Origin of the sequence: Legionella drancourtii LLAP12, from assembly GCF_000162755.2 — a bacterium.
Classification (GTDB): Bacteria; Pseudomonadota; Gammaproteobacteria; order Legionellales; family Legionellaceae; genus Legionella; species Legionella drancourtii.
In genome coordinates this window covers 10,058-56,523 of the sequence record NZ_JH413811.1, presented here as the reverse complement: position 1 = coordinate 56,523, position 46,466 = coordinate 10,058, and the positions used below count along the sequence as shown (strand labels likewise).

The window sequence follows — 46,466 nt, the reverse complement described above, 5'->3', positions numbered from 1 at the left end:
ATCCTTGGTCGGGGTTTTTTGGCAAAATCTACTCTAATTTTTAAAATTCGCAACTCCTTATTTTTTCTAGCTTTCGCTTCCACGCAACAATGCCGCGCGGGAATGACTGAGTGTCTTAATCTTGATGTAAGGATAAAATAATCATTATCAAGGAGATAGCATGAGTTTCATACAGGAGTTTAAAGAGTTTGCCATCAAAGGGAACGTCGTTGACTTAGCTGTTGCCGTTATCATTGGTGCGGCATTTGGCAAGATTGTTAGCACCTTAGTGAGCGGCATTATCATGCCCCTAATTGGTTTACTATTGGGTGGGGTCAATATTGCAGGCAAGGCATTTACCGTCGGTGCGGCGGTAGTCAAATGGGGAGAGTTTCTTCAATCTATTATTGATTTCACAATTATTTCCTTATCAATTTTTGTTGCCATCAAATGTATTTCGCTATTAAAAAAAGATGAAAAGAAGGAAAAAGAACCTACTCGTGAAGAAGCTTTACTGGCTGAAATTCGTGATTTATTAAAAAGTAAAGCAAAAACACAGTAAGATCAAATTGATTATAAATAGGGTTTTTTGATCTGTTTTTGTGCTATAATTTGCATATTGGCAAATGAATAAGGATATTTATGAGCGAGCTAATGAATTTAATTGCAATAATCGTCGTTTTTGGCGTGGGATTATGGCTAATTAACGCGTTTATTCCTATGCCTCCCGCAATTAAAAGTCTTCTTAATATATTGGTATTAATCATTTTAGTTATTTATATTTTGCAGTATTTTGGTTTGATAAAAACCATATTGCCAATGATTCGAATTTTGAAATAATTTAACCCTAGCTCAAGTGTTTCTAATCGTATGATGAGCGTTTGGGCTAGGGTCCATTTATTATTAGGAGCAACATTTTGCTGTCTATAAAACACTGATTGCTGAGTTCGTCGCGTTTTTATAGCGTTTAGACCGATGCCATTTTTTTGTAAATGAAAAAAGGCAGCCGCATAATGATGGCCATAATTGCCCACCAAAAAAATGGATAATAGAACATTCTTTTTTTCTTATTTAATGCATTCCAGCATGCTCTTGCACAAGTATTTGGCGAGCCTGCATAAAATATTCCGGGTAAACCATAGGTCTGTTTCGTATCAATAAACCCCAACCGCGCAATGGTTATTTGTTGACTATTGGTTGCTGCTTGCTGCAATCCTTGCAGATATACTTCGATGCACGCTTTGCTGGCACCATAGAGACTATTTTTGGCTCGACCGCGACAAGCAGCAACAGAGCTAAGATACAGTAAGTTATGCTTTAGTTGTTTTCTACTTAAGTACGTATTGATAAATAAGACGATTGTCTCAATGTTTATTTTTATAAGTTGGCTAATTGTCTTTGCATTTAAATGATCGTTGTCCGTAAAATCGCTGTGCGCAATAAATAGATCCAGTTCGTGAGCATGGTCTTTTAAAACGTCAAGCACCATTTCTGGTTTGTTTGCCATGTCTGTAATAAGGACTTCACACCGTACGTGGTAACGCAGCCAGATGTCATTGGCAATAAGATGCAATTGTTCCTCCTGGCGGCCGACTAGATACACGTGATGGTTTGCTTTAGCTGCAAGATGCGCAAATTTTTCTGCGATTATAGATGTTGCTCCTAAAATAACCCAAGTTCTGTCTGTCATATTACTATTCCTAATCGATTGGCAAGATCAGAGTGCATATTGCAGTTATATTGCTTAAGAATTTGCGAAAATTGTTTGTGGTTTGCATACACTTGTTTATATTGCATCGCATTCAATAGCATATCTTTGGCTAAATAAATACCCCCATGGGTATCGGCAATGTATTGATTCATTGCCATGATTGCATGTTTGGCCTGTTCATTATAAATAAAATCAACGGCTAGAGTAAAACCAGGTTTGCAAAATGAAAGTAGGCCTGCTCCTGATTGGGTAAAGAGTTTGAGCACGGCAAGAGTAGGGGTTGCTTTATGGAGTCTCATTAAGCCCACCAAGTGCTTTAAAGTCTCTACTGCTTGGTCTTGTGCAAATACGGCTTGGAACTGGATTAATCCTTTAGGGCCATAAAGCCTGTTCCAATGCTTGAGCTTATCCAGTGGATTATTAAACTGTTGCAGTGCTAATTTTTCTTCGCGTTTATAGTGATTGAAAAAAAATTTATTAAATAGCTTCATATCCCATGAGTGGATTAAAGAAAAAGGAAGTTTAGGTATTGCATGAAACTTAGATTTCTTTCTCACCGCTGCGTCACAGTGGTTTGCTGTGCTTAGGAGCGCGCGTGGTTCATTATTTAGTAAATCAAGCCAGGCAACTTGATAATCATGCTCAAGGCCAACGTGTGACATGGCATCAATTAGTGCATTAATTGATGTAAATTGTTTGTTTTTTGTTATAACAAAACGCGTATTTTTTTGCAAACGAAGAGCCACTTGCGTGATGGCACCTGTAAGACCTAAACCAGCAATGGTGGTATGGAATAGTACACTGTTTTCTTCGCGACTACAGCGTATTTTTTTAGTTCCGATCACTAAATCAAACCAGATTAGATGATGGCCAAGACTGCCAGCACGGTGATTATTTTTTCCATGTACATCATGAGCAATACCACCAGCAACTGTTGCATGCAGGGTCCCTGGGATAACGGGTGGAATAAAATCGGGATGCACTAAAAAAAGATCGTTAAAGACAGCCCCTCCCTGACAGACTACAATACCTGTTTCTGTATCAAAGCGAATTAAGTGATTAAAGCGGCTGCTGTCAACAAGGGTACCATTCGTATTAAAGCAACTGTCATTATAACTTAAGCCAGAACCACGGATGAGTAGTGATTGCTGCTGATGCGTCGCCATATAATCTGCCAGTTGTTGCTCATTATCAGGACGTATACACGAGGCTTGGCTAGATAGTGCGCGACTGAAATTAGAGACTATTATCTTTTTGCTGCGCATGTAGGATTGCCTGTACGGTTGATTATGGTGTAAAACTATAGTTCATTTAAGAATTGATTGAAAAGGAATTATGATGAAAGCAGTTATTTTTTTAGGTGGTATTTTAAGTTTTTTTCTCTCTTTTTTTGCTGTTGCTGCAGATATTCCCCAAGATAATATAGGTGCACAAAAATACGATAAGCAGCAATGCATCGATAATGCGGCACAAGCATGCATTAACTCGGCATGTTTAAATTCAGAACAAATTGATTGTCAGGATAATTGTCGGAAAATGGCACAAGAAAAGTGTCAAGAAGAAAGTAATGAGTGATTTCTGATGAAATAGATATCTTATCTTTGTCAAATCATTGACGAAACCATCTAGGTTATGTCAAATTATTAGAAGTGGATAAGACAGGCCTTTGATTTAAATATAATTTTTTATATGGCATGTATTTTGCATATAAAGCGATTTAGAAAAAACAATTAAGTCTGTTGTAACTTGAATTTAATGGTTGAGTTCAGGTATTGGATAGTATGGATTACTTATGGCTGAAAAAAATGTTTTATCACAAGAAGAAATAGATGCTCTTCTGCAATCAGTTGATGAGTCTTCTGAAGGTGAGGCTCAAGAGGCAGAAACCCAGGAAACTGCCGATGTAAAATCTCCACGTAAAAAAACACCAAGAGCAGGGAAATATGCTGAGAGCGAGAGCGATTCGTCAATTGAATCTACGGTTGTCTTTGATGACAGTGAAGTAAAAACACTTAATTTCTCTTCTCAAGAGCGAATTGTTAAAGGCAAATTGCCTGTACTTGATCGAATCTATGATCGTGCTGTACGCTCCTTTGCAACTGATATTTATCAGCTTACTGCTAAAGATTTTGAAATTACTCAAGATCAAATGTTAATTATCAAGCATCGTGATTTCATGGAAAGCTTGCCAAATCCAAGTTTGATGAGCATTTATAAATTTAAACCATTGCGCGGCAAAGGGATTATCATGTTTGATAGTACTTTTGTTTATGATTTGGTGGATTATTATTTTGGTGGTAGTACACAATTTTTGGCGCAAAAAGATAGAACTGACTTTACTGCTACTGAATTGCGTGTCATGGAAGCGGTCACTACAAAGCTGATTGCAAATCTGACTTTAGCCTGGAAACCAATTATTCAATTGGATATTAGCAAATTTAATGATGAAACAAACCCTCAATTAGTCAATATCGCCGAACCTGATGAAATGCTCTTGGTGGTGCGTTTTTCATTGGATTTTGGCAAAGAGACAGGTGATTTTTACTTTATTTTACCGTACACCATGGTTGAACCCATTAAGGAACAATTGGAATTAGGAGCCTCCCGTCCAGACGATGAAATTGATCCAAACTGGGTCAAATCATTAAAAGAAGAATTAATGGATGTTGAGTTAGTTATCAGCTCTGCAATGGCGCAAACAAAAAGTACCTTAGGCACTGTAATGTCTTGGCAGGCAGGTGATTTTATACCGATGGAAATGAAAGAAATAGTTACCTTGGATGTTGAAGGTACCCCGGGATATACTGCAACCTTAGGTACAGCCAACGAAAAACGTGCTTTAAAAATAATAAAAAATATTAGTTATTAGGGGATTGGGATGGCGCAAGATTCAGCAATGGAACAACCAAAACAAACAACATTGCCTCAGGAAGCTGACAGTGAAAAAATGGATTTGATTTTAGACATACCTGTGTCAGTTACTGTAGAAATCGGTCGTACCAAAATGACCATACGTAACTTACTTCAGTTAAATCAGGGCGGGATTGTTCCTCTTGATCGTTTAGCCGGTGATCCTCTGGATGTCTTAGTCAATGGTACATTAGTTGCACATGGAGAAGTCGTTGTCGTCAATGATAAATTTGGTGTGCGTTTAACTGACATTGTGAGTAAGGCTGAGCGGATTAAGCGATTAAGATGATTCAACATGCAATTACTCAAGGCGAGCTCATGCGCGTAGTGCTGGGCTTGTTATTGGTTTTATTACTTATTCTGGTTTTATCCTGGCTTGTGAAGCGATTACAAAATGTTCATTTAGGCTCATCCAAAGGGTTTCAATCCATTGCCAGCATGATGCTAGGACCTAAGGAAAAAATAATGTTGTTGAAAGTGGGGGCTCGGTATTTGCTCCTGGGGTTTGGTTCGGGGCATGTCACACTTTTGTATGATTTTGGCGAAGAGCTCCCTTTCGGGTTTGATTCAACAAATAAACCATCATTTGCAGAATTGTTTAAATCTGTGGTAGTGAAATAATAACTATGAAATTAAAGAATTATTTTATCCTTATTGCCTTACTTAGTTTCTTGCCGTTTGTATTACAAGCAGCCTCTTTCTCATTACCTGCAATGACTATGCAACCAAGCGCTAATGGTGGACAGGCATACAGTGTTAATTTGCAAATTTTAATTTTCATGACTTTGTTAACGGTTTTGCCAGGAATGCTTATGGCAATGACGGCATTTACAAGGATCATTATTGTTTTATCCATTTTACGCCAGGCAATTGGTCTGGCGCAGGCTCCTACGAACCAAGTATTAATTGGCATTGCCTTATTTATGACGTATTTTGTGATGGCACCAACGTTTAATAAGATTAATGACACTGCTCTGCAGCCGTATTTAGCCGAGACTATAAAATTCCCACAAGCTATGGCAAATGCACAAGAACCACTACGTGATTTTATGTTGAATCAAACACGCAAAAATGACCTGGCTTTGTTTGAAAAATTTGCCAATAAACAACCCGCTTCATTAAACGATGTACCTATGAGTGTCATTATCCCTGCTTTTATAACCAGTGAATTGAAAACGGCCTTTCAAATTGGTTTTATTTTATTTTTGCCATTTTTAATTATTGATTTGGTTGTATCGAGCGTTTTAATGGCTATGGGGATGATGATGTTGTCGCCTTTGATTATTTCCTTACCATTTAAAATTATGTTGTTTGTGATGGTTGATGGCTGGACGTTAATCCTTGGCTCTTTGGCATCGAGTTTTGCGATTAGTTAGGGCATTGGAAGAGCACTGCCATTAAGTTAAGAATTTTATGCTTCAAATTTCTAAGAACCTGTTGTCCCAGCTTATGCGGGAATGCCTGATTTCTTTAATTTAACGGCAGTAGAGGAGAGGTTATGACCCCGGAGTCGGTTGTTTCTATATTTAGCGAAGCCGTTTATGTCATGTTGTTATTGATGACGGTATTAATTGTTCCTGGTTTGCTGGTTGGCTTGATCGTGGCGATGTTTCAAGCCGCGACACAAATTAATGAGTCGAGCTTAAGTTTTATCCCTAAATTGTTTGTTACTTTTTTAGTTATGGTGTTTGCAGGTCCCTGGTTATTAAAAACCATGGTGAATTATACAGATTCTTTAATTAGCAATATTCCTTATTTAATAGGTTAAGATGGATTTTGATTATCAAACATTGATACGGGTGATAAGCCAAGTAATGTGGCCTTTTGCACGTATTGGCGGATTATTGCTTTCGGTACCCGTTTTTTCCTCGGTACTTTTGCCCAGTCGAGTTAAGGTAATTTTTCTTTTTGTTTTAAGTTGGGTTTGCTCGCCTTTGGTGCCTGAAGAACTGACTTTTCTTAATTTTAATGGTGCTTATATTGTTTACATCGCACAGGAATTGCTTTTAGGCCTGCTCATGGGTTTTGTATTGCAATTTACTTTTCAGGTATTTATTCTGGGTGGGCAAATTATTTCTATGCAAGCAGGAATGGGATTTGCTGTGATGGTGGATCCCGCCAGTAAGGCCAGTGTTCCTTTGGTAGGGCAATTGTATTTAATCATGATGACCTTAATTTTTTTGGCGTTAAATGGACATTTAATGATTATTGAAACACTAATGGATAGTTTTAAGAAAATGCCTGTGGGTCATAGTGGAGTAACATCATCCATGTTATGGCATGTCATTACCATTTCGAGCTGGATGTTTAAAAAAGCATTACTGATTTCGATACCGGCTTTATTGTCTTTACTTGTCGTTAGTTTATCATTCGGGGTTATGGCGCGTGCTGCGCCGCAATTGAATATTTTCTCTTTAGGATTCCCTATTACCTTGTTAATGGGTATTGTAGTTATTAAAATTGGTTTGCCTAGTGTTGCGGCACAAATGGTAGATATTATTGATGAAGGAATGCGCTTTGTTGTAGGGATGTTACACTGATGTCAGAGCAAAATAACGATGAAAAAACCGAACAGCCCTCGGCCAAACGACTAAAAGAAGCACGTCAGAAAGGCCAGGTTGCGCGTTCGAAAGATTTTAATACTACGGTTGCTTTATTATTTACGGCAGTGGGATTTCTTGCCTTTGGTAAGCAATTATCGGATCAATTAGCGCTGATGATGCGCCATTCTTTTGAATTTGATACGAATGTAATAATTACGCCAGTAGTTAGTTTAGAGCGTTTATTCTTCTTAGCGAAAATGGGATTTTGGGCTTTGGTCCCTATTCTCATTTTTATTTTTGTAGTGTCTTTGGCGGCTCCATTGGTGATGGGCGGGTGGGTTTTTAGTGCCAAAGTCGTGCAGCCAAAATTTTCGCGATTAAATGTGTTCCAAGGGCTTAAGCGCATGGTTTCGCTGAAAAATTTTGTTGAAATGATTAAATCTTTTTTTAAGTTTGTTTTGGTCGCTAGTGTAGCGGTCATCGTACTTAAATCACAAATTCCTACCTTGCTCTCTTTAGCACATGTCCCTATAGAAACCGCTATTGGTAGTGGCGCGCTTATTGTTGTTAAATGTTTCGTTTTAGTTGCTGCAAGCTTACTGTTAATTGCCATGCTTGACGTGCCTTTTCAGTTGTATGAGCACAACAAGAATATGAAGATGACCAAACAGGAATTAAGAGATGAATATAAAGAGACTGAAGGTAAACCCGAAGTAAAAAATGCCATCCGTCGCGCGCAACAAGAAATCGCAAAGCGCCGCATGATGACGGAAATCCCTACCGCCAATGTGGTGTTAACCAACCCAACTCATTATGCAGTAGCCATCAGGTATAAAGAAAAAGGGAATAAGGCCCCCGTTGTTGTCGCTAAAGGTAAAGATTTAGTGGCATTCCAAATCAATAAGGTTGCTAAGGAACATGAGATACCCATTATCTCTGTGCCTCCTTTAGCCCGTGCTCTTTATTTTTCTACCAAATTAAATGCTGAAATTCCCCGAGGGCTGTATATTGCTGTAGCGCAAGTATTGGCTTATGTATTCCAGTTGCGTGATAAAAAACGTTATGACTACAAACCAGAGATATTACAAAATGTACCTATTCCACCTGAACTTGTACGTGAGGAGGATGTTTAATGAATAATGTAATGCAACATTTGCAGTATTGGATGCGTCAAGGATTAGGTACACCATTGATGCTAGTCGTTATGCTTGGCATGATGATGCTGCCACTGCCTCCATTTTTATTAGACGTATTTTTTACTTTTAATATAGCCTTATCATTGGTTGTGTTATTGGCGGTAATTTATAGCGAACGACCTTTAGATTTCGCTGTATTTCCTACCGTGATTTTGTTGGCTACTTTATTGCGTTTGGCCTTAAACGTCGCCTCAACACGTGTGGTTTTGTTAAATGGTCATAATGGTACCGATGCTGCTGGCCACGTCATTCAATCATTCGGCGAAGTGGTCATTGGCGGAAATTACACAGTTGGTTTGGTTGTTTTTATTATCTTACTGGTCATTAATTTTGTTGTAGTAACCAAGGGGGCGGGACGCGTATCTGAAGTTAGCGCACGCTTTACTTTAGATTCTTTGCCGGGAAAGCAAATGGCTATTGATGCTGATTTGAATGCTGGTTTGATTAATCAGGAACAAGCGATTAAACGCCGATTAGAGGTTGCTCAGGAAGCTGATTTTTATGGCTCTATGGATGGTGCGAGTAAATTTGTCCGTGGGGATGCTGTTGCCGGGATATTAATCCTGGTCATCAACATGGTGGGAGGGTTAATTATTGGTGTCTTTCAACACTCAATGAGTGTTTCCGATGCCTTGCATAATTATATTTTATTAACCATCGGGGACGGTCTTGTTGCTCAAGTACCCTCGTTGGTGTTGTCTACGGCTGCCGCGATTATTGTGACACGTGTATCCAGTGCTCAAAACATGGGACACGCACTTATTTCGCAAGTGGTGGCGAATCCGCGCTCTTTGATTATTGCCTCAGCAATTATGGGGGTTATTGGTATTATTCCCGGTATGCCTCATGTTGCATTTATTTTGCTGTCCATTGGTCTTGGTGGGATGGCTTATTTATTGGCTCATCAAGATAAGGAAAAGCTTCAAGTGAAAGTGAAACAAGAAAGTGAGGCGCCTATAGTACCGGGACCTGGTATTTCAAGCGAGCTGTCTTGGGATGATGTAAATCCTGTAGATGTAATTAGTTTGGAAGTTGGGTATCGCTTGATCCCCTTGGTTGATAATACGCAAGGGGGTATTTTACTCACTCGTATCAAAGGGGTTCGCAAGAAAATATCGCAAGAACTAGGTTTCTTAATTCCTTCTGTTCACGTGCGTGATAATTTGGATTTAAAACCCAATCAATACCGAATCAGCCTTGCTGGAGTGATTATGGGGGAGGCTATTATTCACCCAGAGCGTGCATTGGCGATTAATCCTGGACAGGTATTTGGTGAACTGGAAGGAATAAAAGGGCATGATCCTGCTTTTGGTATGGAAGCAGTGTGGATTAATGAAAATCAAAAAGAACAGGCGCATACCTTGGGTTATACGGTGGTAGATGTATCTACGGTTGTTGCTACTCATTTAAGCCAAATTTTAGAACGCAATAGCCAGCAATTATTGGGTTACGAAGAAACGCAACAACTGTTAGATAAACTTGCTGTCACTTCGCCTAAGCTCGTTAAAGAGTTAGTACCCGATGGTCTTTCATTGGGAATGGTCAATAAAGTCTTACAAGGACTTTTAATAGAACAGATTCCATTAACGGATACGCGGACTATTGTCGAAACTTTAGCAGAAGTAGCTCCAAGATCGAAAGATACCGATTTTTTAATTAGTCAGGTACGCATCGCTTTATCGCGGTTAATCACACAAAAAATTAGTGGAATGAATGAAGAATTATCAATTATCACATTAAAACCAGAGTTGGAACAATTATTGCAGAGCACAATTCAAAATGGCAGTTCTAGTGGCATAAACTTTGAACCAGGCATGGCTGATAAAATACAACATTCTTTAACACAGTTGGCAATGCAACAGCAGGCAAAACAAGAAAGTTCTGTATTGGTTGTACAACCGGGGATCCGTTCGGTGTTGGCGCGCTTTGTACGTAATATATCCCATGATTTTCATGTTTTGTCATATCAGGAAATTCCTGACAATAAACAAATAAGAATAATTGGCACAGTTGGTTAACTGATATAAAGTATGCTAGTCAGGAATATTGCTCTTAAGTTTAAAGACTTAGAACTGTAGTTTTCAATAAGTATTGGAAAAAATTCTTGCTTAGGTCCCACGGATAAATCGTGAGACGTAGGGACATGGGTTTTACAGTAAAAGCAATAATGAATTTAAAACGGAAATGGTACTTAGAGCAATTTTCTTTATGTACCCGTCATAAGCAGGGGGAGCTTTATGAAATTAAAACGATTTGTCGCTGCAGATACGCGTACAGCTATGCAACAAATTAAGGCGGCATTTGGTTCTGAGGCAGTTATTTTATCCAGTAGCGATGTCGAGGGAGGGGTAGAATTAGTTGCGGCGATTGATTTTGATGAAACTATTCTTTCAACTGAGGCCGCTGTTGCATGTGCTGAACCAGCCAGTCAAGTAGATAAATTTCAAACACAAACACCGTTTGATGATTTACGCATGGAAATTCAAACCTTACGTGGCATGCTTGAAGCCCAATTAAGAGGTGGAAGTGTTGGCGGCAGCAGTGAGCCGCTACATACCGTATTGTTGCAAAAGCTATTGTATCTGGGAGTAAGTCCAACTACAGCCGCTGCTTGGACACGTCAAGTTCGTCCTGATTTAAATCAACAACGTGCTTGGCAAGCCATTTTAACCCATATCACCGAACAATTACCTATTCGTGATACGCGCAGAATTGAAGAGGGTGGGATTTACGCCTTTTTAGGTCCTACCGGTGTTGGTAAAACAACAACGCTGGCAAAAATTGGTGCTCGGTTTGCCTTACGTTTTGGTGCAGATAAATTAGGTATGGTTACTATGGATACTTACCGTATGGCCGCCCAAGAACAATTGATGCTCTATGGAAAAATTCTCGGGGTACAAGTTTGTCTTGCGCATGACGAAGTGTCCTTATCACGTGTCTTGCGCCAGTTAAGTGATAAAAAATTAATTTTGATTGATACCGCGGGAATGAATCCTTCCGATGAGCGGGTTGCCAGACAAATGCAAATTTTAAGTACGCACATGCAGTCTATTGCTAAAGTTTTAGTTTTGCCTGCAACTAGCCATTATCAAGTATTAATTGATGCCATTCACCGTTATGAAACCAATTACGTTGATCAATGTATTTTAACCAAACTGGATGAAGCTCAGGCTATTGGTGGGGCATTAAGTGCCGCGATTGAGACTGGTTTACGCGTGAGTTATTTAACGCACGGTCAGCGTGTACCTGAAGATATTAAAATGGCGACACGCCATCAGCTTGTTGAGCTATTTGCCCAGCAGGAGCAGCAATTGTTTCCAACTGAAAATAATTTTATGCACCCAGAACGTGCGAGTATGAGCAAAGAGCGCCAGCATATGAGCAATGAGCGTCAAAATAGGGGTAATGAGCGTCAGAGTATGGACAATGAGCGGCAGAGTGTTGGGAGAGAGTATTATGTGGAAAGCTGATGATAGCATGAATGATCAGGCCGCTGGCCTGAGAAATTTGTCCCGTACTAAGCCTGTAAAAGTAATTGCAGTCACGGCCGGAAAAGGTGGTGTAGGCAAAAGTAATGTTTCGGTCAATTTAGCCGTTACTTTGGCTCAGGGGGGCAATAAAGTCATGTTGCTCGATGCTGATTTAGGGCTAGGAAATATCGATATTATGCTTGGCTTGCATACTAAATATGATCTTTCTCATGTGATCCAAGGTGCCTGCCATCTAAATGATATTATTTTACAAGGTCCAAATGGTCTGAAAATAATACCTGCCGCATCAGGAACCGAGTTTATGGCACAACTGGGTTTACGCCAACATGCGGGAATTATTGATGCATTTAATGAGCTCACCGAAGGCTTGGATTATATGATTATTGATACTGCGGCGGGGATTTCTGAAACAGTGTTAAGTTTCACCCGATCTGCGCAAGAATTGTTGGTTGTGGTCTGCGATGAGCCAACTTCATTAACTGATGCTTATGCCTTGATTAAGGTCATGAGTAAGCGATACGGATGGTCTAATTTTCATATTGTTGCCAATATGGTTCGATCTGAAAAAGATGGCAAAGATTTATTTAATAAATTATTCCGAGTTTCCGAGCAATTTCTTGATGTTAAGCTAGACTATTTAGGAGCGATACCGTTTGATGAACACGTACATAAAGCAGTAAAAAGTCAAAAACCGGTATTAATGGCTTACCCGGATTCACATGCTGCTGCTGCAATTAGGGGCATAGCTGCAGGTGTATCCTCATGGCCGTTTAAGTCTTCGCTAGGTGGCAATACAAGTTTCTTTTTAGAGCGTTTAGTAATGGATGAAGAATTATAAAAGCTGCATCACTATTCACTTTGGAGCTTTATCTCTGCATACTAAAGATAGAGTTCTTTAACTGACTAGTTGTGATAAGGAGAGTATTGTGGATGCTTTGGCTGCCTATAGCAAAGTAAATCAGCAAATCCAGGAAACGCTGGTAAAGAATCATGCTTTGTTGGTAAAACGCATAGCCCATCATTTGTTAGGGCGTTTACCACAAAGTGTTCAACTTGATGATTTAATACAAGCGGGGATGCTTGGCCTTTTGGAGGCAACGAGACATTATGATTCGTCTAAAGGTGCCTCATTTGAGACTTATGCCGGGATTCGCATTAGAGGCTACATGCTCGATGAAGTCAGAAGGAATGATTGGGTGCCGCGTTCAGTCTATCGCAACTCAAGAATGATTTCTGAAGCAGTAAAACATGTTGAACATAGACTCGGGCGTGAAGCTAAAGATTTTGAAATCGCGGCTGAAATTGGCATCTCATTGACTGAATATCATGAAATGCTGCAAGATTCGGCCAGTAGTCATTTGTATGGTTTTGAGGATTTAGGTGTTACGGATGATGCTTTGCATGGAGAAGAAGGACAATCCTCCACTGAACCTCATGCAAATGTGTTTCATAGTGATTTAATGAACCGTTTAGCTGAGGTTATTAAAGGGTTACCCCATAAAGAACAAATGGTTTTGTCTTTGTATTATGAACATGATTTGAACTTAAAAGAAATTGGGGAGGTTCTAGGAGTAAGTGAATCGCGTGTTTCACAAATTCTTAGTCAGGCAACACACCGTATTAAATCACGGTTACCGGAATAGTAAATAGTATGGATGCATTAACATTTCTTGGTCTAGTGACCAGTTTTTTAGCGATTTTTGTTGGACAAATGATTGAAGGTGGCAACATTCATTCATTAATGAATTTTTCTGCTTTACTCATTGTTTTAGGCGGGACTCTTGGCGCTGTTTTGGTGCAAACATCAAGACATACTTTTGTCAGGGCTTTTAAAATTCTACCTTGGATATTCAAACCTCCTCAATTAGATTTTGAGGCATGCCGAACACGAATGTTTGAACTGGCACGAAAAGCACGCCAACTAGGAATGCTTTCTTTAGAAAACCATTTAGAAACTGAAAAAACACCATTGGTTAATAAAGGATTAGAGCTACTTGTGATTGGTGTTGACAAGCAAACCATACGACAAGTTCTTGAAGCCGAGATTGATCGCGTAGAATCCCATGATTTACACGCGGCACAAGTTTTTGAAAGTATGGGGGGATATAGTCCTACTATAGGTATTCTTGGTGCCGTGTTGGGTTTGATTCAGGTAATGCGTCATTTGGCAGAGCCGAGTGAATTAGGTGTTGGTATTGCTGTCGCTTTTGTGGCAACTGTCTATGGTGTTGGAATGGCTAATCTGGTTTTTTTACCCATAGCTAATAAACTAAAAGCGTGTATTGCGCGCCAGGTTCATTACGACGAAATGATAGTTGAAGGCATGGTTTCTATTGCTGGTAGTGAAAGCCCTGGTATTTTGCTATTAAAACTTAATAATTTTGGACAACAGCAGAAGAAAAATGAGATCAAGAAAACGGAAAGTTGAGGAACATGTAGATCATCATCGTTGGATTGTATCCTATGCTGATTTTATTACTTTGTTGTTTGCATTTTTTGTGGTGATGTACGCTATTTCTTCATTAAATACGTCAAAGTATAAATCACTTTCTGAAGGGATGAACACGGCGTTTAATAAAAAGGCTCAAGAAAACAGCGAACAGTCTACTGAAGATATAAAAGATGGTCCACATACTAAAAAAGTTTATGGAAAATTTCAAGATGGTTTGGATGATATAAACCAATCTTTATCTGAATTGGAAGACCAGAATTACAAAATTAATCGTCAGAAAGGATGGATTGAGCTTGATATTAAATCAGGTGCTTTATTTGGCTCAGGTGATGCGGATCTAAAAGCAGAGGCTTTGGTTAAACTAATGCAAATAGCAGGAAAACTTAAAAAATCTCATGCTATTGTTTCTATTGAAGGTTATACTGATAACGTGCCAATAGAAACGCCACAATATCCATCAAACTGGGAACTATCCGCAACACGTGCTGCTTCAGTAGGCCGTGTTTTAAATGCGTACGGTATTGATTCACATCGTATTATGGTGACTGGTTATGGTGATCAATATCCTATAGCTGATAATGTTACTGATGTAGGAAGGGCGTTAAATCGTAGGGTCAGTATAATAATTGCAGTAAATAGGAAAACAAAGCGCCTTCTTAATCCCGCATTAAGTAAGCAGGCTCATAGTGTTGTCGTAGGAGATAAGGAAATAAAATGATAAATAGCATTATTTTGAGTTTAAACGTAGTTGTTTTTGTATTGATTGGTAATTTTTTATGGAGCCAGCATAAAAAAATGATCGCCTTTCAGGCTAAACTAGATAGTCTGGCGAAATCCGTTGAGCAAATTGCCAAAGATCATCCAGTTTTGATTCATGCAGACTTGTTATTTTCCAAGCAATTGAAAGAGGTGAATGCGCAATTAGTAAGCATGGATAATCAGTTACAAGGTCTAGAAAATAAGCGTGATAATGATGGTGGCTACCAACACGCAATGAAAATATTAGAAATGGGTGGTAATCGCGATGAAATCGTAGATAGCTGTCACCTTTCTCCTGCGGAAGCAGAATTTCTCATGAATTTGCAATCTTATCGCGCAGCGATGAAAACAATCTAATTGCAGCGCCATTTTCCTCAATGCTGTTTGGGGCTGAATAATCTGCTAGCCCTCAGATTAGGTCAAATGACCAGAGGCATCAAATTAAACCGCCTCCCTTCGCCCCGAAGGGAGAGAGGGTCATTAACATGATGGATAAGACGTTCATGATACACCGGATCGTAACCCGGATTAGCGCAGTATAATCCGGGATTATCCAAATGCTTAGGAAGCATGCCGCGTTTACTATATTGATGAATATTAAGGTGAACAACTGGGATTATTATCCTTACCATTCCTTTTATTGACAAACTTAACAAAATCTTCAACTCCCTCGGCTCGGATCTCCAATTTATGTTTATCTACATATTGTGAATACCTGTTTTCAACATCATGTTGTTTGAGCTCGTTAGAAATCTTTTTTAGGCACTCAAAATCATTAAAACTTGGTTTAAAAACAATATCTATGCCTTCAGATGAACCTTGTTGAATTTTGCGTATTTTCTTCGCTGGAACCTCTAGCGCTTTAGCTACTTCATTGATGTTTAAAGAGAGGTGTAAATTCACTACTTGCTGCGATGATTTAGTAAAATAGCCTGCAGTGGTTGGCGAGGGTATTGATGCTATTTTTTTCGGAGGTAAGGTAATTGATGGCTTTGATTCTTTTTTTTCTTGTGTGTCTTGAATAGCCATTTCTGGTGTTTTCGATTTTAAATATTCTAAAAGCATGTACGTTCCCAGCGCTCCTGAGCCACCTATGGCAACATTGGACCACCACGATTTTTTCTTGGTCGATCTATTTTGTGTTACAAGCGGTCTAGCCGAGTGTTTTGCTTGATTAAGGATTTGAGAGGAATGAACACTGGATCGGTAATAGAAGGAAAACGAAATTTACTAGAATATTTAGTAGTTGACGTAAGTTTTTTTAATCGCATTAAAATTCCTTAGAGTGTTTTTTTACAATCAATAAACGATTGATTCTTGATGGTTAGGTATAATTTTAAACAGTTCGTTCACAAGAAGCCGCATATGATAGCACAGGTTATGTGCTCATAAAGAGATCATTGTGATATAATTAATTACCGGGGTATTTCTATAAGTTAGAATTAAGTGTGAAGGAGTTCCCAATGACGACAGCTAGAGTAGTCCATGAGTCTCAAAATTTCGAGTTATTATATACTGAGATAGTGCAAAAAATTAATTCATTATTAAATGACTCTAATGATGAATTAATTAAAAAGGCAGTCCTGAAAAATGTTGAGGAGATTCGCACATGGTTGCCAAAAGAAACAAAGAATTTTGATCCTAAAAAAAGACTCCATCTTCCAGCACTTAATGCACTACAAGCTACTTTAGTGATTTTAAATGCGATTGAAGCGCTGTCAGAGCAAAACCAATATAAATCGCACTCTAAATCCTTAATATCACATCTATTTACTGGAGCACATGTTCGTATTGAAGATGATGGCGCATTTTTGGATAATTTAAATAAGCATATGAGTCTTTTTAAGCGTTTTAGTTCTCATTATAAAAACGAAAAAATTGCCAAATATGTTGCGCAACATAAGAATGAACAAAATCAAGCAACCATTGAGCAAGAGGCTCTGGATGATTTTAATAAAGGAACACCAGATTATTCTGTGCGTGCGGAGTTAATTTTTAATGAACTGGTTATGGGAAAAGTAACTAGAGAAGGGAAAACGTATACCTGGTTACAGTTTGAAGGGCATTCCCACCAGCCTAGAAGTGCCTACCGCAATAGTTTAGTCCAATTGCTGGATGGTTTTTTGCAACTGTTTCATTACAGTATTGAAAAATTTCAGCATCATTTGGATTACGTCAATTATCGTTTTCATGGCAAAAAACAAAATATTGGTCAATACGGCAATTCCGAATTTACAGAGTCCAATCCAATCGTTTTTGAAGAATCAATAGAACCTGATCCCAAACCACCTGGCGTAAGTAAAACTATTTAAATAAAAAAAGTTAATGTTCTTATTGACCTTTCCGTTACGTAATCCCTTATTGTGTGTTTTGTCAATTTGAGGAAAGAAATATGCATTACACGGTAAAACAATTAGCTAAAATTTCGGGAGTTAGTTCGCGTACACTGCGCTTTTACGATGAGATCGATTTATTAAAGCCTGCGTTCTATGGTGATAATAATTATCGTTATTATGGAGAGGAACAACTTTTAATTTTACAGCAAATTTTATTTTTTCGTGAACTTGGATTTCCTCTAAATGACATACGGAGAATAATTAAGAGTGATGGCTTTGATAAACTTGAAGCATTAACAGCTCATAAATCTATTCTTTTAGAACAATTTGAAAAAACAGCGGTTCTTATCAATACCATTGATAAAACCATTGCCCATATAAGAGGAAATGTAATCATGAGTGATATCGAAATGTATGAAGGATTTGATGTTCAAAAACAACAAGAGTACGAACATTACTTAATTAAGAAAGGCACAATGACTCAAGAAGAAATTAATACTAGCTGGAAAAATATTAGTCATTGGAAAAAAAGTGATTGGGACGTACATAAAAATGAAGGTGAGATCATTAGTCAAGGACTTGTTAATGCAATGCTTAATCAGGCTAAACCAGATGCTCATGAAGTTCAGGATTTAATACAAAAACATTATGACTGGGTAAAAAATTTTTGGGTTCCTACAAAAACGAGTTATATAGGACTTGGCCAAATGTATCTGGAACATCCCGATTTTAGAAATTTCTATACAAGCTATCATCCAAATTTAGTGGAATTTTTAGTTGAGGCGATGAAAATCTATGCAAAGGAAAAGTTAAACTAGGGTATTTTGCAAATAGATTAAAAGGTTAGTACGGAGCTTTTTTGCGCAGCCCAACGATGGCGAAGTGACCTCCATCGTGTTGAGCTGCACTTCATTTAGCACCAGAGCCTAAAACGCTGACTCTGGTTTTGCATTTTATAGGCTTAGATTATACGTACTTGTAACGGGTTCATTTTTCAGTTCATGAAATGCATCTTGAATGAATTTTACTTCTTTTTGCAATTTATCCAGTTCCTCTGCAGATAATTCTTGGTCATCAACGGGATTGATTTTAGTATCTAGAATAGATTGTAACCAATGTTCAAGTACGGAGATAAATTTTTCTTTATTTAGAAGATCCCATTCTTTCCCAAGAGATTGTGGATTCATAGCAATTTTTTTTAAGTCATTCCCTGGGAAATTAACTGCTGTATGGACAAGAAGCTGAAATTTATAGAAGTCACTCCACGCTTTGCCTATAACATTGGTTAATGAGTCGATTTTAATTGTCCCTTCTAACTCAAATACTTCAAAAAACGGACTATTAGGAAGTTTCTTTCTTTTTACGGCTGGGAGAAGTATAGAAAAAACATTATTAAAAGCATCCATTAGTGGTGGAAGCTGGTGAGGGGGATAATACTTTTTGACCCATTCACTCATATGTTGTAGCTTAGTGAGCGGAATTTTTTCTTGTGTCGCATGGAAAAAGGATAATCGGCGATTTTCGGTATTATTTGAATGTGGATTATTAAAATAAAGTTGCGCATCTTCCAGAATACTTTGGCGAAGCGCTTCATTTAAATGGCTTGAATTAACATTAAGAAATTTTTTCACAGCCTCTATACTGTGCAATTCCAAATAGCCTTTCTCACTGTAAAAAGCATTGCCATATTCAGTTTTATCTAATTTAAAAGCAAATAATGATAATTTCATTCTTGATCCAGGGTAAATGGTTAAAAGGACATGACCATTAAATGGTTTTATTGATTTAATAAGTTCATTGTTAATCATTAAAAACTCCTAATAAAGTTTGGCTGTTGATTTTGTCAATCTTTTAGAGGCTGTTGACCTTTTGCTAGATTGAGTCCAAATAGGTTGATTTTTGAGCGGCTAAGCGGAGCATACATCAAGTATGTGCGCATCGGAGCACAGAAAATCGACTCATTGGGGGCTAAGGAAGGCGCGTAGTAAATCTTTCTGATGGTTAGTCACTGGTGCTGGTCTATGCGTTGCTCGTTCGGAGTCCGCATGCCGGAAATAGATGGCTCGCATCCTAGTAATTCGCAGCTGAAATCATTTTTGGTGTCGATTTATGTGTTTTAGCCGAAAAATAAGGCACCTTGGTTGTGTATTTTAAACATATATTGTTTTTTTGAGAATAAGCCAAATTTCAAATCGATTTTTTCAAAAAAGGAAATTTTGGTTGATAGATGCTCTTTTTATTGATTGGTTCGTTAGGCTTAAATGGGCTGCTGGCTTTATAGCTCAGCCTACAATGCATGGCGAATCAGCTTGTTAGAATAAGCTTAAAGTTCTATCACCTTGGGTTATTGTGTCCAGAATAAAGCACTACAGGCAATGTGTACTATAATCATAGATTAATAACATTAACGTAATGGAGTACTAATAATGACGACCGATCAACATGCAACTTGGGTTCTTACCTTAAACTCTAGTGTTTGCCGCATCTATAAATTAAGTACAAAACCTTATCAACTTACGCTACTTAAAGAAATTCTTCATCCTGAAAGCAAACTGCGGGATATTGAATTAACTTCGGATAAGCCTGGGCATTACAAAGCCAGCGGTGCCGCACATGGGGCTTTTTCGCAACAAACAGATCCCAAAGAAATACAAATCGATGATTTTTCGAGACAAATTGCTGATGCACTCGAGCATGGTAGAAATACCGAAGCTTATAACCAACTTATTATAGTAGCTTTACCCCATATGGATGGTCTTTTATTTCAACATATAAATAAACATGTAAAGGATTTAGTAACTCATAATATAAAAAATGACGTACTAAATTTAACAGAACATGAATTATTAGATTTTTTGCAGCAACATACGAAATGTTGAAATGATGCCCATGACACTGCTTCTTGTCGGTTGGCTTGCTAGTAAGTTTTTTGAAATGCTTATCTGGACAAGATGAGGAAATTTGGGGCATTTTCTATGAAAATGCTCCTTATTAGTGGTAGTGAAGCAACTGAGCTATAAACATGTATCCTCGAAAATGTGGGGATTTAATCAGGTAATATGATGTACAAACCAAGATCAGCCTGTGCTACTGGTCTATAATCGTTTGTCTGCTACAGTGATAGATGGTCTCGCCAGTACTGAGTTCTATGATCTCACCTTCAGTGCCAGATTTTTCTTCCATACATTTTTCATGTAGAAGTATCTTTAACTCATCAAGATTTTTTCCGGTGACTTTGTAAATAACCTTTTTCCCTATGCTAATTCGAGCTTCATATGGGTCTTGATTTAAGGCTTTTTTCATATTTTTGCACCTGGTTTTTAACTAGTATATTTCAAATTATAGTTCTAATTTTGAGAATCGTATTTTTTATGCAGAAGATTTAAATCTGAAAACTGGCGTTAATTTTATCGCGAGGATGCTTAATGCGGTATGTTTTTCCCCTGTCTAGGCTTACTTAGCTTATCCTTCTTACCATCAAGTTCTGCTAATACGGCCCTGACTTCGTTTAAGAAATCCTGTGCCAACATGAAACTCATATTTTCCTTAATTACAATGCGTAAGGCTTCAATATTCTGTGCATCCTCAGGCATAGTGTAGGCGGGGACTATCCATCCTCGAGCACGTAGTGCTTTTGAAATATCAAAAACTGAGTATTCACTATTATCTGTGAGGGCAACACTAACAACAGGTTCCATACGACGAGTGCCAAGTAACAAGAATTTGTCTGTACTTAACAAACCCTCTATTATAAAGTTGCTTATCGTCATCATGTTCTGAATAATTTTTTGATAACCTGTTTTTCCTAAGCGAAGAAAATTATAATATTGGGCGACAATCATGGCACAACCATTAGAAAAATTTAGCGTGTAGGTGGGCATATTACCACCTAGATAATTAACATCGAAAACTAAATCTTTGGGCACCACCGACTCATCTCTGAAAATAAGCCAACCGAGACCAGGATATACCAAACCATATTTATGTCCGGAAAGATTAATCGATTTCACTTGCTTAAGGCGAAAATCCCAATTGATGCCATCCTTAATGAACATCGATATAAAACCACCACTAGCTGCATCCACATGCAAAGGGATATCCAGGCCTTTTTTCTTTTTAATCTGAAGAAGTAAATTGTTTATTTCTTCAATTTCATCGTATTCGCCTGTAAATGTGGTGCCAAGGATTGCGGCAACACATATTGTATTTTCATCAATAAGCGGTTCGACATCTTTGGCTGTAATTATATATTTTCCTTTTTGTAGCGGGATTACTCTCGGTTCTACATCAAAATAGCGTGCAAATTTATCCCAACATATTTGTACATCTGCACCCATTATGATGTTAGGTCGCGAGCTGTCCAGGCCTGTTGCTTTTCGCTTAGTACGCCAACTAAATTTATGAGCCAGACTCGCTAGCATGATTGCTTCGGAAGAACCAACCGTTGCGGTACCGACATAATTGTCTGACTTTGGTATGTGAAGTAAATCTGCCAGGAGATGCACACAACGACCGTGAATTTTTTCAATCTGTGGATATTCGTCATGATCGATAAAATTTTTGTTAATACACTGCATAATCAACTCATCAGCTTCAGGCTCCATCCATGTTGTAACAAAACTTGCCAGATTTAAAATGGGTATTCCATCTGCACGTAATTCATCTTGAATCAACTGCTTCGCAACATAAGAGGGCATTCCATCTTCATTAAATTTGCTCAGTGTGAAATCCTCAAGATCATAACGGCTGGCATAGATTGAGATTGAGCTAACGCGCTCTTTTGATCGGTTTTTTTTTCTAATCATGTTTGAGCATCTCTGTTATTGGCTAAAGCGTTAGTATAATTGCCTAGGTTATATTATACTTTGTTGCAAATTTGTTACGTTGCTATTCTGAGTGATGATAATTAATGTTTTTTATCTTTATATTGTATTGTTTCTATAACGATCAAAATAAGGGAAACTAAAAAACAGATCAGTGATAAGAAAAAAAGAACTTTAGTAAAGAATGATATTGCTACTGCAATACCACCAAAAGCTATAATGAATAAGCTGATTGCAAGCACAAGAAATAAAATTGCCCATAACAGAATCATTTCGGTTTCTCCTGGTTATTCCATTCTGCCGCACACCTAAAGGATTAATTTTTAACATTAAATTAACCTTAGTTTAGTCGTTACTCTTTGTCAAAGTATTGGCACGTATTGTGTCGAAGCGTGAATTGTTAAGGTATTAGCGATTAGGCTATACTGGTTACAAATAGCGCCGGCATTGCTGAAATTAATGACGAGCAAGTTTCTTCGGACGATGGTTGTGAAGAACACATCAAGATAGTGTCACTGGTGGGCTTGTAATTTTAAACGTGTAAAGCACTTCACTTTTTCATGAGGTGCCTTATTGAATTTTAGCGGCCTATCCCTAAACTGCTATTTTCATTTTCAGCTACGGTCTTTTGCTGTAAAGGTTTGCCATCCATTAAGGCAGTGCTGAGATAGTCGTTTATTGTGTTCTTTTGGTGTTGAGTTTAGAACACTCGTAAAGCCGCTAATTCGGTATAAATGATTGGTTAAATAAAATTCTAATTTGCAGATAAAGTAAATACATCGTCGCTTCAAGAAAATCAGTTTTTTTATCTGATTGTCGTCTGATGCTTTTTCTTGAGCGAGCATCCGGTCTAATTTAGCATGTTCCTCATTAAGAATAGCCAGCATGGATTGCGTATCTTCAATCAAATCGATGCGCATTAAAGGTTTAAACAATGAGTCAATTGAAATAGACTGATTTGTATTTTTATAAGTGGCCTTGGCAACCTTGACATTAGCTGCAAGCGACTTTACGGTTTTATATAAAATATTCGATAAATTATCTGCTTCACTAAATTTGTTCAGTAAAAATAATGGTTCTTCTTTGTTGGTTGGTATCCTGTTTCTCTATCATTGTTTTTCCTTTTTTTATTCAATGAACGATAAGTTAAAAAGCTCCGTTATAAAGACGAATATTGGTTTATATTAATTATTTAAATGTGACGAATTGGATGTGCCCAAAGAAACCAAAGGCACCCTTTTTAAGGGGAGGTCATAATACCTTTGTGTTTTGATATTGTAAATATAGTATTTAAATATAGTATTAGGGATATACATACATGGGAGAGGCCTTGCTTTTTCAGCCCCCATATCTTTTGCTTGAAGCGAGCAATTTATCATTTTATGATTCATGAATTATTTCCATGAAAGGAACCATTGTGAATTGGCAGATCGATAATACCTATTTTAAAAAAATTATTATTCTTTTCTGGGCATTGTGGTGGTTGATTGCTTTATGGACCGATGTGGTCGGTGGGTTGGCGCATATTGGATGGATTCATGCGCGTTGGGCGCCTGACACTAATTATCCATTTCTGGTTCAAACATTAAAAATGTATCCGCTTCCTGATTGGGTTCCTCCATTTTTCTTTATTGGAATCATCTTGTGGTCATTGCTGTCAGCCGGCTTATTTTGCTGGGCTAGTATGGGATTACACAAGGAGCGCGAACTATGGATGTTTCGAGCTCAATGTGCATTCATCGTGTCATTGACTTTTTGGTTTGTTTTTTTTCTGGCTGACCAAATTACGATGAAATTTGATGTTGAAGAAAATCATATGGTTCAAGGCGGATTTGAATTGCTTTGCTATCTAGCCTTGTATCTTTTGCCTGAAACTCACGTTAAAGATAAGAGACTGCATCCATAAAAGTGCGATTATCTAGGTTTAAAACCTGCATTTCTAAATTCTTCTGCTTGTAATTTGGCGGCCAATTCTTCATCACTTAATGGCTGTGCTGCTTCTTCTTTTTTTATCGCTGCATTAGCTTGAGTAAATATGCTGTGCCTGTTTTTAATCAGGCTAGCTATTTCTTGTTTGTAAGCGATTGATGGGTTTATTTGTGCACTAATAGTTGTAGTAAAGATTTTCTGCTCTTGTGAGGTTAATTTACTTTCAATTGATTGGGTTATTTCCTCTTGTTTCTGTTGGATAATAGGGCGGGGGGCTTGTAATGTCTGACTTACCTTGTGACTTGTATGGCGCAGCGAGTCTTCTTTATTGCCTTGGTGTTCTAATGCAGTAATAAGATTTTGATTGTACACTGTGGCACCAAATTCTTTAATTTTTTTGTGGCTATAGGCGCAGGTAAAGTCTCCACAGGCATACCCATCTTGTTGTGGGTGAGTGGGGCCAGTGGTCTTGATGGTTATTTGATTCTCATTAATTCCACATTTTTGTAGTAAATTCAGGGTGGTTTTTTTTATTGTGTCCGCACCAATGGGACCATAGGGATCAAATAGTTCAAGTTGATATTTACTGTTAACATCAACAGGTTTCGTTAAATAAATACCACGCCAGTGACCAGGACCTATCGGAATAACAATATGGTTAATATCTTTGTTTTTAAGGGCTGTTGCGATGCCTTCTTGCACAACTTCGGTGGATCGGTCGAAACGGTTTACTGGGGCTAGTACCTCAATATTCCCCTGGGATTTTGGCATTAACAAGTTCATATCATGATCTTGCAATTGATCACGCAGGGTACGCTGATGAATATATTGAAGGGAAAAATGGCCTTGAGCTTGATGTTTACGTTTATTTTCATCGGCTTCGCGATCCATTTGCTCTATAACCATGGAATAAATAAGTGTAGCAACGTTGGGGCGAGAGGATTCAGGAAAAGTTTTTTCAAGTTGGTCGCCAATAATCGTAATAACTTTAGGGCTTTGCATACTTAAAGCCACATCATTAAAGGCCGCCATGGCATTAACAGCTTTTAGACGTTCTATACCTTCGTGGGTTAATTTTTTTGAGGAATAATTAGACATCAAAGTGTTCAGGCTTTGGTTTTGTATTTTTTGACTTAATGGCATTTAATCACCCCTATATTTATATCACGACATGTATAACTATCGCTGTTTCTATCTATTAAGTATATCGTCTTAATCTTAAGAAAGTATGATGTGTTTGGTTATATGAAAAAACGTAGGTCAATCAAAACAGATTAGGAGAAACCAGTATTTCTCCTAATCCACGCATTATTAATGAGGATAGCCTGCGTTCTATTGGCCGATGCGCTGAGCCAGCAACGGTGAATGCTTGCTAAGAATAAAATCGTTTTTGCATGCGTTCACAATAATCAAGGAACTGTTTTTGTGATTTGGCATAATCTTGTAAAGGCGATGGAATAGGTGGTTGCAAAATATTGGCAAGAAATGCATAAATACAGGCATCAATAGTGCTGGGTTCATTTCCCATGCAAAAAGGGTGTTGTTCTAAGATAATACTTAATGCTTGCAGATCATCGATTCCTAATTGATAAATTTCTGTGGTGCTGTGCCTTCCTATTCCTTGTTGATACAGATCACTGCGTAATTTTTTTCGCACCAGCTTAGGAATAAAATAACGAAGAGGGCCTTTAAGATGAGCAAAGAAAGCTTCTTTGCTGATGTTCCAGTAACGGTTATCGAGCCAGCGTGAATAAACAAGAATCCAATATAGATGTTCTTCAAGCATACGCCTTAATGCCAAAGCAGATGCTTTTTGTTCTTGAGTTAAATGGCTGTCTAGAGTGTCGCCGTATTTTTGTTGTAAATATTCAATGATTAGTCCGCTATCAGCTATTTTCTTCCCCTCATCGCTAATACACGGTAATTTTCCCTTAGGATTTTTCCGAGGATCAACGACCTTCACTGTTTCAAAAGGAATCTTTGCCATGCGTAAATACGTTTCCAGCTTCATGCAAAATGGGCTGGCATTAGGTAATTCCCAAAGAGAAGGAAACTGATAAAGTTTGATCATCACTTATCCTCTTAATTAGATATTAGCAATCTTATCATGATACTAAGTTTAGCAAATAACATGGAGTTGGCTCAGGAGGCAAGAGTAGAAGAATCAAACTCCATTAAGTTAATGTCATATATGAATAAAATATATTTCTTACCCTATCCATCGATCTGAGCTTCAACGTGCATGCGATACAGCATGTTCTTTCTACTACTAATAGTGAAATAACGGTAGTCTTTAGTGATAAGCATAGGGATGATGAGATTAATTATAAAATGGCAAAGCTAATCGAAGGGGAGATCGGCTATGGTGCAGGTATAAGGCGATATGTTCTCGTATGTGGTGTAGTAATTCCTATTAAGATTCAAAAGTCGTACAATGCTTCGCCTGACATGCCAAAGGAAGCACATAGTCCTCACGTTGAACGATGGCTTAATGGTGAAATTTCTCAAACTGGCGAAAAGATTGAATACGCATCGGTTACAGAGAGCGCATTTCAATTGCAACCAGAAAGACTAATGCCTCAGCCAACGGGGTTTGCATCGTATCCTACAGGACTAATGCCTCTGCAAGTAATTGAAGAAATACTACCGCAAAAAAATGAGCTGATAAGAAAACAGATGAGGGGTAAGATCTATCCTATCTACACTGGAGCAAGTAAGCCCAATGCCATTATGAAGTAGAACTGCATCTACTTTAATGCACGTGTTGCAGCAATGAAAGCTTATCATTGCTCTGGAGATAAAGAATTAGCCTATTCTATGGCGCAGGCTATCAGTTCTGAATACGAGCAAGATTTAAATTGCGGTGCTAAACCTTGGCAGATTGATGCAGCAAAAGAAATATTGAGTCCTTCCGTGTCTTTATCTTTGTAATATAGAGTCGTTCGTTGCAGGTCATGGAAAGTCGGCCCGAAGGGGATGTGTAGTAAATCTTTATGCAGCCATAGAGCCATTGACGGACGCAGGAGACGGTCGCGGCCTAAATATTTCACGCGTTTACGAGTCGATTTTAGCCACGGATGGCTAAAATCAATCACGAGGTAGCGGTGACTATCGTTGCTTATCTTATATTGAAATCCCACTTTGTGGCGGTTCTTCGGCACACCTTTTTTTAAGACCATTTAAAGTAAATTGCTGCATCTGTTTTTCAATTTTTTTCTCATCCCCAACATGGATAAAAAATCGGGCATTATTATGCATCATCTTGTCTAATTTTCGCGAAAGACGCTGATTCACATTTTTTTCCTCTTTCTCCACAAAGTCTTCTCGAGCTGCTTCTATGACTGTTTTCCCACTTTTTTCGCCGGGTGTTTTTTGCTCCTCAGGTGATCGGCTACCAATAAAACCGAATAACTTACGCGTTTGCATAGTTCTAAGAAATGGCAATGGTAAATATGATTGTATGGCTTCGAAAGTGAATATCTTTGTTCGTCCTATTTCTTCATTTAAATCAGAGCGATTAGCCGGATCTTTCAGATAGCCGAACAACCCTGTAGTTGCATATTTTTTATCTAAATATTTTTCAATAGTAAACAAATGCCTGACATCATCTAAGGCATAGACAGAACATGAGACTTCATCATGCTGTCTTTGTTCTATGCTCCAATAGAGCTTAACCGTCGGAAAACATTGTGCAATCATTTTCATTGCCCATGAAGTTTCAAGACATATTTTTTTATTTCCCAGGGAGTCGATGATTAAAACATTGATCTGTCCATCTGCTTCTATTTGAATATCACCAGTGATCCAGTGTAATCCTGTCAAAACAAATCGTTCTCTTAAAGGGGGGCGTGCTTTTTTTAAGGTTTGAAGATATTCCTCTAATTCACTCCTGTTCAACACTGTTGGGGAAAAATCATATCGCCCTTTTTTCCGGTTGTGTATTTCCGCGCATGTTAATAATCCACCGCTTAATTGGATTAAACTCTCGTTTTGTCCAAATCCATAAAATTGATTCATTAATTCCATTATTTTTTTGTGGGCGGATTCGTCTAAGGACAATAGATGCATCATCAGTGTTTGTTCTTTTTCTGTTAGTTTGTACTCAGGCATTTTATCCCGGTCGACTAGTAGTCTTAACAGGGGCGCATTTGCTTGCTTGATGCTTAATTGAATTAACTTGCGGGTAATTGCATCTTGTTTTTCTGGTGGAGCCACTTTAGAAAGAGCATCGGTTAGGATAGTGATGTATTTTTTGCGAGAATATAATTTGAGAAATTCTTCTTGCTGTGTGTCATGACACACTGATAATAACATTTCGAGGAACGCAGCATTAAGCTCCTGCATGCGACAACATTTTAATAGCTCTTTAACACTATTTTTTAATGGGTTTAAAATCTTATTTGCGGTGAGAGGATCAGCCAGCGCTAATCGCAATAAGGAAGCCAATTGCATTGGGCGTTCACTAAATTGTTTATCAATCCAATTTTCAAAAGCATTGGAATTTATGATTTTATTGTTTTTAAGGAGAGTAACCGCTGTCTCATAATTTTTTTCCTCTATTAATTGATTAAATAATAAAGAAATTTCTTTTGTTTCAAAAATTTTGTTTGAACTCATTGACGAGATTGCGTGTTGAAAAAGATCCATATTATCAGATTCAGATCCTGTTGTTTTATCTAGTGATAATATATCTTCTGAGAATTGACTTGATTGACTATACATGAAATACCTCCTTAATAAAGGCATAAAACTATTTGCAATAGTAAGAAAAAGACTTATAGACTAATAAATAAGCAAACCCAATGGGATTGTTACAATGTTCGTTAATGATTTGCAATAACAATGATCAATATGATGCATAATCAACCAATATATGTCAAAAATATTTTCACCGTGAGCGTTTGGTGGTCTAAATATGATAAGAAACTGTTTTATATAGTTTGTAAATTTTGCTAGCATGCTTGCTGAAAGAATATTAAAGGAGGAGGGAATCATGAGGCAAGCAATCATCAAGTTAATCGCATTTGGAATTACCACATTATTTCTTGGTATGAACTCCTATGCAAATACAGCTTTATCTCAGTTAAATAGTTCTGATCATCAACTACAAATAGCAGCAGCAAAAAATGTAGCAAAAAACGTAATATTTACCAAGCCAGGTTATTCATTTGTTTTTGGTTGGGAGGGAGATCATCTTATTGAAAACACTGAACGAGATAAGGAGCTCTACGGCCTCATGGGCTTAGGTGGGCACGCTCTAGATTTATTTATAAGAAACTATAAATATTATGCTTTGTCCTTTGCTGCACCTTATAACGATGAGCTTGAGCCGGGCACTTACACTGAAGCACGCAGATATCCATTCAATAAAGAATTCGAACCTGGACTCGATTTTAGTGGCAATGGCTATGGATGTCGCCAACTTAGTGGTCAATTTAAGGTATTAGAAATAGAAACAGATAGTAGTGGCAATCTTAGCAAATTTGCGGCGGATTTTGAGCATCACTGTGAAATGAATAGTACCCCAACCCTTGGTTCAATAAGATTCAATTCATCCTTGCCAACAACTTCTGCGCCAGCAATTTTATATAAAGAATCGCTAATTATCCCCTTATTAAAAATTAGTAGTGGCAAAGATAATCTCCCTCAATATCGTTCAATGGTACTTCATCGTCTGACACCAGAGATCTATCAAGTAGACAGTATTGTTCCTGCTGAGAATACAACTGAGGATGGAATTAAAGTACCCGCAGGATACAATCATGAACTGGAGCGATTTGTAATTGCATCAGTTATTGAACTCTCTTCTGTTGAGGCACCTAAAGAATATGAAATGCGTTTTGAAAAACTTCCTGATGAGTTGACTGTTGGAACGCAACTTAAATTAAATGAACTCATGCAAATCAGATAAGAGCGAGACAGTAAGGCTTTTGCACTATGGCGAATATTCGCTTAGTACAAAAGCCTTAAGGCTTGATTAGGCTGCGGCTATTTTAAATGTCAGGTAAGGACCGTTAAATCCGAAATTTCGGCTGCGTGCCTCCGTAGAATTAATTGCCATGGTTCCCGTAGCAAATTCAGGTGTGATAAAAACGGTGCCTGCTTGTACCAATGAGGACGGATTAACGTCCGAAATGGCATTATTATAGAAGGCCACGCGATAACCTGCTTCAATTGTCAGGTTTTGGATATACCGTCCTGAATAATTATAGAAAGCACCTAATTTACCATCAAAACCCGCGACTACTTGCGTTGCATCAGGCGTGGTAATTTCCTGATGGGTAGGGCCTAAACCTAAGGCAATCAGGCGTGATGAATTCGAGTTAAAATTATCAATTACTTTATTTGTTCCTGCTGTTAATGAACCTAATATCTCGCCTACGAAACCAAAACCATGGTACGCCGTATATTGAATATTCACGCCAAAATCAGGACCGGCGCCCAAGTATTTTGAAACATTTTGTGTTTCAAAAATAAACGCAGGATCTGGTGCAAGCGCATAACTGTATGGTGTTGGTAGTGCCCCTGGATAATCGCTAAAAACGGCGGTTACGCGTTGATTAAGGCGTAATATATTTACCCCGCCAAAAACCTTGGCTTGTAGATTAGCACCAAAGTCAAATAAGCGCCCTACATTAAGCTTGATGTCATCAAAATCAAACTTAACATTAGCATCGGCTCGTTTAACCCCAAAAGCTGGTGGCCCAACTTCATAAGCGGGGGCAACAAATTCTACTGTTGAAAGGCTCACTACTTCGGATGCTTGCTTATGGCTGGAATTACTCGTATTTAAACGCAACCAACTGACAGAGGCTTGATAGGGAAGCTGAGTGAAATTGTAATTTAAACCAATTTCGAAGGCTGGTGAATAATTGGGATTAATGGCTTGATAGTGCCAGCTTTGCAGATAAGGCTGTTGCCCAGAAACAAAAACCGCATACCTTAAATTATTACTTGTTGGCTGTAAGTATAATAATCCGCCATAAACTTCGATACGACTTTTGTTAATTGCTGCATCCTTCGAAGGTACAGCAAAAGCAGTTGTACCCATAGAACTTAAAGTTAACCCGCAAAAAATGCTGGCTAGTTTTGTTACATTCATCAAATTATTCCTTAATATAAATATTAACTTAACGTAGTTTCGGATAAGAATTCGAGTAAGACTTTATCTCGCCTCGAAGGGGATAAGTTCTGTCCCGATTTCTTCCCGAACTAACGTTAACCTTCTCTTTTTTTAGCACCGAAAAACTATTTTAATAATATTCCTGAGGGACCATTAAATCCGCTGCCGTTAGAATCCCTACATGACGATAAAGCACCTGTGTTTAGATTAACGGAGCATACGGACACCTTATTGCTGGCAAAACGAGGAATATAAGCTCGTGTACCCATCGAGTTAAAGGCAAGATTGCCAAAGCCATCAAATTGCCCCCCCGTTACGGCGCACGAACTTAAATGGCCGCTGAGAAAATCAATTTGGCAAACACTGACCGTGTTATTGCCATTATTGGTTATGTAGGCAAATTGGCCAGAAGGGTGCAAGGTGATTCCTTCAGGAGCATTAAAGCCAAAAGTTATATCATCACAATTGAGTAAGCCGATATCGTCAATTGCGCATGAAGTTACAGAGCTGGTTATTAAGTTTGCTACATACGCTCTGGTGCCTAGGGCATTAAGTGTCATGTCTGAAGGAACATGAAAGCCGCTGCCTGAATTCGTACAGGCGTTACTTAATACGCCGGTAATGCTGTCAATTTGGCAGACGGAAACCGTATCATTTCCCGCATTAGAGACGTAGGCTAAAGTGCCGGAGGAATTAATTGAAATACCATCTGCACCATTAACTGGCCCACCGGTGGTATTGGCACAATTACTTAATGTCCCTGAGGTACTATCCACTTGGCAGAACGATACTGTTGATGCGGACATATTTGCGGCACTAATATTGGCTACATAAAGAAGCGTTTTATCTGGGTTAAGTGCAATTGCTTCAGGATTCACAAATGGACCTATTGTAATCGTTTGATTCGACGCAGTAATCGCACAATTAGTTAATGAACCATCCAGGCTACTTACATCACATAATGAAATGCTATTGCCAAGCCAGTTGGTGATATAGGCTTGCTGCGTTGGTATGGCCCCAATTACGGACACCGACAAGATATTTTCAGGTGCTGGTTGTGAGCACAAAAATGGGTCAGGATTATTATTACCAGGTCCTTGCGTTTTACATATTATCGGCCCACCACTGATGTTCGATGGAATTTGACTGCCATTAATTTGTAATGTGAGTAAACAAGACTGTTGAGGTGCTAATACAAAGGGATTAGTACAGCCTTCGCTAGTTTGGATAACTCCGGCAATAGGTTGCATCGTCAGTGTGCGTGTTACTCTTGTTTGATTGGTTACACTGTATTGCACTGTCTCTGAACTATTTGCGGGTAAGAGGAATGAGGTAGGTGTTGTGGGCGTGATATTAAAAACAGGTTTGCTTCCCGCGTGTAAATGATTAGCACTAGCAAGGGCAAGTAATCCAGCGCCCCAAATGGTTGGAATTATTTTTCTTTTGTTCATTGATTTGATCCTTAAATCATAACGTCATAGGAAATTAAATGATAATTATTAAGAAGGTTTAAAAGGGGGGGGCAAAGGCCAATGAGTAGCGTAAATCTTTTTCATTTAAATCTAATTCCTTTAGGGTCTGTTGACCTGTTTACTCTCTTGGCCAAAGCTAGCGAAATGTAAATAGACCTTAGTTACAGAGATATCATCTTATATCAGTAGTTTTTTTCACGGTCAATCATACAAGGCAATGGATAATAAGCCAATACAAAAATCATCGGATATTTTCATAAGAGAAAGTAATAACAGAAGGGCTTAAAGTGGAGACAGAAAATGTTAGTGGACAATATAGGTTTTTTATTTCAGCTTTAGGTAAGCTAGAAGAAAAGTTAGCGACACTCGACTTAGTCGAACGCGATGAGGCAGGTATTTTTAAACAGTTGGGCTCTATATAAAATAAAGGTACTGATGTGAAACGAATCATTGATGATGTTTTGATGGATTACTCATTAAATTATCAAGAGTTTGTGACACGATTCAGGCAAGATTATTAACTTTTTCATGACTCATATTATCACTTGTTTTCTCTCGAAGCCTTGCTAATTTTGACGCCAAGGCTTCGAGACAGGGCTAAGCACTTCCTCAGCTCGAATTAGTCGGGAGAGGTTATATAGTGCATCCACACTCGCGATCATCGAGTGCATCATTGAGTAAGGCAAGAGGGTATATTAAAAACATGGATGCTAAAGCCACACTCATCGCAAATGCTGCAAGTGTAAAAGTTATTGACGTAATGGTTGGTAAAATTGGGACAACGGTTGACAAAAAGATGCAAGCAGCAGCGCCTAAAACAAGGTCTTCTGTTTTCGCGGGTTTAGAGTTTACAAATGCGCGGAGTGTCAATAAGTAGGGACTTATTGCGAATGCGGCGCAGCCTACAAAGAAAGAGCCATAAGATACAGTTGCTTTACTTATCGCTGAACGTGTTGCTGACATAATATTCTCCAGATAGATTCGATGCCGTTTTGCGCAAAGTCTAATGAATAATTATTAAGGAAATATTAATAGAGACAATTTTTTAGCTGAGAAAAATTTATAATTTTTATGTTTGTTTATTGTTCATTTTGGTGGTCTGGCATTACTCTGGCTAAAAAATTTAATGGTTCTGCAATAATTTTTTTCTTTTCACTATGAGATAATTTTTTAATACAGCGTTCTACTTTCATTGCCTGAGCTTTGTTGCCATTAATTTGCCATGATTGAGCTATGCAAATTGGTTTAAAACTACGAGTGTATTTGCATTTTCCTGTTCCATTGACGTGTGATTGATAACGTTTATTGAGGTCATTTGTGTAGCCTGTGTAATATGTGTTGTTGCTGCAAAGTAAAATATAGACCCAATAATGCTTCTTGTCTGCTGTCATTATTTTCCCCTATGACTCCAATCTATGCGAAAGAATATATTATATAATTATAATCTAATAGAGATGAGTTGTTGTTTCTCGAGTGACTGTCATCAATCTTATAATGTAGTTTGATTTTATCCGATCCCAAACACTTGGGACATATTGCCAATAAACGACGCGTTACTCATGGTTGTAATTGTTGCTTACTATCAATAATGTGAGTAAATTTTAGGTTTATTTTGCTTGCGAATATACTAATTTTGAAATTCATTTTTTCCTAAAAAGAGTTTTTCCATCTTGTGTCCAAAAAAATTTCATGTTTTAAATGGTCAAGGCAGTTATTCAATTCAATTACCAAGCGGCTTTGTGTTATTCCTAAGTAGGCCATAAGACTACCTGTGCGATGCGCATCTTCAGTGCTCTTTATTGTGCTTTGTATGGTTGAAATGAGTTCAGCCGCATCTTTATAATATAGGTTGTGTTCTTGATGGGCTTCTTTTAAAGCGCTGAGTTTTTCTTTTATAAGTGCTACCGAAAAATTTCTTTGGGGTGCTTTACTAAAGAAAATAAATTTATTTCCATAACGCTCATATTGAGTAATATATTTATTAACACCATCACATAGTTTTGTTATTTTTTTTTCATAATATTTTACAGAATCAGATAGGAAATTATACGACTTAGGATCCTCAATGATGCGTACATCCATTAAATAGGGAATTGAGCTTGCTCTTAATCCCGCTTCATAAGCATTATTAGCTCTATCTAGATATTTTGCCTTGATTTTTGCGCTAAAAATGGCCGGCTTATCAAATTTATGCAAAGCCCGGCTTGAGTAACATGATGCTCGACTTTCGCTTATTATTGACTCTGTAGCCTCAGTATTCCTATACGGGGAGACTTGTATTCCTGTACCGTTATATTCCAAAGGATATCCAAAAATGTTGCCGTTAAGCCAATCATGAAGATAAAAAAATCCTCCGCCATGTACAATGGTAATCACTTCATCGCCATCTATGGGCTTTGTAAATTTCTCGCCCCAATGAGGGGCTTTTCCTCTTGTTCTGTTCATTTTTAGAACGTATTCTGACTTTGCGGGATCTTCGAGTTCTGTCAATTTTCGGTTTACCTTAACCCAATTTAAAAAGTCTTTAAATTCATTTATTACTTTATTTTTTAGTCGGGGGGAAGGTTGTTTTTGATAATAGTAAAGAGCGGATCTTAGTCCATTGTCTTCGTCAAAATAAGAAACAGAGTGTTTTTTGGAGAACAACGCATAAAGTAACATCATAAATAGATTCAAGTCGTCTTTTTGGGAAAAAATATCTAGAATATGATTGATTTTATGATCAATTTCTCCTTGTAGAATTTTTTCTACAGAGGTATTTGCAATTTCATCAATTATTTCATGTCGAGGGATTATAGGCAGGGAATAATTATTTTTTATATTAAAAAATTTAGAAAACATGATTTATTGAGCGTATTCAGCAATAATGATCTATGATTTTTAATTTTACAATAAGCAAAAACTATTTACCAGTATGTCCCATAATATCTCTTCACTGATTGAGATATTATGGGACCCGTGCGCAACGGCAGAGGGCATCGCAAGTCTATACTCCCCTGAAGACAAATTTTATCTTGTTCTGTGTTGGCATTACCAGGGCTGAAGTTGGTTGCCTAATTGTTGGTGCTCGTGCTCATTAAGAGGATTTTTATCCTTGATATAGATTTTATCTAGATTTCGCCTATCAACCCGCTCACCTTCTGAGGTAATCAAATGTGCCTCCATATTGTATATATGGAGTGTCACACTGCTACCTTCCCCTAAGTCTTTTCGACGTTTTAGTTGATGTACAAACGTATCCTTTAAATTATCGCTGTTGCTATGGAATCTATGGCGGTCAAACTGTGCAACACGCCGCGCTAAATTTTCTCTCGTAGGTTGGTAATACTTTTCAGATATAGGTCCTTCAAGAACAGTTACAGTACCCTTATATTTATGGTCATGAATTGATGTTTTTTGCCTTGGAGCAAACGCAAGAGCCCAGATTGAAAAAGGATTTGTTTTATCTGCATGATCATAGATGAGATATCTACCAATGCCGCTTGTTGTGATGATTGTTGAGTCTGCCGGTGTATAAACAGAATGATCTAGTGCTAATGTACCTTCTTCAAGTAATTTCGGTATTAAGCTGGAAACCGTATCATAGTTTATAACCTCCAACTTACTAATTGCTTCTGTAATGGCTTTACAATTCTTTTGCTTTATATGCTCAATTTCGGGCATTATCTTACTTCCTTTTTATCCTGTTGATAACTCATCTTTGTCATAGGTATAGCGAACTGAAATTAAAAAATCAACTCTATTAACTTAACGCCAGTTTCGGAGAAGCAATCAGAACAGTGCTTATTCCTCTCCGATCTGTTCGGGCTGATGAGGCGTATAGCGCCGCCTCGAAGCCTTCGCGCCAAGATTAGCGGCGTTTCGAGACAGCATAAATGCCTTCTCAGCGAACGGATCGAAGAAAAGTAAGTTTTTACTCAATCATTATCGCTCCTCTATAATTCTATGAATATAGTCAAATTTATAATCAATTAACTCTAGATAGTAAGACACTTTCGCGCTAAAATCCTAAGTTAATTTTTTTGAAGAGACACTTATGTTGGAAGTAAACCAAATTAGCCTTAATCTGGTGGATCTGGATAAGCGAGTAGAAGCGCTTCGGGGGTATCTTTGACTTTGAGACCAAGAATGAGCGCTTGGAAGAGGTTGTTCGTGAACTGGAGTCATCCACTGTTTGGAATAATCCTGAAGTAGCTCAGGCTTTAGGTCGTGAACGAACTCAGCTGGAAAATGTTGTTTTTACGTTAAGCGGCTTGAGTCAGTCTATTATTGATTTAACCGAATTATTTGAATTGGCGCGCGAAGAAAATGACGAGCAAGCCATTAATGAAATAGGTGCTGAATTAGAGACTATTGAGCAGAAAGTTGCTGATTTGGAATTCAGACGGATGTTTTCTGGACGGATGGATGGCTGCAATGCCTACTTAGACATTCAATCCGGTTCAGGTGGTACGGAGGCTCAGGATTGGGCAGAAATGTTGTTGCGTATGTATTTACGCTGGGGTGAGCAACATGGATTTACTACCGAACTTATCGAATGCTCACCGGGGGATGTTGCTGGTATTAAAAGTGCAACCATTTATTTTCAAGGCGAATATGCCTTTGGTTGGTTGCGTACGGAAACAGGGGTACATCGCTTAGTTCGCAAATCCCCCTTTGATTCTGGTAACCGGCGTCATACATCGTTTGCAGCGGTATTTATTTCCCCTGAAATTGATGACGACATTGAAATTGAAATTAATCCAGCCGATTTACGTATTGATACGTATCGCGCTTCTGGAGCGGGTGGTCAGCACGTTAACCGAACTGACTCTGCGGTGCGGATAACGCATGCTCCTAGTGGTATTGTTGTTCAGTGCCAGAACGACCGCAGTCAACATCGCAATAAAGATCAGGCAATGAAACAATTGCGTGCTAAATTGTATGAATTGGAAATGCAAAAGAAAAATGCTGAGCAGCAAGCATTGGAAGCCAGCAAATCAGACATAGGTTGGGGATCACAAATTCGTTCTTACGTATTGGATCAATCTCGTATTAAAGATCTGCGCACTGGTGTTGAGACGAGCAATACCCAAGCTGTATTGGATGGTGCATTGGATCAATTTATCGAAGCCAGTTTAAAGGCAGGAGTAGGGGTAGCATGACAGAAGAACAAGTAGAACATTTAGATGAAAGCGAAGTCTATCATATACGCAAACAAAAATTAGCAGAATTACGTTCTGGGGGTTTTAATTTTCCGAATGAATTTCGTCGTGAGCATTTAGCGGCTGATTTACTCAAAGCGTATGCTGAATTAGGAAAAGAAACTTTGGCGCAACAACAAGTTAAAGCATCTGTTGCGGGGCGTATTGTCTTAAGACGTATTATGGGGAAAGCCAGCTTCTTCCATATTCAAGATGTTTCAGGACGTATTCAAATTTACATTAGAGCAAATGACCTTCCTGAACTCTACGAACAATTCAAACACTGGGATTTGGGAGACATCGTTGGCGTTAGTGGGGAATTATTTAAAACCAATACTGGCGAATTAACCCTCAATGCAGAACATATTGAATTATTAACTAAATCCTTACGGCCTTTGCCTGATAAATTTCATGGCCTGGCCGATCAAGAAGTTAAATACCGTAAGCGTTATGTTGATTTGATTGCAAATGAGGACAGTCGTACGACATTCCTGATTCGTTCACGCTTAATTCAAGCGTTCAGACAATTCATGGATAAAAACCAGTTTTTGGAAGTTGAAACCCCAATGATGCACCCCATTCCTGGTGGTGCGGTAGCCCGTCCTTTTATTACGCATCATAACAGTCTGGACATGACGATGTATCTGCGTATTGCGCCTGAGCTTTATTTAAAGCGATTGGTTGTTGGTGGTTTTGAGCGGGTGTATGAAATTAATCGTAATTTCCGCAATGAAGGTATTTCTACACGCCATAATCCTGAATTTACTATGGTTGAATTTTATCAGGCTTATGCTGACTATAATGACTTGATGACGTTCACCGAGCAATTATTACAGTATTTATGTGATGTGGTTTTAGGGACTCGTCAGGTTGAATATCAAGGACAATCAATTGATTTTAATCAACCTTTTACACGCATGACAGTAAAAGAAGCCATTTTGCATTATCATCCGCAAATTAGTGCTCAACAGTTAGAAAGTGTTGCGGTATGCCGTCAGATTTTACAAGAAAAAGGATTTGCGTTTAAAGAAACCGATGGCTTAGGCAAGTTACAAATGATACTGTTTGAAGAAACTGTAGAACATCAATTGTTCCAGCCTACATTTATTACGGCGTATCCGACAGAAATATCACCTTTAGCCCGTCGTAGCGACAGCGATCCAGAAGTCACTGATCGTTTTGAGTTTTTCATTGCTGGTCGTGAAATTGCTAATGGATTTTCAGAGTTGAATGATGCTGAAGATCAAGCAGAACGTTTCCGTAAGCAAGTGGAAGAAAAAGATGCCGGTGATCTTGAAGCCATGCATTATGACAGCGATTACATTGAAGCTTTAGAATATGGATTGCCGCCTACTGCAGGTGAAGGGATTGGCATAGATCGATTGGTCATGTTATTTACGAACTCTCAATCGATTCGTGACGTGATTTTATTCCCACATTTGCGGCAATAATTTTGCAATCCCTTTGTTAGGTAGGGTATTGAAGTCCATGAACAATAATTTTTTTTCGAGAGAAAAAGAGACTTCAGACCCTACTGCTTTTTATCAGGTGATTTATGTCGGTTGGTGAATTTCAAAAAGCAGTTACATACATAAAAGAAACCCAGGACATAGCTTTATTTGCAACAATGGCCGATGCACGGTGGTATTCTGCATTTGGCGCATCGCCTTTATTTTTTGTTATGCTTCCTTTTATTGGTCTTTTATTAACGATTAATGCGTTAATCAATGCTTATCGCCTTAGTAAGGCGCATAATCAAAATTTGGATCAGTGGTTTGGTTTTGTTGTCTCTGCACTTTGTGCTGTTTTAGGCAGTGTGTCGCTTTATGGCGCAGCAATTTCTGTTTTTTGGGGCGTTAGCTTTGCTGCTGGTCCGTGGTTCTTTTTTAGCAGTTTAATGGTGGCCAGTCTTCACCAAATTATGATGGTGGGTATTAATTTTCATAGAGCTTATGAAGCTTTGCAAGGAAGTTCTCAGCGCATGCACCATCTTCAAGCCGCGTTAAATAATTTGTTTATTCTTGGTTTATTATTTGCAGCTGTTGGTTCGGTTCTGTTTGTGATGCTATTTCCTAGTGTTGCGCCATTAGTTGGTGTGGGTTGTGCTATGGTCGCGGTTACTTTTACTGGCTTGGATATTTTATGGCGAATTGTTCCCCATAATTGGAAATTAGCCATTAAAGGTTTTTTGAATCTGGGCAAGCCCGAATTGGTGCAGGATGATGCCTGGATGTCAAAACAAGAAGTACAATTTTACCTTGATAAAACTCAGGAAAAAAATCCTAATCATCATCGCTTATTTACGCGTTTTGACTACAGTGCGAAAGTAAGAGAAATGGATGTGGAGTGTGCACAGGACTATTTAGATGAAATTATTTCTAGAAAAATAGCGTCTTTTGGAAAATTAACTCTGGATGAAAAAGCACAGCATAAAGTGTCCGTGTTAGAAATATTGCGTGATACATTAGTTGATTTTAAGTCTTCCAAAAAAGATCTATTAAAGGATTATCCCTTAGCATTTCAAAGTTTTTGGGCTGAAAAGGGCGATGTAGAGCAAATATTTGACGCAGTTTTAGTCTGTCAAGAAAAATGCCAACAAGCAAACCTTGCTGATGTAACGAACAGCATGGTTAATCCATAATGAACAGTACATTTTGTACTGCTTCAGCTCACGAGGGGTTGTTGACATTTCTACTATCTTGGCCAAAATAGGCTGATTTTGGCTCAAGCGAGCGAAATGTCAATAGACTCTAGAAAGTGCAGAAAATTGGTTAATTATATTCTGTTTTTTCTTTTTTTGATCAAAAGAAAGGCGATATGCGTTTTTTATTTCTATACTTAAGGTAATTATGCCTTGTTTGGGAATGAATCATGCCTAACGAATTTATCCGACAACGAATCCATGATGTAAATATTGAGAAATATCCCCAGTCCTTTGAACCCCATCAAGGTTCTTTGACGGTTGGTGATCTTCACGGCAACCCGGTTAAATTACTTTATTCCTTAATACGTCACAATGCATTTAAATTTAAAGAAGGAATAGATCCTGAACAAGCTTATGATGAGTTTGTAACGCTTTACAATGAGAGTGGAAACATAACGACTATTAATGGTAACAATCAGGAAGAGATTGGCTCAAAGATAAGATCTTTAGAGATATCCATTCAGCGAGCAGTAGAAGGAAATAAAACAAGCACAAGTTTTCCGCCGCTAAGCATTTTACTCGAAAAAATAGGAACCAGTTCTGCTGATTTAAGTAGCGAGGGTGTTGCCCATATTAATAAACTCATTGACGAGAAAATTCAGCAAGTAATTCCGGCTGAGAGTACGCTTGCGACAGAGATTGCTTCTTTAAATTTAAAGCTCAAAGAAAATTCTGACGATCCACTGGTAACAGAATGGACAGAAAAACTTGAGATCTTAACTGACTTGCAAAAAGCACAAATAAGAATTGCATCTGTAAGCAAAGATCAAGCGGAAGTTGCTGTACAAAAAGAAAATATTGAAAAATTAAATGCCCAGGTAAAAGCAAATTTTCCTGCTATTATTGATCGCTTTAATGCATTTTTAGATAAGTTGGAAGTTGACCGTAAACCTGGACTAATTCGCTTAATTGGTGATGAATTGGCTGATCGAGGCAAAAATGATTATTTTATGCTGGCCTTTATGAATTATCTTAAAAAAAAGGATGTAAATTTTAAAATTACTATTTCTAATCACAGTAATGAATTTATTACCTTCAATGAGGGTGTTCAAAGTGATGTTGTAAGTTCCTATGATCGGCCTTCATTAGCGGGATTAAAACTTTTGTTGGATAATGGCATTGTTTCAAAAGCGACGATGGATGGCTGGGTTAATAATGCGTACACGCCTAATTTGAAAGCCATTGACTACCAACTTGCAGATGGAAATCCACCAACCATACGACTGTTTACCCATGCACCAGTTCGGTTTGATATTATTGAAAAAATTGCAAATAAACTTGGAGTGGGCTATCAGGAAGGAACTGCTAATGCTCTAGCACAGACGATTGATTCCATTAACGCTGCATTGGCTGAGCATATTCAAGCTGGTACTATTCATACCCTATGCACTATATCACCAGACATCGATCCTGCGGGTTTAAGCCCACAAGAAATAGAAGCGCATCCTTTGGTCTACTTGATTTGGAATCGTTGGAATCCTACGGTTGATCAAGATGAAACAGCTAGGCCTGCTGAAATGAAAGGATTTTTTGATGTAACACGTTATAATCTGGAGTATTACCATGGACATGACGGTGCTTTTAGTAAGTCCCCTCATGTTTTTAATTTGGATAATGGTATTGGTAAAAATAAAGTGTCTGACGATGTTCTCATGGAGCAACTTAAAGGGGCCGAAGAAGAACTTGAGAAAAGTGAACGCCAGCTGGTGAACATTGATACTAAGCTTGCTAGCGGGGAACTAACTCAAGAGGTGGCGGATACTCAGAAACAACACGTACAAAAAAATATAAATATTTATCGGGCTGCCATTGATGCTTTTCATTACACTGCTTTTTCAGCGGATACGAATGGTTTAGCTGCGCCAACACGTAGTTTTGTGGACAGGATTCCTGGCTTCAATGCGGTTAGAGCGTTTTTCGCCGATGTTTCTAAAGCTATTGCACCAAATAATGCGACAACAACTGCTCTTCTACCGCAAAGAAGAACGGTTAATGTCACCGATGTCCATGATTCAACACATCAGGATACCAAGAGCGAGTCTGCTGTGAATTTGGTTGTCAAACAAACAACAGCACAAAAAGCACAAGGGTGGTTTAATGCCGCAGTAGGAACGATGGCTAATACCGCCAGACAATTCGCTAGTGTTGTAAGAGAACAGGTATTATCCCGAACTGATCCTAATTATAAAGCAAAACAGGAATTCTCTGCCGCAATGGTTCTTATAAGCACAGATGTTGGGCAATATAATGTAGCTAAGGATGAGCTTAAATTATATGAAGGCGGAGCAAGAAAATATACTGTCGAAGAAGTAAAAGCTTATATGCAAAAAATGATTGCTGCGGCTGCAAATTTGAAAAAGATGGAAATTCCTGCCGGTGTCGACGATATAGCAAAAAAATATCAAGGCGATCCAAATACAAATAATAGGAACCTATGGAGTAATTACCAAGATGGTATGCGGATTCGCCGCGGCGCGGATAGCTATGATGCCTTATTTGATAGAATAGGTGTGAAATTAAAGGGGCAATTGGATGTAGAGCAACTTTTAGCCCAAGAAACTGCAAAACAACAACATGTTGATACACCTATGCGTCATACTAGCCAGAATGAGCCTGCTGAGAATTTAGCGGCTCAACAAACAATGGCGCAAAAAGCACAAGGCTGGTTTAATGTTGCAATAGCAACGATAAGCAAAACTGCTAAACAATTTGCCAGTGCAGTACGCGAAGAAGTTTTATCTCGAACTGATCCTGACTACAAAGCAAAACAGGAATTTTCAGAAGCGATGATTCATATAAACCGAGAGGTTGGTAAGTATAATGCGGCTGCGGATAGGCTTAAGTTGTATGTGGGGGGAGCGCATAAACGGAGTGTCGAAGAGGTAAACGCTGACATGCAAATAATGACAGCGGCCGTTGCCAATTTGAAAAAGCTAGAAATACCCGCTAGAGCGGAAGATATAGCGGAGCACTATAAATTAGATGCAAAAAATAAGATAGGCTGGAGTAATTACAAAGAATGCATGATGATTAGAGACGGAATTAAAACACCTGAAAACTTATTTAAGGATATACGCGAGAAGTTAAACCCACAACCGTATGCACATGCCTGGCCAAAATCGCAATCTCATGAACACCACACCCTGGCAGTAAATAATCATTCAGTTGCTGAAAATAAAGTATTAACTCAGGAAAGCAAAAAGAAATTGCATGATGATTTGCCAAGAGAACAAGGCGAAATTGATACAGAAAGGGAAGGGCAAAGACAACATCTTTAAATAATGTGCGTTTTCGCTTCGTTCGGTGAGCTAAGGTTGTACTTGATCTCTTATGCGAAATTGATGTTAATATATGGAAAACGTATAAAAGAGAGCTATTATGCCTAAACCTTTTACTTATCGGGCGGTTACTGCAAATTGTGGTAATGATACTCTTGGCACCGAAGCAAGTGCGCAAATTGTTCATTTACTTATTGACGGTGAGGGGGTAGATTTTATCGTAATCAACTGCCAAGAAGTTGATTTTGAAAAAACAAGGCTACAGTTAGAACGTCTAGTCAAGGAAAAAGGTTATTGTGTTAAGTGCCTGGCGACAATGGTTACTCATACTAAGCCTTCAACCCAATTTCATTCGAATACTGGAATTGCTACTTATGTCCTCCATAAATCCGATTTGACTTTTCAAACTGAGTCAGCAATAGCGGCTAGGCGTAATGGTAAACGTTTTAGTGGCAGTGGTTATAATAAAGGGGGCATGGTTACTGATTTTACAATAACAAGAAATGAGGGGGAGCCTGAGGAAGAGCGTATTAAGATACAATCTATTAGTGGTCATTTAGATTCAAATAACAGCAATAAACGTAATGATGATTGGGCTAATCTACATAGGGCCAGCTCAAAAGAAAAAGTCGAGTCTTGGGAGGCTCTTGTCTTAGTATGTCCTAATTTAAAAATTTCCGGTTATGATGCAAATACTCGCGATAAGTTAGAAGGGGATTATGCCATTAATTTATTGATGGATAGACCTGATGCTCCTGAAGTACAGGCCTTTCATAAAGCGCCTTTTGCCGACCGGCATTTTAGCTCTGAGGTGACTTACAGTAAATTAGGTAAGGACTCAATTGAAGATTCCAAACGTCGTGGTTACGCAAAGCAGGGAATGCTCGATTATGTGGGGATTGCTGATGGTAACGAGCCCAATGAAACGATAACTACAGAGCATGTTATTAACATTGGCATGGAGGATTCTACGGAAAGAGACCATGCGGTACTTGTTAGTCCTCCGCAAGAATACAGTGTAGCAAAGCCCGAATTTGAGGTAGTTAAGGGCCAAATTGCTTCGCGCCTTCATCATGCGGCGCCGAAATTAGCCGAAGAAATTCGTCATTTGAGTGAAGATGAACAAAGTAAACATCAATTGGTACGTATCTATAATACCTATTTAAGTACTAATGGTTTATTAAATAAAGCAATAGCACTACAGACACCGAAATTAGAACTCTTAAATCGTTTAGCCGGGGCCGAATTCTTAACGAGCGATGAAGTAAAGAAACAACTTGCAGATACTTTATTTAAAAACACAAATTGGTGTGAAGGCGCACCAGAAACATTGGTTACAAAACAGCATCTAACACAAGTTTTAATTGAGTCCTTATCTTGTTGCCAACATGAACCAGGAATTAAGGCTCGTCTTAACTGGTATTGCGAATTAGAGGCAAAAATAAATGAGAATCCTCACCTTGATCCCGTGCATGAGTTTAAAGAACGAGCTATTACTGAATACATTGAAGCGCGAGGGAAATTTGTCAATGCGTTGCAGCATTATGAACATCGGGATGAGCCCTTACGCAAGAATTTCCAAGAAACAGGCGCCAATGTTTTAGCACATATTGATTCAATAGTTACTCCAGATTCTGAGGTGATGAGTCAACAATACGTTGGTATAAAGAGTCTTGATCAGTTAACTCGAATTGCCGGTGCGTGCCAGCGCGCTTGCGAAGAGATTCATTCCAGAAAAGATCTTATCCCTCAGATTACGCGAGAATTAGGTGCTCTTTCTCAAGAGTCTTCAGGTAGAGCATCTACTGTATGGAATGCTTTAAGTAGTGCCTTAAACGCATTTATTCAGGCTGTTGCAGCAATTGTTGGTATAAACCTCCCCAAAACGCCAAATATCGCGAGCAAGGGGGGGCGTTTAGCTAATTCGATTTCAGATTATAAATCAGTATTACAGGACTTGCATACAGAGCCTGCAGCCGGTAATTCGCTTCTGGAAGTGCCCGAAGTAGCACGCGATGAAGAACAAAAGCCACCAACAAATCTTTAATAAGAATGAATTTATCTGAACGAATAGTTTTTTACGCTTATTGTATCAAGGCATGTACACGATTTTATCGTAATAAAATTATTTAAATATCAAAAGGTTATTCCCTGTCAATATAAGATTGGTCATTTTTTTATCCATTTCTGAAAAAATGGATAATGCAGTTTATTGCAACAGCTGTGCTATTTAAGAAATTGACCACGGATATGCACTATGTATAATACGAACACTTCGTGTTATTTTTTTTGGTGTTTAGATATATGGCAAGTAATGCTCTGGTGGTAGCTAATCCTGAGATGCTTCAGGAACTTTTTAATACGCCAAGCATTCTAGAAGAACAGAGTTTTCTCAACTTGTCTTCTGAAGTGATTGTTAATTTAATGGATGAGCTAAATGGCGACTCGCTCTATTGGGCTGTCCGGAATTTGCTTTGCCGTAAGCATGAAGAAGACCGGGGTTGGCAAATTAAATGTCTGAAAAAATTAGGGTGTGTTGACATTTTGTCGTTAACATATTGAAAAATATGAGGCAAA

47 protein-coding genes are annotated in these 46,466 nt (G+C 38.3%); 31 read left to right on the top strand and 16 right to left on the bottom strand.

Going from position 1 to position 46,466, the window contains the following annotated elements; translation table 11 throughout:
* The first annotated feature begins 160 nt into the window (after positions 1-160).
* Positions 161-541, top strand: coding sequence for a large-conductance mechanosensitive channel protein MscL (gene mscL, locus LDG_RS05595; RefSeq protein ID WP_006870218.1), 381 nt, complete (start codon positions 161-163; stop codon positions 539-541).
* An 80-nt stretch (positions 542-621) separates the two neighbouring features.
* Positions 622-819 carry a Thivi_2564 family membrane protein gene (locus LDG_RS05590; protein WP_006870217.1) on the top strand — a complete coding sequence of 66 codons (198 nt, stop codon included), beginning with the start codon at positions 622-624 and terminating at the stop codon, positions 817-819.
* Positions 820-946: 127 nt separating this feature from the next.
* On the opposite strand, the gene LDG_RS05585 is transcribed toward LDG_RS05590, so the two are convergent.
* Together LDG_RS05585 and LDG_RS05580 are read right to left on the bottom strand one after the other, a co-directional pair.
* Positions 947-1,669, bottom strand: coding sequence for an SDR family NAD(P)-dependent oxidoreductase (locus LDG_RS05585; protein ID WP_006870216.1), 723 nt, complete (start codon positions 1,667-1,669; stop codon positions 947-949).
* The gene (locus LDG_RS05580) at positions 1,666-2,955 is read right to left on the bottom strand and encodes an FAD-binding oxidoreductase (protein WP_006870215.1); all 1,290 of its coding nucleotides are present in this window, start codon (positions 2,953-2,955) and stop codon (positions 1,666-1,668) included. The genes LDG_RS05585 and LDG_RS05580 overlap by 4 nt, the downstream gene beginning before the upstream one ends.
* Positions 2,956-3,028: 73 nt before the next feature.
* Here LDG_RS05580 and LDG_RS05575 point away from each other — a divergent pair, with 73 nt between their 5' ends.
* From LDG_RS05575 to LDG_RS05505, 15 genes are all read left to right on the top strand, one after another.
* The gene (locus tag LDG_RS05575) at positions 3,029-3,265 is read left to right on the top strand and encodes a hypothetical protein (RefSeq protein ID WP_006870214.1); all 237 of its coding nucleotides are present in this window, start codon (positions 3,029-3,031) and stop codon (positions 3,263-3,265) included.
* Between the two features lie 217 nt (positions 3,266-3,482).
* A complete protein-coding gene (gene fliM, locus LDG_RS05570; RefSeq protein ID WP_006870213.1) occupies positions 3,483-4,559 on the top strand; it encodes a flagellar motor switch protein FliM in 1,077 nt (358 codons plus the stop codon).
* 9 nt (positions 4,560-4,568) lie between these two features.
* A complete protein-coding gene (gene fliN, locus LDG_RS05565) occupies positions 4,569-4,889 on the top strand; it encodes a flagellar motor switch protein FliN (RefSeq protein ID WP_006870212.1) in 321 nt (106 codons plus the stop codon).
* Entirely contained in the window at positions 4,886-5,221 is a 336-nt protein-coding gene (gene fliO, locus LDG_RS05560; RefSeq protein WP_006870211.1) for a flagellar biosynthetic protein FliO, read from the top strand. Before fliN ends, fliO begins: the two co-directional genes overlap by 4 nt.
* Positions 5,222-5,226: 5 nt before the next feature.
* On the top strand, positions 5,227-5,976 hold the full coding sequence (fliP, locus tag LDG_RS05555) for a flagellar type III secretion system pore protein FliP (RefSeq protein ID WP_006870210.1): 750 nt from the start codon (positions 5,227-5,229) through the stop codon (positions 5,974-5,976).
* A gap of 122 nt (positions 5,977-6,098) precedes the next feature.
* Entirely contained in the window at positions 6,099-6,368 is a 270-nt protein-coding gene (fliQ, locus tag LDG_RS05550) for a flagellar biosynthesis protein FliQ (RefSeq protein WP_006870209.1), read from the top strand.
* A 1-nt stretch (position 6,369) separates the two neighbouring features.
* Complete coding sequence (gene fliR / locus LDG_RS05545; protein ID WP_040534633.1) at positions 6,370-7,140, top strand: flagellar biosynthetic protein FliR; 771 nt, start codon at positions 6,370-6,372, stop codon at positions 7,138-7,140.
* Complete coding sequence (gene flhB, locus LDG_RS05540; RefSeq protein WP_199484659.1) at positions 7,137-8,276, top strand: flagellar biosynthesis protein FlhB; 1,140 nt, start codon at positions 7,137-7,139, stop codon at positions 8,274-8,276. The genes fliR and flhB overlap by 4 nt, the downstream gene beginning before the upstream one ends.
* On the top strand, positions 8,276-10,357 hold the full coding sequence (gene flhA, locus LDG_RS05535; protein ID WP_006870206.1) for a flagellar biosynthesis protein FlhA: 2,082 nt from the start codon (positions 8,276-8,278) through the stop codon (positions 10,355-10,357). Before flhB ends, flhA begins: the two co-directional genes overlap by 1 nt.
* Before the next feature lie 219 nt (positions 10,358-10,576).
* On the top strand, positions 10,577-11,809 hold the full coding sequence (gene flhF / locus LDG_RS05530) for a flagellar biosynthesis protein FlhF (protein WP_006870205.1): 1,233 nt from the start codon (positions 10,577-10,579) through the stop codon (positions 11,807-11,809).
* The gene (locus LDG_RS05525; protein WP_006870204.1) at positions 11,796-12,668 is read left to right on the top strand and encodes a MinD/ParA family protein; all 873 of its coding nucleotides are present in this window, start codon (positions 11,796-11,798) and stop codon (positions 12,666-12,668) included. Before flhF ends, LDG_RS05525 begins: the two co-directional genes overlap by 14 nt.
* An 88-nt stretch (positions 12,669-12,756) precedes the next feature.
* Positions 12,757-13,473: an RNA polymerase sigma factor FliA gene (locus tag LDG_RS05520; protein WP_006870203.1), complete on the top strand. Its 717-nt coding sequence runs from the start codon at positions 12,757-12,759 to the stop codon at positions 13,471-13,473.
* A gap of 8 nt (positions 13,474-13,481) precedes the next feature.
* Positions 13,482-14,258 carry a flagellar motor protein gene (locus tag LDG_RS05515; protein WP_006870202.1) on the top strand — a complete coding sequence of 259 codons (777 nt, stop codon included), beginning with the start codon at positions 13,482-13,484 and terminating at the stop codon, positions 14,256-14,258.
* Complete coding sequence (locus LDG_RS05510) at positions 14,233-15,000, top strand: flagellar motor protein MotB (protein WP_006870201.1); 768 nt, start codon at positions 14,233-14,235, stop codon at positions 14,998-15,000. The genes LDG_RS05515 and LDG_RS05510 overlap by 26 nt, the downstream gene beginning before the upstream one ends.
* On the top strand, positions 15,000-15,398 hold the full coding sequence (locus LDG_RS05505) for a DUF2802 domain-containing protein (RefSeq protein WP_148263521.1): 399 nt from the start codon (positions 15,000-15,002) through the stop codon (positions 15,396-15,398). The genes LDG_RS05510 and LDG_RS05505 overlap by 1 nt, the downstream gene beginning before the upstream one ends.
* A 240-nt stretch (positions 15,399-15,638) precedes the next feature.
* Here the strand turns inward: LDG_RS05505 and LDG_RS05500 are convergent, their stop codons facing one another.
* Positions 15,639-16,106 carry a hypothetical protein gene (locus LDG_RS05500; RefSeq protein WP_006870199.1) on the bottom strand — a complete coding sequence of 156 codons (468 nt, stop codon included), beginning with the start codon at positions 16,104-16,106 and terminating at the stop codon, positions 15,639-15,641.
* 398 nt (positions 16,107-16,504) lie between these two features.
* Between LDG_RS05500 and LDG_RS05495 the strand changes: the two genes are divergently transcribed.
* Positions 16,505-17,353, top strand: a complete 849-nt coding sequence (locus tag LDG_RS05495) for a hypothetical protein (protein ID WP_006870197.1) — start codon at positions 16,505-16,507, stop codon at positions 17,351-17,353.
* A gap of 80 nt (positions 17,354-17,433) precedes the next feature.
* Entirely contained in the window at positions 17,434-18,195 is a 762-nt protein-coding gene (locus LDG_RS05490; protein WP_006870196.1) for a MerR family transcriptional regulator, read from the top strand.
* Positions 18,196-18,330: 135 nt separating this feature from the next.
* Here the strand turns inward: LDG_RS05490 and LDG_RS05485 are convergent, their stop codons facing one another.
* Complete coding sequence (locus LDG_RS05485) at positions 18,331-19,185, bottom strand: hypothetical protein (protein WP_006870195.1); 855 nt, start codon at positions 19,183-19,185, stop codon at positions 18,331-18,333.
* A gap of 618 nt (positions 19,186-19,803) precedes the next feature.
* Here LDG_RS05485 and LDG_RS05480 point away from each other — a divergent pair.
* Positions 19,804-20,256: a host attachment protein gene (locus tag LDG_RS05480; RefSeq protein ID WP_006870194.1), complete on the top strand. Its 453-nt coding sequence runs from the start codon at positions 19,804-19,806 to the stop codon at positions 20,254-20,256.
* Between the two features lie 208 nt (positions 20,257-20,464).
* Here the strand turns inward: LDG_RS05480 and LDG_RS05475 are convergent, their stop codons facing one another.
* The 3 genes from LDG_RS05475 to LDG_RS05460 form a co-directional block, all read right to left on the bottom strand.
* Positions 20,465-20,680: a hypothetical protein gene (locus LDG_RS05475; RefSeq protein WP_006870193.1), complete on the bottom strand. Its 216-nt coding sequence runs from the start codon at positions 20,678-20,680 to the stop codon at positions 20,465-20,467.
* Positions 20,681-20,799: 119 nt separating this feature from the next.
* Positions 20,800-22,182 (bottom strand): glutamate decarboxylase, encoded by a 1,383-nt coding sequence (locus tag LDG_RS05470; protein ID WP_006870192.1) that lies wholly within the window; start codon positions 22,180-22,182, stop codon positions 20,800-20,802.
* A gap of 632 nt (positions 22,183-22,814) precedes the next feature.
* Positions 22,815-23,120 (bottom strand): hypothetical protein, encoded by a 306-nt coding sequence (locus LDG_RS05460; RefSeq protein WP_040534631.1) that lies wholly within the window; start codon positions 23,118-23,120, stop codon positions 22,815-22,817.
* Between the two features lie 497 nt (positions 23,121-23,617).
* On the opposite strand from LDG_RS05460, the gene LDG_RS05445 reads away from it, so the two are divergent.
* Positions 23,618-24,106 (top strand): hypothetical protein, encoded by a 489-nt coding sequence (locus LDG_RS05445; protein WP_148263517.1) that lies wholly within the window; start codon positions 23,618-23,620, stop codon positions 24,104-24,106.
* A gap of 8 nt (positions 24,107-24,114) precedes the next feature.
* On the opposite strand, the gene LDG_RS05440 is transcribed toward LDG_RS05445, so the two are convergent.
* Both LDG_RS05440 and LDG_RS05435 read right to left on the bottom strand, forming a co-directional pair.
* A complete protein-coding gene (locus LDG_RS05440; protein ID WP_006870186.1) occupies positions 24,115-25,272 on the bottom strand; it encodes a hypothetical protein in 1,158 nt (385 codons plus the stop codon).
* A 229-nt stretch (positions 25,273-25,501) separates the two neighbouring features.
* Entirely contained in the window at positions 25,502-26,200 is a 699-nt protein-coding gene (locus LDG_RS05435) for a glutathione S-transferase family protein (protein WP_006870185.1), read from the bottom strand.
* 167 nt (positions 26,201-26,367) lie between these two features.
* Here LDG_RS05435 and LDG_RS05430 point away from each other — a divergent pair, with 167 nt between their 5' ends.
* Complete coding sequence (locus LDG_RS05430) at positions 26,368-26,868, top strand: hypothetical protein (RefSeq protein WP_040534626.1); 501 nt, start codon at positions 26,368-26,370, stop codon at positions 26,866-26,868.
* A gap of 33 nt (positions 26,869-26,901) precedes the next feature.
* Positions 26,902-27,060 carry a hypothetical protein gene (locus tag LDG_RS19575; RefSeq protein ID WP_006870183.1) on the top strand — a complete coding sequence of 53 codons (159 nt, stop codon included), beginning with the start codon at positions 26,902-26,904 and terminating at the stop codon, positions 27,058-27,060.
* Between the two features lie 192 nt (positions 27,061-27,252).
* Here the strand turns inward: LDG_RS19575 and LDG_RS05425 are convergent, their stop codons facing one another.
* Entirely contained in the window at positions 27,253-28,851 is a 1,599-nt protein-coding gene (locus LDG_RS05425; RefSeq protein ID WP_006870182.1) for a YopJ family acetyltransferase, read from the bottom strand.
* 271 nt (positions 28,852-29,122) lie between these two features.
* Here LDG_RS05425 and LDG_RS05420 point away from each other — a divergent pair, with 271 nt between their 5' ends.
* Entirely contained in the window at positions 29,123-30,040 is a 918-nt protein-coding gene (locus LDG_RS05420; RefSeq protein ID WP_006870181.1) for a hypothetical protein, read from the top strand.
* 66 nt (positions 30,041-30,106) lie between these two features.
* Here the strand turns inward: LDG_RS05420 and LDG_RS05415 are convergent, their stop codons facing one another.
* Both LDG_RS05415 and LDG_RS05410 read right to left on the bottom strand, forming a co-directional pair.
* Positions 30,107-31,231 carry an Lpg1974 family pore-forming outer membrane protein gene (locus LDG_RS05415; RefSeq protein WP_006870180.1) on the bottom strand — a complete coding sequence of 375 codons (1,125 nt, stop codon included), beginning with the start codon at positions 31,229-31,231 and terminating at the stop codon, positions 30,107-30,109.
* A 146-nt stretch (positions 31,232-31,377) separates the two neighbouring features.
* Complete coding sequence (locus LDG_RS05410; RefSeq protein WP_006870179.1) at positions 31,378-32,703, bottom strand: lactonase family protein; 1,326 nt, start codon at positions 32,701-32,703, stop codon at positions 31,378-31,380.
* 308 nt (positions 32,704-33,011) lie between these two features.
* On the opposite strand from LDG_RS05410, the gene LDG_RS20490 reads away from it, so the two are divergent.
* Positions 33,012-33,146, top strand: a complete 135-nt coding sequence (locus LDG_RS20490; protein ID WP_006870178.1) for a hypothetical protein — start codon at positions 33,012-33,014, stop codon at positions 33,144-33,146.
* A gap of 211 nt (positions 33,147-33,357) precedes the next feature.
* Here LDG_RS20490 and LDG_RS05405 read toward each other — a convergent pair whose 3' ends face one another.
* From LDG_RS05405 to LDG_RS05390, 4 genes are all read right to left on the bottom strand, one after another.
* Positions 33,358-33,687 carry a hypothetical protein gene (locus LDG_RS05405; protein WP_006870177.1) on the bottom strand — a complete coding sequence of 110 codons (330 nt, stop codon included), beginning with the start codon at positions 33,685-33,687 and terminating at the stop codon, positions 33,358-33,360.
* 116 nt (positions 33,688-33,803) lie between these two features.
* Positions 33,804-34,115: a GIY-YIG nuclease family protein gene (locus tag LDG_RS05400; protein WP_040534624.1), complete on the bottom strand. Its 312-nt coding sequence runs from the start codon at positions 34,113-34,115 to the stop codon at positions 33,804-33,806.
* Between the two features lie 259 nt (positions 34,116-34,374).
* Complete coding sequence (locus tag LDG_RS05395; RefSeq protein ID WP_006870175.1) at positions 34,375-35,565, bottom strand: hypothetical protein; 1,191 nt, start codon at positions 35,563-35,565, stop codon at positions 34,375-34,377.
* Between the two features lie 189 nt (positions 35,566-35,754).
* On the bottom strand, positions 35,755-36,387 hold the full coding sequence (locus tag LDG_RS05390) for a cupin domain-containing protein (protein ID WP_006870174.1): 633 nt from the start codon (positions 36,385-36,387) through the stop codon (positions 35,755-35,757).
* Positions 36,388-36,760: 373 nt separating this feature from the next.
* Here LDG_RS05390 and prfB point away from each other — a divergent pair.
* The 6 genes from prfB (at position 36,761) to LDG_RS05360 (ending at position 46,451) form a co-directional block, all read left to right on the top strand.
* Positions 36,761-37,868, top strand: a protein-coding gene (prfB, locus tag LDG_RS05385; protein ID WP_148263516.1) for a peptide chain release factor 2 whose coding sequence is annotated in 2 segments (ribosomal slippage) — positions 36,761-36,835 and positions 36,837-37,868 — 1,107 coding nt in all. Because the reading frame shifts where the segments join, the coding sequence is not laid out codon by codon here.
* Entirely contained in the window at positions 37,865-39,358 is a 1,494-nt protein-coding gene (gene lysS / locus LDG_RS05380; RefSeq protein ID WP_006870172.1) for a lysine--tRNA ligase, read from the top strand. Before prfB ends, lysS begins: the two co-directional genes overlap by 4 nt.
* Positions 39,359-39,462: 104 nt before the next feature.
* A complete protein-coding gene (locus tag LDG_RS05375) occupies positions 39,463-40,548 on the top strand; it encodes a hypothetical protein (RefSeq protein ID WP_006870171.1) in 1,086 nt (361 codons plus the stop codon).
* A 230-nt stretch (positions 40,549-40,778) separates the two neighbouring features.
* A complete protein-coding gene (locus LDG_RS05370) occupies positions 40,779-43,889 on the top strand; it encodes a hypothetical protein (protein WP_006870170.1) in 3,111 nt (1,036 codons plus the stop codon).
* 100 nt (positions 43,890-43,989) lie between these two features.
* Positions 43,990-45,936 (top strand): hypothetical protein, encoded by a 1,947-nt coding sequence (locus tag LDG_RS05365; protein ID WP_006870169.1) that lies wholly within the window; start codon positions 43,990-43,992, stop codon positions 45,934-45,936.
* Between the two features lie 257 nt (positions 45,937-46,193).
* Positions 46,194-46,451 carry a hypothetical protein gene (locus LDG_RS05360; RefSeq protein WP_006870168.1) on the top strand — a complete coding sequence of 86 codons (258 nt, stop codon included), beginning with the start codon at positions 46,194-46,196 and terminating at the stop codon, positions 46,449-46,451.
* Positions 46,452-46,466 lie beyond the last annotated feature (15 nt).

What these genes read in the sequence shown, in the direction of transcription:
- LDG_RS05440 (WP_006870186.1), bottom strand. Translation starts at nt 25,272, where the DNA reads ATGCCATTAAGTCAAAAAATACAAAACCAAAGCCTGAACACTTTGATG.
- LDG_RS05435 (WP_006870185.1), bottom strand. Translation starts at nt 26,200, where the DNA reads ATGATCAAACTTTATCAGTTTCCTTCTCTTTGGGAATTACCTAATGCC.
- LDG_RS05585 (WP_006870216.1), bottom strand. Translation starts at nt 1,669, where the DNA reads ATGACAGACAGAACTTGGGTTATTTTAGGAGCAACATCTATAATCGCA.
- LDG_RS05425 (WP_006870182.1), bottom strand. Translation starts at nt 28,851, where the DNA reads ATGTATAGTCAATCAAGTCAATTCTCAGAAGATATATTATCACTAGAT.
- LDG_RS05475 (WP_006870193.1), bottom strand. Translation starts at nt 20,680, where the DNA reads ATGAAAAAAGCCTTAAATCAAGACCCATATGAAGCTCGAATTAGCATA.
- fliQ (WP_006870209.1), top strand. Translation starts at nt 6,099, where the DNA reads ATGACCCCGGAGTCGGTTGTTTCTATATTTAGCGAAGCCGTTTATGTC.
- LDG_RS05400 (WP_040534624.1), bottom strand. Translation starts at nt 34,115, where the DNA reads ATGACAGCAGACAAGAAGCATTATTGGGTCTATATTTTACTTTGCAGC.
- LDG_RS05580 (WP_006870215.1), bottom strand. Translation starts at nt 2,955, where the DNA reads ATGCGCAGCAAAAAGATAATAGTCTCTAATTTCAGTCGCGCACTATCT.
- LDG_RS05360 (WP_006870168.1), top strand. Translation starts at nt 46,194, where the DNA reads ATGGCAAGTAATGCTCTGGTGGTAGCTAATCCTGAGATGCTTCAGGAA.
- lysS (WP_006870172.1), top strand. Translation starts at nt 37,865, where the DNA reads ATGACAGAAGAACAAGTAGAACATTTAGATGAAAGCGAAGTCTATCAT.
- flhF (WP_006870205.1), top strand. Translation starts at nt 10,577, where the DNA reads ATGAAATTAAAACGATTTGTCGCTGCAGATACGCGTACAGCTATGCAA.
- fliR (WP_040534633.1), top strand. Translation starts at nt 6,370, where the DNA reads ATGGATTTTGATTATCAAACATTGATACGGGTGATAAGCCAAGTAATG.
- LDG_RS05370 (WP_006870170.1), top strand. Translation starts at nt 40,779, where the DNA reads ATGCCTAACGAATTTATCCGACAACGAATCCATGATGTAAATATTGAG.
- fliM (WP_006870213.1), top strand. Translation starts at nt 3,483, where the DNA reads ATGGCTGAAAAAAATGTTTTATCACAAGAAGAAATAGATGCTCTTCTG.
- LDG_RS05470 (WP_006870192.1), bottom strand. Translation starts at nt 22,182, where the DNA reads ATGATTAGAAAAAAAAACCGATCAAAAGAGCGCGTTAGCTCAATCTCA.
- LDG_RS05405 (WP_006870177.1), bottom strand. Translation starts at nt 33,687, where the DNA reads ATGTCAGCAACACGTTCAGCGATAAGTAAAGCAACTGTATCTTATGGC.
- LDG_RS05365 (WP_006870169.1), top strand. Translation starts at nt 43,990, where the DNA reads ATGCCTAAACCTTTTACTTATCGGGCGGTTACTGCAAATTGTGGTAAT.
- LDG_RS05410 (WP_006870179.1), bottom strand. Translation starts at nt 32,703, where the DNA reads ATGAACAAAAGAAAAATAATTCCAACCATTTGGGGCGCTGGATTACTT.
- LDG_RS05510 (WP_006870201.1), top strand. Translation starts at nt 14,233, where the DNA reads ATGAGATCAAGAAAACGGAAAGTTGAGGAACATGTAGATCATCATCGT.
- LDG_RS05415 (WP_006870180.1), bottom strand. Translation starts at nt 31,231, where the DNA reads ATGAATGTAACAAAACTAGCCAGCATTTTTTGCGGGTTAACTTTAAGT.
- LDG_RS05375 (WP_006870171.1), top strand. Translation starts at nt 39,463, where the DNA reads ATGTCGGTTGGTGAATTTCAAAAAGCAGTTACATACATAAAAGAAACC.
- mscL (WP_006870218.1), top strand. Translation starts at nt 161, where the DNA reads ATGAGTTTCATACAGGAGTTTAAAGAGTTTGCCATCAAAGGGAACGTC.
- LDG_RS05525 (WP_006870204.1), top strand. Translation starts at nt 11,796, where the DNA reads ATGTGGAAAGCTGATGATAGCATGAATGATCAGGCCGCTGGCCTGAGA.
- LDG_RS05495 (WP_006870197.1), top strand. Translation starts at nt 16,505, where the DNA reads ATGACGACAGCTAGAGTAGTCCATGAGTCTCAAAATTTCGAGTTATTA.
- LDG_RS05485 (WP_006870195.1), bottom strand. Translation starts at nt 19,185, where the DNA reads ATGATTAACAATGAACTTATTAAATCAATAAAACCATTTAATGGTCAT.
- fliP (WP_006870210.1), top strand. Translation starts at nt 5,227, where the DNA reads ATGAAATTAAAGAATTATTTTATCCTTATTGCCTTACTTAGTTTCTTG.
- LDG_RS05420 (WP_006870181.1), top strand. Translation starts at nt 29,123, where the DNA reads ATGAGGCAAGCAATCATCAAGTTAATCGCATTTGGAATTACCACATTA.
- LDG_RS05575 (WP_006870214.1), top strand. Translation starts at nt 3,029, where the DNA reads ATGAAAGCAGTTATTTTTTTAGGTGGTATTTTAAGTTTTTTTCTCTCT.
- LDG_RS05460 (WP_040534631.1), bottom strand. Translation starts at nt 23,120, where the DNA reads ATGCGCATCGATTTGATTGAAGATACGCAATCCATGCTGGCTATTCTT.
- LDG_RS05490 (WP_006870196.1), top strand. Translation starts at nt 17,434, where the DNA reads ATGCATTACACGGTAAAACAATTAGCTAAAATTTCGGGAGTTAGTTCG.
- fliN (WP_006870212.1), top strand. Translation starts at nt 4,569, where the DNA reads ATGGCGCAAGATTCAGCAATGGAACAACCAAAACAAACAACATTGCCT.
- LDG_RS19575 (WP_006870183.1), top strand. Translation starts at nt 26,902, where the DNA reads ATGAAAGCTTATCATTGCTCTGGAGATAAAGAATTAGCCTATTCTATG.
- fliO (WP_006870211.1), top strand. Translation starts at nt 4,886, where the DNA reads ATGATTCAACATGCAATTACTCAAGGCGAGCTCATGCGCGTAGTGCTG.
- LDG_RS05590 (WP_006870217.1), top strand. Translation starts at nt 622, where the DNA reads ATGAGCGAGCTAATGAATTTAATTGCAATAATCGTCGTTTTTGGCGTG.
- LDG_RS05390 (WP_006870174.1), bottom strand. Translation starts at nt 36,387, where the DNA reads ATGCCCGAAATTGAGCATATAAAGCAAAAGAATTGTAAAGCCATTACA.
- LDG_RS05515 (WP_006870202.1), top strand. Translation starts at nt 13,482, where the DNA reads ATGGATGCATTAACATTTCTTGGTCTAGTGACCAGTTTTTTAGCGATT.
- LDG_RS05500 (WP_006870199.1), bottom strand. Translation starts at nt 16,106, where the DNA reads ATGCTTTTAGAATATTTAAAATCGAAAACACCAGAAATGGCTATTCAA.
- flhA (WP_006870206.1), top strand. Translation starts at nt 8,276, where the DNA reads ATGAATAATGTAATGCAACATTTGCAGTATTGGATGCGTCAAGGATTA.
- LDG_RS05480 (WP_006870194.1), top strand. Translation starts at nt 19,804, where the DNA reads ATGACGACCGATCAACATGCAACTTGGGTTCTTACCTTAAACTCTAGT.
- LDG_RS05395 (WP_006870175.1), bottom strand. Translation starts at nt 35,565, where the DNA reads ATGTTTTCTAAATTTTTTAATATAAAAAATAATTATTCCCTGCCTATA.